The organism is Chryseobacterium sp. KBW03, from assembly GCF_003852415.1.
GTDB lineage: Bacteria > Bacteroidota > Bacteroidia > Flavobacteriales > Weeksellaceae > Chryseobacterium > Chryseobacterium viscerum.
On the sequence record NZ_QAJO01000011.1, the window covers coordinates 1 to 57,671 of the forward strand.

At 36.2% G+C, this 57,671-nt stretch carries 53 protein-coding genes (1 of these 53 running past the window's edge); 23 read left to right on the forward strand and 30 right to left on the reverse strand.

Annotation, left to right across the window (positions count from 1 at the left end):
• Window positions 1–81: 81 nt before the first annotated feature.
• From DBR39_RS18775 to DBR39_RS18860, 18 genes are all read right to left on the reverse strand, one after another.
• The gene (locus tag DBR39_RS18775; protein ID WP_124535650.1) at window positions 82–762 is read right to left on the reverse strand and encodes a hypothetical protein; all 681 of its coding nucleotides are present in this window, start codon (window positions 760–762) and stop codon (window positions 82–84) included.
• A gap of 7 nt (window positions 763–769) precedes the next feature.
• Window positions 770–1,633 (reverse strand): dTDP-4-dehydrorhamnose reductase, encoded by an 864-nt coding sequence (gene rfbD / locus DBR39_RS18780; RefSeq protein ID WP_103231398.1) that lies wholly within the window; start codon window positions 1,631–1,633, stop codon window positions 770–772.
• A gap of 48 nt (window positions 1,634–1,681) precedes the next feature.
• The gene (locus DBR39_RS18785; RefSeq protein WP_124535652.1) at window positions 1,682–2,167 is read right to left on the reverse strand and encodes an acyl-CoA thioesterase; all 486 of its coding nucleotides are present in this window, start codon (window positions 2,165–2,167) and stop codon (window positions 1,682–1,684) included.
• A 70-nt stretch (window positions 2,168–2,237) separates the two neighbouring features.
• Window positions 2,238–2,741, reverse strand: coding sequence for an OmpH family outer membrane protein (locus DBR39_RS18790; protein WP_124535654.1), 504 nt, complete (start codon window positions 2,739–2,741; stop codon window positions 2,238–2,240).
• A gap of 66 nt (window positions 2,742–2,807) precedes the next feature.
• Window positions 2,808–3,362 (reverse strand): OmpH family outer membrane protein, encoded by a 555-nt coding sequence (locus tag DBR39_RS18795; protein WP_124535656.1) that lies wholly within the window; start codon window positions 3,360–3,362, stop codon window positions 2,808–2,810.
• Between the two features lie 8 nt (window positions 3,363–3,370).
• The gene (locus DBR39_RS18800; protein ID WP_124535658.1) at window positions 3,371–5,905 is read right to left on the reverse strand and encodes an outer membrane protein assembly factor; all 2,535 of its coding nucleotides are present in this window, start codon (window positions 5,903–5,905) and stop codon (window positions 3,371–3,373) included.
• 26 nt (window positions 5,906–5,931) lie between these two features.
• Window positions 5,932–6,681: an isoprenyl transferase gene (locus tag DBR39_RS18805; protein ID WP_103231402.1), complete on the reverse strand. Its 750-nt coding sequence runs from the start codon at window positions 6,679–6,681 to the stop codon at window positions 5,932–5,934.
• 1 nt (window position 6,682) lies between these two features.
• Entirely contained in the window at window positions 6,683–7,573 is an 891-nt protein-coding gene (locus tag DBR39_RS18810) for a DUF6089 family protein (RefSeq protein ID WP_103231403.1), read from the reverse strand.
• Window positions 7,574–7,786: 213 nt separating this feature from the next.
• Entirely contained in the window at window positions 7,787–10,297 is a 2,511-nt protein-coding gene (locus DBR39_RS18815) for a polysaccharide biosynthesis tyrosine autokinase (protein WP_124535660.1), read from the reverse strand.
• Between the two features lie 2 nt (window positions 10,298–10,299).
• The gene (locus DBR39_RS18820; protein ID WP_410494266.1) at window positions 10,300–11,181 is read right to left on the reverse strand and encodes a polysaccharide biosynthesis/export family protein; all 882 of its coding nucleotides are present in this window, start codon (window positions 11,179–11,181) and stop codon (window positions 10,300–10,302) included.
• Between the two features lie 37 nt (window positions 11,182–11,218).
• Entirely contained in the window at window positions 11,219–12,337 is a 1,119-nt protein-coding gene (locus DBR39_RS18825) for a glycosyltransferase family 4 protein (protein WP_124535664.1), read from the reverse strand.
• 112 nt (window positions 12,338–12,449) lie between these two features.
• Window positions 12,450–13,451: a glycosyltransferase gene (locus DBR39_RS18830; RefSeq protein ID WP_124535666.1), complete on the reverse strand. Its 1,002-nt coding sequence runs from the start codon at window positions 13,449–13,451 to the stop codon at window positions 12,450–12,452.
• A 3-nt stretch (window positions 13,452–13,454) separates the two neighbouring features.
• Window positions 13,455–14,525: a formimidoylglutamase gene (locus DBR39_RS18835; protein WP_124535668.1), complete on the reverse strand. Its 1,071-nt coding sequence runs from the start codon at window positions 14,523–14,525 to the stop codon at window positions 13,455–13,457.
• Between the two features lie 364 nt (window positions 14,526–14,889).
• Complete coding sequence (locus tag DBR39_RS18840) at window positions 14,890–15,264, reverse strand: hypothetical protein (protein WP_124535670.1); 375 nt, start codon at window positions 15,262–15,264, stop codon at window positions 14,890–14,892.
• Between the two features lie 380 nt (window positions 15,265–15,644).
• On the reverse strand, window positions 15,645–18,221 hold the full coding sequence (topA, locus tag DBR39_RS18845) for a type I DNA topoisomerase (RefSeq protein ID WP_124535672.1): 2,577 nt from the start codon (window positions 18,219–18,221) through the stop codon (window positions 15,645–15,647).
• 279 nt (window positions 18,222–18,500) lie between these two features.
• Entirely contained in the window at window positions 18,501–21,920 is a 3,420-nt protein-coding gene (locus tag DBR39_RS18850) for a T9SS type A sorting domain-containing protein (protein WP_124535674.1), read from the reverse strand.
• Window positions 21,921–22,129: 209 nt separating this feature from the next.
• Window positions 22,130–23,269 carry an EpsG family protein gene (locus tag DBR39_RS18855; RefSeq protein WP_228447873.1) on the reverse strand — a complete coding sequence of 380 codons (1,140 nt, stop codon included), beginning with the start codon at window positions 23,267–23,269 and terminating at the stop codon, window positions 22,130–22,132.
• Between the two features lies 1 nt (window position 23,270).
• Window positions 23,271–24,278 carry a hypothetical protein gene (locus DBR39_RS18860; RefSeq protein ID WP_124535676.1) on the reverse strand — a complete coding sequence of 336 codons (1,008 nt, stop codon included), beginning with the start codon at window positions 24,276–24,278 and terminating at the stop codon, window positions 23,271–23,273.
• A 192-nt stretch (window positions 24,279–24,470) separates the two neighbouring features.
• Here DBR39_RS18860 and DBR39_RS18865 point away from each other — a divergent pair, with 192 nt between their 5' ends.
• From DBR39_RS18865 to DBR39_RS18885, 5 genes are read left to right on the forward strand one after another with little or no spacing between them, the layout of a single operon-like run.
• Window positions 24,471–28,124: an MMPL family transporter gene (locus tag DBR39_RS18865; RefSeq protein ID WP_124535679.1), complete on the forward strand. Its 3,654-nt coding sequence runs from the start codon at window positions 24,471–24,473 to the stop codon at window positions 28,122–28,124.
• 42 nt (window positions 28,125–28,166) lie between these two features.
• The gene (locus DBR39_RS18870) at window positions 28,167–29,081 is read left to right on the forward strand and encodes a dialkylrecorsinol condensing enzyme DarA (protein ID WP_124535680.1); all 915 of its coding nucleotides are present in this window, start codon (window positions 28,167–28,169) and stop codon (window positions 29,079–29,081) included.
• A 1-nt stretch (window position 29,082) separates the two neighbouring features.
• Entirely contained in the window at window positions 29,083–30,222 is a 1,140-nt protein-coding gene (locus DBR39_RS18875) for a beta-ketoacyl-ACP synthase III (RefSeq protein WP_103231417.1), read from the forward strand.
• Entirely contained in the window at window positions 30,222–30,653 is a 432-nt protein-coding gene (locus DBR39_RS18880; RefSeq protein ID WP_124535682.1) for a hypothetical protein, read from the forward strand. Before DBR39_RS18875 ends, DBR39_RS18880 begins: the two co-directional genes overlap by 1 nt.
• A 7-nt stretch (window positions 30,654–30,660) precedes the next feature.
• Complete coding sequence (locus DBR39_RS18885) at window positions 30,661–31,104, forward strand: ABC transporter permease (RefSeq protein ID WP_103231419.1); 444 nt, start codon at window positions 30,661–30,663, stop codon at window positions 31,102–31,104.
• Window positions 31,105–31,565: 461 nt separating this feature from the next.
• Here DBR39_RS18885 and DBR39_RS18890 read toward each other — a convergent pair whose 3' ends face one another.
• Window positions 31,566–31,745, reverse strand: a complete 180-nt coding sequence (locus DBR39_RS18890; protein WP_124535684.1) for a bacteriocin-like protein — start codon at window positions 31,743–31,745, stop codon at window positions 31,566–31,568.
• 313 nt (window positions 31,746–32,058) lie between these two features.
• Here DBR39_RS18890 and DBR39_RS18895 point away from each other — a divergent pair, with 313 nt between their 5' ends.
• The 17 genes from DBR39_RS18895 to DBR39_RS18975 all read left to right on the forward strand — a co-directional run bounded on the left by DBR39_RS18895 (window position 32,059) and on the right by DBR39_RS18975 (window position 45,199).
• The gene (locus DBR39_RS18895) at window positions 32,059–32,463 is read left to right on the forward strand and encodes a hypothetical protein (RefSeq protein ID WP_103231421.1); all 405 of its coding nucleotides are present in this window, start codon (window positions 32,059–32,061) and stop codon (window positions 32,461–32,463) included.
• Between the two features lie 63 nt (window positions 32,464–32,526).
• Entirely contained in the window at window positions 32,527–33,522 is a 996-nt protein-coding gene (locus tag DBR39_RS18900) for a BtrH N-terminal domain-containing protein (RefSeq protein WP_103231431.1), read from the forward strand.
• A 1-nt stretch (window position 33,523) separates the two neighbouring features.
• Window positions 33,524–34,282 carry an ABC transporter ATP-binding protein gene (locus DBR39_RS18905; RefSeq protein ID WP_124535686.1) on the forward strand — a complete coding sequence of 253 codons (759 nt, stop codon included), beginning with the start codon at window positions 33,524–33,526 and terminating at the stop codon, window positions 34,280–34,282.
• Window positions 34,269–35,537, forward strand: coding sequence for an ABC transporter permease (locus DBR39_RS18910; protein WP_124535688.1), 1,269 nt, complete (start codon window positions 34,269–34,271; stop codon window positions 35,535–35,537). The genes DBR39_RS18905 and DBR39_RS18910 overlap by 14 nt, the downstream gene beginning before the upstream one ends.
• Window positions 35,538–35,613: 76 nt before the next feature.
• Window positions 35,614–36,042 (forward strand): acyl-CoA thioesterase, encoded by a 429-nt coding sequence (locus tag DBR39_RS18915; protein ID WP_124535690.1) that lies wholly within the window; start codon window positions 35,614–35,616, stop codon window positions 36,040–36,042.
• A complete protein-coding gene (locus DBR39_RS18920) occupies window positions 36,039–37,196 on the forward strand; it encodes a beta-ketoacyl synthase N-terminal-like domain-containing protein (protein ID WP_124535692.1) in 1,158 nt (385 codons plus the stop codon). The genes DBR39_RS18915 and DBR39_RS18920 overlap by 4 nt, the downstream gene beginning before the upstream one ends.
• Before the next feature lie 10 nt (window positions 37,197–37,206).
• A complete protein-coding gene (locus tag DBR39_RS18925; RefSeq protein ID WP_124535694.1) occupies window positions 37,207–37,746 on the forward strand; it encodes a 3-oxoacyl-ACP synthase in 540 nt (179 codons plus the stop codon).
• Window positions 37,747–37,830: 84 nt separating this feature from the next.
• The gene (locus tag DBR39_RS18930) at window positions 37,831–38,088 is read left to right on the forward strand and encodes a phosphopantetheine-binding protein (RefSeq protein WP_103231426.1); all 258 of its coding nucleotides are present in this window, start codon (window positions 37,831–37,833) and stop codon (window positions 38,086–38,088) included.
• 63 nt (window positions 38,089–38,151) lie between these two features.
• Window positions 38,152–39,351, forward strand: a complete 1,200-nt coding sequence (locus DBR39_RS18935; protein WP_124535696.1) for a beta-ketoacyl-[acyl-carrier-protein] synthase family protein — start codon at window positions 38,152–38,154, stop codon at window positions 39,349–39,351.
• Window positions 39,348–40,409 carry a beta-ketoacyl synthase N-terminal-like domain-containing protein gene (locus DBR39_RS18940; RefSeq protein WP_124535698.1) on the forward strand — a complete coding sequence of 354 codons (1,062 nt, stop codon included), beginning with the start codon at window positions 39,348–39,350 and terminating at the stop codon, window positions 40,407–40,409. The genes DBR39_RS18935 and DBR39_RS18940 overlap by 4 nt, the downstream gene beginning before the upstream one ends.
• 171 nt (window positions 40,410–40,580) lie before the next feature.
• The gene (locus DBR39_RS18945; RefSeq protein ID WP_124535700.1) at window positions 40,581–41,336 is read left to right on the forward strand and encodes a polysaccharide deacetylase family protein; all 756 of its coding nucleotides are present in this window, start codon (window positions 40,581–40,583) and stop codon (window positions 41,334–41,336) included.
• Complete coding sequence (locus tag DBR39_RS18950) at window positions 41,329–41,955, forward strand: LolA family protein (RefSeq protein WP_124535702.1); 627 nt, start codon at window positions 41,329–41,331, stop codon at window positions 41,953–41,955. The genes DBR39_RS18945 and DBR39_RS18950 overlap by 8 nt, the downstream gene beginning before the upstream one ends.
• On the forward strand, window positions 41,921–42,556 hold the full coding sequence (locus DBR39_RS18955) for a hypothetical protein (RefSeq protein WP_124535704.1): 636 nt from the start codon (window positions 41,921–41,923) through the stop codon (window positions 42,554–42,556). Before DBR39_RS18950 ends, DBR39_RS18955 begins: the two co-directional genes overlap by 35 nt.
• A gap of 8 nt (window positions 42,557–42,564) precedes the next feature.
• The gene (locus tag DBR39_RS18960) at window positions 42,565–43,164 is read left to right on the forward strand and encodes an outer membrane beta-barrel protein (protein WP_124535706.1); all 600 of its coding nucleotides are present in this window, start codon (window positions 42,565–42,567) and stop codon (window positions 43,162–43,164) included.
• 4 nt (window positions 43,165–43,168) lie between these two features.
• Complete coding sequence (locus DBR39_RS18965; RefSeq protein ID WP_124535708.1) at window positions 43,169–43,549, forward strand: 3-hydroxyacyl-ACP dehydratase; 381 nt, start codon at window positions 43,169–43,171, stop codon at window positions 43,547–43,549.
• Window positions 43,546–44,022, forward strand: coding sequence for a hypothetical protein (locus tag DBR39_RS18970; protein WP_124535710.1), 477 nt, complete (start codon window positions 43,546–43,548; stop codon window positions 44,020–44,022). Before DBR39_RS18965 ends, DBR39_RS18970 begins: the two co-directional genes overlap by 4 nt.
• A 4-nt stretch (window positions 44,023–44,026) precedes the next feature.
• Window positions 44,027–45,199, forward strand: a complete 1,173-nt coding sequence (locus tag DBR39_RS18975) for a DUF2062 domain-containing protein (RefSeq protein WP_124535712.1) — start codon at window positions 44,027–44,029, stop codon at window positions 45,197–45,199.
• Window positions 45,200–45,267: 68 nt separating this feature from the next.
• On the opposite strand, the gene DBR39_RS18980 is transcribed toward DBR39_RS18975, so the two are convergent.
• The 9 genes from DBR39_RS18980 to hutH all read right to left on the reverse strand — a co-directional run bounded on the left by DBR39_RS18980 (window position 45,268) and on the right by hutH (window position 55,102).
• Window positions 45,268–46,521, reverse strand: coding sequence for a DUF3887 domain-containing protein (locus DBR39_RS18980; protein ID WP_228447874.1), 1,254 nt, complete (start codon window positions 46,519–46,521; stop codon window positions 45,268–45,270).
• Between the two features lie 6 nt (window positions 46,522–46,527).
• Window positions 46,528–46,893 carry a hypothetical protein gene (locus DBR39_RS18985; RefSeq protein ID WP_103232882.1) on the reverse strand — a complete coding sequence of 122 codons (366 nt, stop codon included), beginning with the start codon at window positions 46,891–46,893 and terminating at the stop codon, window positions 46,528–46,530.
• On the reverse strand, window positions 46,890–48,578 hold the full coding sequence (locus tag DBR39_RS18990; RefSeq protein WP_124535715.1) for a C45 family autoproteolytic acyltransferase/hydolase: 1,689 nt from the start codon (window positions 48,576–48,578) through the stop codon (window positions 46,890–46,892). The genes DBR39_RS18985 and DBR39_RS18990 overlap by 4 nt, the downstream gene beginning before the upstream one ends.
• Before the next feature lie 2 nt (window positions 48,579–48,580).
• Entirely contained in the window at window positions 48,581–50,107 is a 1,527-nt protein-coding gene (locus DBR39_RS18995) for a phytoene desaturase family protein (protein WP_124535716.1), read from the reverse strand.
• A 175-nt stretch (window positions 50,108–50,282) separates the two neighbouring features.
• On the reverse strand, window positions 50,283–51,167 hold the full coding sequence (locus DBR39_RS19000; protein WP_103232885.1) for a lipid A biosynthesis acyltransferase: 885 nt from the start codon (window positions 51,165–51,167) through the stop codon (window positions 50,283–50,285).
• Between the two features lie 120 nt (window positions 51,168–51,287).
• The gene (locus DBR39_RS19005) at window positions 51,288–51,542 is read right to left on the reverse strand and encodes an acyl carrier protein (RefSeq protein ID WP_124535717.1); all 255 of its coding nucleotides are present in this window, start codon (window positions 51,540–51,542) and stop codon (window positions 51,288–51,290) included.
• A 4-nt stretch (window positions 51,543–51,546) separates the two neighbouring features.
• Complete coding sequence (locus DBR39_RS19010; RefSeq protein WP_124535718.1) at window positions 51,547–52,767, reverse strand: beta-ketoacyl-[acyl-carrier-protein] synthase family protein; 1,221 nt, start codon at window positions 52,765–52,767, stop codon at window positions 51,547–51,549.
• A 1-nt stretch (window position 52,768) separates the two neighbouring features.
• Window positions 52,769–53,500: a 3-oxoacyl-ACP reductase FabG gene (gene fabG, locus DBR39_RS19015; protein WP_124535719.1), complete on the reverse strand. Its 732-nt coding sequence runs from the start codon at window positions 53,498–53,500 to the stop codon at window positions 52,769–52,771.
• 81 nt (window positions 53,501–53,581) lie between these two features.
• The gene (gene hutH / locus DBR39_RS19020; protein ID WP_185147227.1) at window positions 53,582–55,102 is read right to left on the reverse strand and encodes a histidine ammonia-lyase; all 1,521 of its coding nucleotides are present in this window, start codon (window positions 55,100–55,102) and stop codon (window positions 53,582–53,584) included.
• 98 nt (window positions 55,103–55,200) lie between these two features.
• Here hutH and DBR39_RS19025 point away from each other — a divergent pair, with 98 nt between their 5' ends.
• Window positions 55,201–56,457: an NAD(P)/FAD-dependent oxidoreductase gene (locus tag DBR39_RS19025; protein WP_124535723.1), complete on the forward strand. Its 1,257-nt coding sequence runs from the start codon at window positions 55,201–55,203 to the stop codon at window positions 56,455–56,457.
• 33 nt (window positions 56,458–56,490) lie between these two features.
• Here DBR39_RS19025 and DBR39_RS19030 read toward each other — a convergent pair whose 3' ends face one another.
• Window positions 56,491–57,096, reverse strand: a complete 606-nt coding sequence (locus DBR39_RS19030) for a hypothetical protein (protein ID WP_124535725.1) — start codon at window positions 57,094–57,096, stop codon at window positions 56,491–56,493.
• Between the two features lie 76 nt (window positions 57,097–57,172).
• On the reverse strand, window positions 57,173–57,671 hold the 3' portion of the coding sequence (locus tag DBR39_RS19035) for a phenylacetate--CoA ligase family protein (RefSeq protein ID WP_124535727.1). It continues 794 nt past the right edge of the window; only the last 499 of its 1,293 coding nucleotides appear in the window; the start codon falls outside the window, past its right edge; the stop codon is at window positions 57,173–57,175.

Sequence of the window (57,671 nt, forward strand, 5' to 3'; positions counted from 1 at the left end):
AGAGAGAAAAATTTTAAACAAAATTGGTTACATTATATCCTTATAAAGTAAAACCAGGAATAATAGTGTTCCTGACTGCTTTTAAGGGTTGATTTTTTTATAAATCGCGCTCAAAAATTCGGCGTAAGACTTTTCCAGTCCAATAATATCTCCGGATTTAAGGTTCAAACCTCCTATTCCTGAGTTATCCGGCTTCACTTTTAAGGATGAAACCTGGAAGTAAAGATTATCATCATCGGCTTTTGGCTGAACTTTTACAGTAGATCCTAAAAGTTTCTTTGTTGAAATGGTATAGATTTCTCCGGGAACAACTTTAATTTTTAAAAATGACCTTGGAGAGATCGTGTAGTCTTTGCGGTTGATACTTATTTTCTGATCTTTTTCAGAGGATGCAAATATATACATATCACCATGCTGAGCGGTCAGCTTTTCTTTAGGGGTATAGTATAAAGCAACTTTATAATTGGCAGCATTGAATTCCTGAGGGGTGCCGTCAACATTTTCGAAAGGTTTTAATTCGAATGTATTGGCACCGATCTCTTTTGCTTTTTTATATACTAAAGAAAATACGAGTGCATCATCTTTTGAAAATCCCTGAACTTCTACTTCTCCTAGATAAACTGCATCGGTACCTGCTTCTTCTTTTTTATGGAAGAATTTATCCGGGTTATCATTTGTTTTCTCAACCTTGGTCAGATAAACATTCTGTGCATTCCACAACTGGATACACAACACGGAAAAGATGATTGCTATATTCTTCATATATGTATTATTGTTGTGAAAGTACATCAACACATTCTTCAAGACTGTTTTCCCAATGTTTGGGCTCTATTTTGTAAGTCTCTTCAATTTTATCCAAAGACATTGTACTTCTCACAGGTCTTTTGGCAGGAGTTGGATACTGTTCGGTTGTTAACGGATTTAGTTTTACTGAGGATTTTGAAAATTCAGCAATTTTTTTGGCAAATTCGAACCATGTTGTTTCCGGATAGTTTGAGAAGTGGAAAATCCCATAGGTTTTGTTTGGAGCTTCAATGATTGCCAGGATTGCTTCTGCAAGATCGGTTGCATTAGTTGGCTGTCCAAACTGATCGGCAACGATTCCCAATTCTTTTTTCTGAGAGAACAAATTCAGCATTGTCTTCACAAAGTTCTTATTGAATTCTGAATACAGCCAGGAAGTTCTTAGTATAATGGTTTTAGGATTGATTTCTAAAGCCAGTTCTTCTCCTTTTCTTTTTGATTCTCCATATACGCCTATTGGATTGGTAAAATCATCTTCAGAATACGGAAGATTCGTGCTTCCATCAAAAACGTAGTCAGTAGAAACATGAATCAGAGTGGATTTGCATTCTACACATGCCTGAGCAAGATGAGCTACTCCATCTGCATTGATGGCAAAAGCTTTTTCTTTATCAGTTTCTGCCAGATCCACTGCGGTATATGCAGAAGCATTGATGCAGTAATCGGGTTTATTATCATAAAAGAAATCGTTTACCTGTTCTTCATTTGTAACATCTAAAGTGGATGAGTCTGTAAATAAGAATTCATATTGATGTTCAAAGTCAGGCGCTATTTTTCTAATGCAGTTTCCCAATTGTCCGTTACTTCCTATTACTGCTATTTTTTTCATTTATCTATTATTAATTTTTAAGTTGATATGTTTGATAAGAACTGTTGACTAAGAATTTTTCGCATTCTGAGTTCTTAAAAACTTTACTCGTGACTGGTAGTCTTTCTGTATTAAATCTACATAAAATTTATCAAAGAGTTCTTTGATCTCTTCGGGATGAACTTCAGATTTTCTGGTTTTAACATTAAAATAAATAACGGTCACCCAAAGTACGGCATGAATTGTCTTTTCATCCAGACTCTTCATCAGAATTTCAACTTTAGCAGTTCTATCCTGCACATCGATGGTTTTGCTGCTGATGACCACCTGCGTGTTGTATCTTACTTCTTTTAAGTATGCTATTTCATTTTGAATGGCAATCCAGGTACAGCCGGTTTTCTTGGTATATTCTTCATAGGTAAATCCATAAAATGTTTCTACATGATCTTCTCTGGCATTGAACATATAATCAAGATATTTTACATTATTCAAATGTCCGATCGGATCGCAGTCACTAAACCTAACTTTAACTGTAGTTGATACTTCTTTTTCCATTCCGCAAAAATAAAAAAACCACCTCTAAAAGAGGTGGTTAGTTTTATAAATCTTTGTTAATTTGCTGAAATTATTGAACTCCTAGTTCTTTCTTCACAGCTGGAGTAGCGTCTGGTCCTGCTTTATAAAGGAATGCTGTTGAATTTGCATCCATAATATAATCGTAACCGTTAGCTTTAGCTACTTTTTCTACTGCATCATTCAATTTCTTCTCAACTGGTCCGAAAGCTACATCTTGTTTAGCTTGTAGATCTTTTTGAGCTTTGTCTTGCATTTGCTGAATTTCTTCAGCTAATTTTTTCATCTCTTCTTCTCTAGCTTTGTTTTCATCAGCTGTCTTTTTTGGTGCTTCTGTCTGATATTGCTGATATTTAGTTTGAGCTGCGTCAGCTTTTTTCTTAATCTCAGCTTGTTTTGTATCTAAGAATGTTTTAAGATCAGCATCTGCTTTCTTTTTCTCCGGCATAGCGTTAAGAACTCCCATTACATCTAAAGTAGCAATTTTTTGAGCTTTTGCCATACCTACAGATACAACCATCATTACTGCTGCAAATAATACACTTAATTTTTTCATAACTGGTAAATAAATAATTTAATTTGTTTTTAGATTTTAAAATATAGCAAAAGTTAATTTGATAATTTATTTTTTGCCTTTGCTATTTGTTTTTTCCTTCTTATCTGTTCCTTTTAGCAGAATAGATAATACTTTCTCGGTGTAATCATATTTTGACTGAAGGAAAATAACACTAATGTTATTGCTTTTATCAAGAACTATGCCCAATCCATTTTTTTCAGACATCGTTTTGATTGCTCCCCAGATCTGATCCTGAAAAGGTAAAACCAGATTTGTTCTCAGTTTTGTAATTTCACCATTAGCCCCAAAACGTAAACTTGTTGTGGTTTTAATATTTTTGTCAAGGTCTACAACTTCTTTTTCTCTAAGTTTAAGCTGATCCCCTATTAATAAAACTTTTTCACTTTCAAAAGCAGCTTTTTTTCTTTCATATTCAGACTGAAGGTTTTGAAGTTCTGACTCCCAGGTATCGATCTGAGAATTCAGTCTTGCTTCCGCTTCTTTATACTGAGGTAATTTATTCAAAATTTCATTAGTATCCACTACTCCTATCTTTTGGGCATTATTAAACCCAAAAAGCAAAAGTAATGCGAATGTGAAAATTATTTTAAAGTGCTTCATATTTCTAATTATAGTGTTTGGTTCATCAAGAAGTGGTTTCTCCATCCAGACTTATCACCTGATAATGTTTTATCCAGACCAAGTGCAAAGTCGAATCCGATCAATCCAAATGCTCCCATATAAACTCTTACTCCAATCCCGACTGATCTTTTCAACTGGAATGGGCTGTAAGAACTCCATGTGTTCCATACGTTACCTCCTTCAGCAAATGTCAGTGCATAGATTTTTGCAGTCTGGCTCATTGAGATTGGGTATCTTAATTCTAACGTGAATCTGTTGTAAATTGTACCTCCTCCTTTTTGAGTAATATCTTCTGCTTCTCCTCCATTTGTAGTCGCATTTTCATATCCTCTCAAAGGAATCAATTCTCTACCGTCATATCTACCTCCGAAAAGACCTGTACCTCCCATATAGAATCTTTCAAATGGCGGAGCTCCCAGCTGACTGTTATATCCGTCCATGAATCCCATTTCAGCAGAAGATCTCAAGACCAATTTTCCAATGATCTCATTGTAAACGTCTGCTTTAAACTTGATTTTATAGAATTCCATCCACTTGTACTTGTCAATTGCAGACATGGTGGAGTAATCTTTCTTCTTAAACAATGAATATGGAGGTGTCAGTTTTGCTGAAAGTTCCATATTGGATCCCGTTGTTGGGAAGATTGGGTCAATCCCTGCTGAGTTTCTACTCAATCCTAAGTTGATACTGAAGTTATTGGCTGTACCATTATTTTCTGTAGTATCACCAAACTGAAATGGATAGTTATTGAAGTCATACTTCTGGAACTGTAAACCAGTGTAAAGAGAGAAGTAATCATCCGGCCAGTTCAATAGTCTGTTTAAACCTACTGAAGCAGAGAAGATGTTCAATTTCTGAGCTGCTCCGTATTGATCTGTATATCTTACTCTGGAGTTGTTCAAACTTACAGAAAGGGCTGTTGGTTTTGTACCAAATAACCAAGGTTCTGTAAATGATACTCCATAGTTCTGGAAGTACTGTCCTGCCTGAACCTGAATAGAGAAGGTTTGTCCATCTCCCTGAGGTACTGGTTTGAAGTCTTTAAACTTAAGGAAATTCCTTAATGAGAAGTTATTAAATGTCAATCCTAAGGTACCAATAAAGCTGTTACCACCGTAACCTGCCTGTAACTGCACCTGAGAAGATCCTTTTTCTACAAGCTTCCAATTAACATCAACGGTGTTATCCTGCTGATTTGGCTGAATATCCTGTCCGATCTGCTGAGGGTCAAAGAATGACATCCCTGCTAAATCGAAATATGTTCTTTTAATTTCCGTTTTCTTGAATAGCTCTCCCGGTTTTGTTCTTAGTGCTCTAAGAATTACGTGGTCATGGGTTGTTGTATTCCCCTGCCAAGTTACTTTATTCCAAGTAGCCTGTTCTCCTTCATTAATTCTAACTTCAAGGTTTACGGCATCTCCTGATACTGATTTTTCAACAGGTGTTACGTTAGAGAAAAGGTAACCATTGTTCATGTAAACAGATTTGATATCTGAATCATCTTCTTTACCACCGTCTTCTCCTACTTTTTTGTTGAATCCTACAGCATCGTAAATATCTCCTTTCTTATATCCTAATAATCTTTGTAAATATTCTGTAGCGTATACTGTATTACCTGTGAACGTAACGTCACCGATGTAATATTTTTTACCCTCGTTAAGTTTTACATTGATTTCGTAGTTATTCCTTTTGTTTCTCCATACTGAGTCTGAAACAATTTTGGCGTCTCTATACCCCAGGGAGTTGTAATAACTGATAAGTCCTTGCTTATCTTCCTGATATTTATCTTCAATGAATTTTGAGGATTTCAAGATACCACCGATACCAAAACGTTTCTGTTTTGTTTCTTTGAAAGCTTTGTTTCTAAGTTTTCTATCGGTTACACTTTCGTTTCCTTCAAATTCAATATGATCAATTTTAATCCTCTTCCCTTTCTCTACATTGATTGTCCAGTCTACTAAAGCAGGGTCTCCTGCATTTACTTTATCCTGAATAGTGATTTTGGCGTCCGCAAAACCTTTTTTAATAAAGTCTTTAGGGACATTGGTTTTAAGGCTTGAAACTAGGTTCTGAGTGATTTTAGTTCCTGGCTTAAGGTTGTTATCCTTTGCCATTTTTTCACTTTTAGATTTACCAATTCCTTTCCCTGCGAATTTAACTTCTCCAAGTTCTTTAAGGTCCTGCAGGTAGAATTTCAGAACGATCGTCTGTCCTTCAATGCTTTGAACATACACTTCCACTTCAGAAAAAGATTGAGTATCCCAAAGTTTTTTAACAGCATTGCTGATTTTTTGTCCTGGAATATCTACACTTTCTCCTTTTGTAAGGCCTGTAAATCTTAAGATCTGAGCGGGTGTATATTTCTTTACCCCATCTACAACGATGTCTTTAAGTGTATAAGTGCCTGCCTCATTTTCTGCGTGAACAGCATTATTTACTTTTGTGCTGTCCTTTGGAGTTACTTGTCCATAAAAATGTGCAGAAGCAGCAAACATAATGATGGGTAATAGTCTAAACTTCATTTTATCGAGTCTTTCTTTTCTAAATTTTATTGGCCTTTTACTTGCTCACCGGTTAAACCGTATCTTCTTTCTTTGTTTTGATAATCAACAATACATTGAAAGAAAATATCTTTGGAAAAATCCGGCCATAGTACATTTAAAAACTGTAATTCTGCATAAGCGATCTGCCAAAGCAGGAAATTGCTTATCCTTATTTCACCGCTGGTTCTGATCAATAAGTCTACAGGAGGAAAATCTTTTGTATAAAGATAATTTTCAAATAAACTTTCGTTAATATTTTCTATCTCTACTTTTCCTTCTTTTACATCAGAACTTATATTTTTTACAGCTTCCAAAATTTCATTTTGTGAGCCGTAGCTTATAGCCAATACAAGGTTTCCTTTTGTGTTTTCTTTTGTAAGTTCTACCACACGTTCCAACTGCTCTTTTACTAAAGTAGGCAGCTTTTCCAAATTCCCTATAACATGCATTCTCAATCCTTTGCTGAAGATCTCTTCTGCCTCTAGCAGTAAGGTCTCTACCAACAGATTCATAAGGGTATTCACTTCTTCACTTGGACGGCTCCAATTTTCTGAAGAGAATGTATACAATGTTAAGTAAGGGATATTAATCTCATTACAAGCATTAATGGCATTTCTAACTGCATTAATGGCATTTTTGTGACCGAAGGTTCTTTCTTCGCCACGAGATTTTGCCCATCTTCCATTACCATCCATAATGATGGCTACGTGTTTTGGTAAATTCTCAGAATTTATTTTATCTTTAATCAACGACATATTATTCACAATAACATGGAGGTCTTCCGAACGAATATGTCAGTCCTAAGCTGAAAGTATTCATCCAGTCATTAGATCTTCCATCTCCAATATTTCTCTTTTTAATAAACTCTGCTTCTCTTTCTTTAGAAACTGCATAGTAATTTCCAGACTGTAATAATGAACTTCCTGTAGCAGGGTCCAAAATATCAGCATTAAAAGAAGTTTTTACATCTTTGGAAAGGATCTTACTGTGATCCAACTGATCCGTCAATGTATATCTGAACGTAGCTTCTGCAAATATAGCCCATGAGTGGTTGAATTTATACTTCAAACCTACCCCAAAAGGAATATGTACTGTTACTTTTTTTCCTAATGAATAATCTGTTTTGGTCGTGAAATCCAATTCATTGATTGGAGCCTGTGCCACCCCATCAGCATCTCTTCTGAAGTCATTCATCAGGGTTGCTTTAGGAGCATCGAACATCAAAGCACCAACGCCACCGAAGATGTAAGGGCTTAGCATGCTGATCTGCTCATTATTTACAGGGAAAAAGTTATATTCAAACATTAAACTCGCCTCATACACGTTATTTTTTCCGTATGAGTTTCTATTTCTTCTATAATCCTCTTTTGCCGCTTTATCACTAAACTGAACCTGGTTGTATCCTAAATCCAATCGAATGGTCTGATGCGGGTTAAAATTAAACCTATATAATAAACCTCCATAAAATGGGATGCCCCAATCTGACACTCTGTTTAAATCCAACGGCTTTTGTAAAATATAATTCGTACTTCCTACATCTCCCACTAGGTTACTCATACCTAGACGAACTCCCAATTCGTTTCTTTGTGCTTTAACACTTACCACTCCAAGGAAGGCAAGGAAGCTAAACAATAATTTTTTATTCATAAAAGAATATGGATTTATGGTTATTTTAAAATTTAATTTTTGCAAATATAAAACTTTTTTATATTAATGATAATCTTAATGTTTAGTTAAAAATAAACAAAAAAACATAATTTGTTATAAAGTAAACGGCAAAGTGGCAAAAATATTCTTTTTTTCATAGAATGAAAATAGCTTACATATGAAAAAACCCCCATTAAATGGAGGTTTAATGCTTTATTTTTTATTAAATAATCCCTGTACTTTATTTCGAATCCTGATCAGCAAAGGTTCTTTATAATTTTTATCTTCATCAAAATAGCCATAACCGTAGCCATATCCGTAGCCGTAGCCATAACCATATCCGTAACCATACCCTTGTTTTGTATTATAGTCATTATAAACAAGTCCTAAATTACTAATTTCATCATTATGATATTTTTCCGTTATCATTTTCAGCATGTACTTTTCTGTGTATTCATGGCGAACAACATAAAGATTAGCGTCAGAATGTTTCATCAATTCATATGAGTCTGCAACCAATCCTACCGGCGGAGAATCTATAATAATGAAATCGTATTTTTCTTTCAGTTCTTCTATAAATTTGATATTTTTCTGACTCATCAAAAGCTCGGAAGGATTTGGCGGGATAGGTCCTGAAGTGGCAACATCAAGATTCGGGATCTTTGTTTTGTTGACAATCTGATCAATTCCTACTTCCCCAGTCAGGTAATTTGAAATACCATATTTGTTATCAATCTTGAAATCTCCAAAGATTTTCGGCTTTCTAAGGTCCATCCCCAATAAGATTGTTTTCTTATCACTTAAACCTATTACAGATGCCAGATTAATTGAAATATAAGTTTTCCCTTCACCACCAATAGATGATGTTATCAGGATGACTTTCCCTTTTTCCTCTTCATTATCCATCAAAAATCTCATATTGGCTCTTATTCCCCTGAAGGCTTCTGATACAGATGATTTTGGTTGTTCCAAAACAGTAAGCATATTTTCATTGCTGTTATTTCCGATCACCCCAAGAAGTGGAATTTTCGTTGCACCTAACAGTTCTTTGATATTTCTGATTTTACTATCAAGCACTTCACCAATCAGGATAAATAATAATGGAAGCAACAGCATTCCTGAAATAATTGCAGTCTTTGCCAGCTTCACATTAGGTCCTATCGGTCTTTGTCCTAAATTCTTAGCCGGGTCAATCACCGTAATATCAGATTGATTGGTTGCCATTCTCATCTGAGTGTCGCCCTGTCTTCCCAAAAGACTGTTATAAGTAGCTTCAATCATATTATATCCTCTCTCTGCATCCATATATCTTCTTTCTTTTTCAGGATAAGAAGTTAAATCAGAATTGGCACCAGCTACTTCACGGTCTATTTTATTAATCTCCTCATAGTATCTGTTATAATAGCTTCTCAAACTATTGGATGAACCCATTTTTGCTTCATCAATAAGTCTGTTGATCTCTCTTATTGGTTCTGATGAAGGCTTATAGATGGCAGCCATTTCAGATCTTTTAGTGTATAGAGCCCTAAGTTCAGAAACTGTTGCTGAAAAAACACCATCTTCAAAACCTGCAGCATTTGTCCCGATCATTTTATCAAAATTCTGAGACTGAAGCGTATTCCTGATATTATTCAAAGAATTGATTTTGCTTAAAACATCTGCTTTTTTAGCTTCAAGTTCTTTTATTTTTTCAAGAGATTTTTCATCTCTGTCTTTAATATTGTAAAGCTTTTCTGAAGTCTTTAAGTAGTTCAGTACGTTTGCACTAGAATCAAGTTTTTTACGAATTTTACCTAAATTATCTTTTAAAAATATATCTGTATTCTTATTAACAATATTTTTATCAGCCAGTCTTTTTTTCTGCAGCTCTGCAACAGATTTATTAAGGAAATTCACAGTACTGTTAAGGTTATACCCTTTTTTAGTAATGATCATAATAGACCTGATTTCTTTATCAAAGTCTACGCCTGTTGTAGAAACGATTTCGTCTACACTCTGGTTTACTGAGTTCAGACTTATGATGATATTATCCAGCTTAATTTTAGAAGTAACAGGGTTCTTAAGCAATCTGAATCTCAGGTTAGGAGAGGTATACCATTCGTTAAGCTTAATCGTTTTATTAGCAGGTCTGTTGTATGAGTTGATGCTCTGAAAACCTTCTACTTCATAGCTATATAAGCTTGTAGTTTCACCTTCTTCAGGTAAAACAACTTCATAATTCCCATCTCCTTTTGGCATCAGAGTAATAGGATAATTGATCTGCTGAAGGTGCTTTTTATCAATCTGAAGAAAGACTGGTGAATCATCTTTGTCCAGATAAGTAGATTTTATAAGCCCTTTGGTAGAATAGTTCACAAAAAGATCTAATTCTTTTACCAAAAATTCGTTATGTGATCTGGATAAAAGCATTTTTTTCAGATAAAGCCCGTCCTGGTTTCCCGTATCTCCCCAAATGAAGTTAATAGACTGGTTAGACTGAGTGGGCAAAAATTCAGAAGCTTTACTGGAAGTACTTAATGACAAGTCTGATGCATAAATATTCTGTGCATAATATTTACTGTATACCCATGACATGGCATATCCAATAATCAGCATGAATACAAACCAGTACCAGTTTTTAAGGATTCTTCTTAAAAAATGTTCTAAATCAAATAATGCAAAGCTTCCGGATTTATCTTTCTGAGAGTTATTTTTCTCTGTATTGGCTACTCTTTCTGGAATCATAATTAAAGATTTTTAAGGAGTAAATAAATAGACAATGCCGTAGTAATTACCGAAACTCCTGTAGTCAAAGTCTGAATAGGATCTTTTCCAAATCCGTTCAAGCTTTTTGCTCTTGTGTTCAGATAGATTTCATCACCATTTTGTATATAATAGTAAGGAGAATTCATAAGATCCTCACGGGTAAGATCTATTTTGGCAATTTTGATTCCTTCAGGAAGTTTTCTGTGGATAACCACTTCTTTTTTATCGATAGTTCTGTTTAACCCACCATTAATTGCCAGTGCTTCAGTAATGGTAAGGGTGTTTTTGTGGGTTACTTTTTCTCCTGAAAGTCCGGTAGTCTCCACATCACCAAGAATATAATAAGTAATACCATCTGTATTCAATCGTACTTCCGACTTACCTTCCTGGAAATTTTCATTTACTTTATCTTGTATTTCTTTTGTAATATCATCAAGCGTTCTTCCTTCTGCTTTTATATATCCTATTCCAAAAATATTGATATCACCATTGGAGTCCACTTTCAATCCATTAAAATAAAAATTCATATTTCCACCTCTACCTCCTCCGGATCCACCACCATTAGCTCCTACATTAACTCCTCCTCCTGATACTGCAGAACTTGTGACCCCTCCGTTGGATAATCCGCCAGAAGTATTGTAAGAGGAGTAAAATTGTGCTGCATCTCCTTTGGGAGTTGTCACAATATTAAGATTGAGGATATCATTTTTAGTAATCCTGTACACGGGAATGTTGTAAGGAACAAGACCTTCTTCGTTAATAACAAGACTTTCACTTGGCTGTAAATACCTCACATCCTTTGTTGTGATACATGAGGTAACTAAAAAGGGGAATATTAAAAATAAATATTTAAAGTTCTTCATCATATATAATATTGTTTACAAAAGTAATATTTAATTGTTAATTTTTATTATTTCTTAATCGATATAGCAAATCTGGCAAATAAGCTCCAAAAAAACCCAAGGAAATGATCACCAATAATAGCATATTCACATTAATATGTCTAAAACAATAGGCTACTCCTACGATCATCATATAGTAAAGAATAATATAGAAAGTAGATCTCCTATGGGTAAGATTCAGCTTTAGTAACTTATGGTGAATATGGTTTTTATCTGCATCGAATGGTGACTTTTTGTTATAGAGCCTCACCAGAATTACATTTAATGTGTCTACGATCGGAAGAATCAGGATCGCAACAGCTACAACAGGAGCAGACTGAAGATGATATCTGGGTACGTCTGCCAGTTTTTTATCAATAAAAATGTCTATGAAACAAATGGAGGTAAATGCCAGTAAAAAGCCAAGTAACATGGAGCCAGTATCTCCCATAAATATTTTACGAGTACGATAATTCGATAGATTATAGTATAAAAATGCCAATACGGTCCCAATAATAACAACGGATAGTACAACCAGAGGATAATTATATTCTCCTAACCTGTAATAACTTATTCCAAATAAAGCACTACAGATTACAGAATATCCGCCTGCCAATCCATCTATTCCGTCTATTAAATTAAAAGCATTGATCAGAATAATAAAAGTAATAATGCTGAACAGAACACTCACAAAATATTCTAATTCATACACTCCAAATATTCCAAATAAGCTTCTGATTCTGATATCTGATCCTATCACCACCAGCGATGACACCACAATCTGTGCAACAAGTTTTTTGTATGCCCTCATTACAACAATATCATCCATTACCCCTACATAAAGCAGGATAATCAATGAAGCAAATAAGAATTTATAGAGGTCAAACAGCTCGTAAGCAAAAATTGAGGCGCAAATTCCTATGGAATAAAATATGGCAATTCCTCCCAGATTGGGAATCTCTCTAAGGTGCGAGCTTCTCATTCCCGGCTCATCCATCAGATTCTTTCTTCTTGAAATCTTAACGATGGTAGGAATAGAAAAAAAAGTAATTAAAAATGAGAATACAAAGCCTAATCCTATTTTTATATAGAAAATAGGTATTCCCGATCCGCTTAAGAACAATTCAAAATTTTTCATTCTTTTTCTTATTCAGCACTTGTATCTTACAATAAAAACTGATAATGCAGAACTTATAAAGAACTTCATCATTGTTTTCTATTGACCGAAACAATAGTACTTACATTTGTGTTTATATCAATTTTCTTATCAATCTTTTCTGCCCGGCAAAAAATAATAGATAAAAAATCTTTTTCTTCAAGGGCAAAGATAAAAGATAATTCTTACCAAAACGACTATACTTCAATATATCTTGAACTTTTATTTGTCTTTTATTCATAAAAAGAATTAACTGATCAGACATGCTATAGAACAATTCTTCTTTTTTCACGAATGCCAGATAGGCCAAAAATGAATAAACTCCTTCAAAAATCTGAAAATTTTTCAATTCCTCTTTTTTGTGGGAATATTGAGATGTGCTGAATATTTTTTCCACATCAACAACGGCTTTCAGCATATCAAGTCCTTTTTCTGTATGGGTCTTTGTAATAGAATCCGAACGCTCCAGATATTGATAATGAAAATTTTGAGTCTGAGCTATCGTTTCACATTCAAGCAGCAATTGTGGAATAAGCTGAATATCTTCAAAATGAATCCCTTTTTTAAATCTTCTTTGATTAAAAAGCTCTCTCTTGAACAACTTATTGCATGCAAAATAGCTGATATCAGAAAACACCGAAAAATTACTTTCAAGAGCTATTTTTTCAGGCATATTGGGAATCTGAGTCAGTTTTTGGGTAACCCTTCCGTTTTCATCTACTTTCTGAATATTACAGATGACCATTTTTGCCTGGTGCTTTTCTGCTAAAAGGAGCATTTCCTCAAACATGGTCTCGGTGACATAATCATCGCTGTCTACAAAACCTATATAATCACCGGAAGCCCTATCAATCCCAAAGTTACGGGCATCACTTAAGCCTCCGTTTTCTTTGGTAAAAGCTTTTATTTTTTCCGGATACCTTTGTGCATATCCTTCAATAATTTTTTCAGAATGATCTCTGCTTCCATCGTTCACTACAAGAATTTCAATATTGGGAAGACTTTGATTCACCAGGGAGTCAAGGCATTTTGTCAGATAATTCTCGACATTATAAACGGGAACAATAATGGATACTCTTGGGGGAACATTTGTCATACATTAAATTTTCGTCAGTCTTGCACTCAGCCATCCTTTCTTAGCTTCATCAAAATCTTTTCTGGAACACGGAATGCAGTTTTCTATATTTTCATCATCACCAAAATACCACAAATTACTGAAAGTATCACGCTTGAATGCATATTGTCTGTCATCTATCAACACATAGAACTGTTCATAATGTCTTTCCTTCGGATGAGAGTACTGAATGTTTATTCCTTCGATCAGATACCACAACATCTGTGCTAACAGCTGGTGGTTCAGTTGATTTTCAGAATAAATATTATAATTAAAAATCCCGACAGACTTCAGATTTTCACTCAATCCGATTTCCTTCATGTAAGCACAAATTTCTCTTCTGTTCAGTCCGTTTACCTGCGGATTCATAGAAAAAGGCTCACTAAAGCTTTCCACAGCATCACAATTTACTGTAACCAGATCTGCTTTTCTGAAGAAAGGTTCTGTTTTTTCTGTAGAATTCATCATCTCCGCAAGACGGATAATATCAAATTCTACTTCTTTGATCAGCCTCACAGAATCCATTTCATTCAAATGTTTCTGGTACCCTAGATGATGGTAATTTTTAATAGAGAAATTCTTGGCTCCGAAAATTTTGCTTAAAAAAGTATGTTCATTGATCGTTTCCCCTTGCTGAAGGGAAATAATATTACTTATCTGGGTATAATTGAGGCTTTTCTTGTGAAAGTTCAACGCAGAAAATACTGAAAAGGCAAAATCATTGGAGCCGCCGATAATCACCGGAATTGCTCTTTTATAATGACATGCCGACAGAACTTCCTGTAAAATATAGTGGGTATCCTGAACCGATTTCCCTGAGACCAAATCTCCAAGATCTACAACAGGAATTTCGAAGTCCATCTGCGAAAGTTTATAAAATTCTTTCCTTACCCCGGTAAAGTCCTGTACTTCCGCATCTCCGCCCGCACCTCGGTAGTCTGATACAAACAAAAGGACAATACTGTCTTCTTTGATATCTTTTGTAATCCGATTTCCTATCTGCCAGCTTTCTGTTTTGAAATTTCTTGGTGAAATGATAAAGTCTTCGAAATCCATATTTTAATTTGAAATGTAATAATTGATTAATTGCTTGATATAACAAACATACAAAAAACATGGGAACTGAGTAGACTGTGGTATATTTTGTTAAAAAAAAAGCATCAACAAATTGTAAACAGTTTTATCCGACAACCTTGTCAAAGTTTAAAACTTTGACAAGGTTCTACAGGTTTCATTTCAAATTTTACGTTTTAAAATGTCAAAAAAAGTTTAATAACTACTTTAGCAGATGAAAATCAATTGAGTATCCTGTGCTTTATAGTTGATTTTTATTGAGATTATTCATAAAACGTTATAAAAACAAATCCGCCTCATGTAGTATATGAGGCGGACTTTTTATTCTAATTCGTGTACTGGCTAATTAGCACTTTCCGAATGACTGACTGATAATTGTGATTCCAGCTATAATAATAGTTACTCTAATTCCTGTTGGAATTCCCCAAGTAGTACAAATAGACAAGCAAGCCTGTCCAGCCGTTCCATTAGGAATACTTAATGGTATGCTGAAACAATATTTTCCAAAGCCTAAAGGTAGGTTGATGCACACTTTGTTGTTCTCAACAGTGATTGAAATACACTCTGCTGTTACAAGTAGATAACCTGCGCTAGTATTAGCAAGGCTTAAATCTGAATCCGCTCCTGATGAACGACGATTTGCCTGACTGTCTTCGTGTGATCTTTTTGCCGCTTCTAATGCGTGTGAAATAGCTTCTTCGCTAAATTTAAATTCTGCCATGATTTTATAGTTTTTGTTTTCTTACTCGTTTGGCTTTTCAGAATCCGCCTCGTTTTTAAAGTGGTTTCTGAACTCCACTGTCTGTAATATTACGATGTAAAACTACAGAATTAAAACACTGTATATCACAGTCTTAGTACGGAATTTTCCATTTGCGTATTTATACCTAGACCTACGTGATAAGCGCACGTGAAGGTTAATTCCCAACAAAGAGAAATTTATTTAATGAGTAAAATGATGCAATTTTTACATTTTTTGAAATAATTATAAATGAAAAGCACAGGTTAAAAAACCCATGCCATCATTTAATATCTGACTTTATAAAAGCAAAAAAAAGCACAGACCAAAATCTGTGCTTTCCTATTCTACTTAAAGACTATTTATTTCTTAGCTGCCGGTTTCTTAGCCGCAGGTTTTTTCGCTGTTGTAGTTGCTTTCTTAGTTGTGGCTGCTTTTTTAGCCGCAGGCTTTTTCTTTTCAGCAAAAGCTTTAGGATCCTGATCGGTAATCCATTTTTTAACCTCATCTAAAGAAAGTTCTTTCAATTCATCAGCATCGTATTTTGTATCGTCTGCTTTCTTTGGAATTTTGAACATTGCTTTTCCGAACTTGATGAAAGGTCCCCATCTTCCGTTTTCAATAGAAATTTTTTCTTTTTCCCACTGTTGGATATATCGGTTGGCTTCTTTTTCAAGCTTTGCATCAATCAGTTCATTGATATCACTTTGAGAAAGATTTTCAAAGTCATATTTCTTTGGAACATTCACAAAAATAGCTTTGTATTTGATAAATGGTCCGAATCTTCCCGTTCCCTTCGTTACCGGCTCCCCTTTATAAGTAGCAATTGGAGCATCAGCAATTTTCTTTTCATTGATGATTTCCTCCGCACGCTTCTGATCTACAGAAAGTGGATCTTCACCTTTCGGAATGCTGATATAAGTTTCTCCCCATTTCACATAAGGGCCAAATCTACCAACACCCACAGAAACTGACTGACCATCAACTTCCCCTAAATCGAAAGGTAATTTGAAAAGTTCCAGAGCTTCATCAAAAGTAATGGTTGCAATATTTTGTCCAGTCATTAATGACGCGAAAACAGGTTTTTCTTCATCATCTGTTTCTCCAATCTGGATCATCGCTCCAAATCTTCCGATTCTTGCATGAACATTTTTACCCGTCTTAGGATCTACTCCTAATAATCGGTCTCCTGTTGCGCGGTCTGCATTTTCTTCTACATCTTCAATTCTTGGGTGGAATTTTGAGTAGAAATTCGTCATCATTTCTTTCCATTTCTGATCACCGCTTGCAATTTCGTCAAAACTTTCTTCTACTCTTGCCGTAAAACCGTAATCCAGGATTTCTTTGAAGTTATCCGTTAAGAAGTCATTGACTACTTCACCGATATCTGTAGGAAGGAATTTATTTTTATCACCCCCGAATTTCTCATCAAGAACTACTTTTTTGATCTTATCATTTATCAAAGACATTTTGATCACTTCACGGGTTTGAGGTTCTATTTCCCTCTTATCCACATATTCTCTGTTCTGAATGGTTTGAATAGTCGGAGCATAAGTAGAAGGTCTACCAATTCCCAGTTCTTCAAGTTTTCTCACCAACCCTGCTTCGGTATATCTTGCACTTGGTCTTGTGAATTTTTCAGTAGCTGTAATGGCTTTATAATTTAATACCTCCCCTACGCTTACTTTGGGCAATAACTTATCGTTGTTCTCTTCATCATCCTCTTCTGTCTTTACAATACCATAAGCTTTCAGGAAACCGTCGAAAATGATTACTTCTCCCTGTGCTTCAAAATGGTGGAGCAATGATGCATTCCCGATCTCGATCACTGTCTTTTCAATTTTGGCATTTGCCATCTGAGAAGCTAGTGTTCTTCTGTATATTAATTGGTATAACTTGTTCAGCTGTACATCTCCTATACTTTTCATTCCGAAATCTGTAGGACGGATTGCTTCGTGAGCTTCCTGTGCTGAAGAAGATTTTGTCGTATAATTTCTTGGAGAAGAATATTCTGCTCCGTATTCTGAAGTAATTTGTCTTTTTGCTCCTTCAATAGCTTCCTGGGAAAGGTTTACTGAGTCTGTTCTCATATAGGTAATAAACCCTTCTTCGTACAGTCTCTGCGCCAGACGCATTGTATTGGTAACATTATATCCAAGCCTTGATGAAGCTTCCTGCTGCAACGTAGATGTTGTAAAAGGAGCCGAAGCCGAACGTGTACCTGGTTTGGTTTCAACATTCAGAACTTTAAATTCTGTAGTTTTTGCCTTCTCAAGGAATTTTTCAGCATCTTCTTCTTTTTCGAAGTCTTTTTTCAGTTTGGCAGCAATTTCCTGCTCTGTTTTATTTAAAAAGATTCCATCAAGTTTAAAGCTCGCTTTTGGAGTAAACTCACGGATCTCTTTTTCTCTTTCAACAATTAATCTTACTGCTACAGACTGTACTCTTCCTGCAGACAGCCCCGGTTTTACTTTTTTCCATAAAACAGGTGACATTTCAAAACCTACAATTCTATCCAGCACTCTTCTTGCCTGCTGGGCATTTACCAGGTTCTGATCAATATCTCTTGGATTGTCGATTGCTTTTAGAATGGCATTTTTGGTAATCTCATGGAAAACAATTCTTTTTCTGTTTTCAGGCTTCAATTTCAATTCATCTGCAAGGTGCCATGCAATAGCTTCTCCTTCACGGTCCTCATCGGAAGCAAGCCATACCATCTCGGCTTTCTTTACTGCGGCCTTCAATTCGGTTACCAATTTCTTTTTGTCTGCTGAAACTTCGTAATCAGGACTGAATGTAGTCAGGTCTATCCCCATCCCCTTTTTAGGAAGGTCACGGATATGTCCGAAACTGGATTTTACTTCAAAATCCTTTCCTAAGTATTTCTGAATAGTTTTTGCTTTGGCCGGGGACTCTACGATTACTAAATTTTTCGACATTCTAACTAAAAATTTTTGCAAAAGTAAAGCTTTTTTATTATATACTTTTTGTTAACCGGGTTTAATTTAACAATCCAGTCAGTTTACATCTTCTTTAAACACCTATTTTCTAAAGAAATAAATCCTTTTGTAGTGTAGGTTTTAGACTGTTATATACATATCAACAAGTAATGATATAGAATTTTTCATCAGCCGTAATAGATGCAAGAAATATGTTCATCAATAAAAAAACTGAACAACGCCTCTTTTCCACTTTTTTACGTGCTTATTTTAAAGAGTTTATCGTTTTATAATTTTTACAACCATTTCAGAATCGTTTATTCTGATTAAATACATTCCAGTATTTAAAGACGAAAGATCTGTCTGATTGTTGATAAACTGTCCGGATTTTACAAGTTGTCCCAGTGCATTAAAAATTTCATAGTTATATACTTTATTCTCCGTAGCTTTGATATAAAGGATATTGGAAACGGGACTTGGGTATAAGTAAATCTTGTTATCCACAGCTTTAAGCACTGTATTCGCCGTGCTCAATGTAGGAGCATTAGGAACGATTGTAAGTCTTGAGGCCGGCCCTTCTTCATCACCATTGGCATCATATTTTATTTTTATACATCGGCATCCCACCCCGAAATATGGATCATTATTATCATGAAAGACCATTATTCTATTCGTTGTAGGAGCTGCATCAAAAAGTACATTCACTGCTCTTCCCAGATAATTTGAAGTTAAAGCGGCCGTCCAGACAGCAGGGTACTGAAAATTGAGACTATTGAATGTTCCCTGGGCTGTTTGATTGGCAATTACACTTCTGAATCCTCTCGATCCTGAATCTGGATAGTTTCCGACAGAATACACAGGATTATTAAACATATATCCTATCGTGGAATTGGCAGCATTTCTCACTCTTGTACCTAAATAATCGGTGGCAATGCTATAGGACGTGGCCACATTTTTATCTTTTTTATACCACGGAGTCTGTCCAAAATCAGCTGCGGAAACCAATGCAACATTCGTAAGATCAGGAACCCGCCATCCTTCGGGACAAGGATCAAAAGGAGATTTTGCTCCTCCTCTTCCCCATCTGTCAGGAGCTAAATTAGGTTCTGCAGCCAGCCAGTCTGTTCCATTGGTATAATTGGGTGTTGCACTGTTAAAAGGCGCCAAAGTACTTGGAACCATATATACCAGAGGATTTTTAATAGAATAAGAGATTATTTTAGAGATCTTATCTATAGGCTTATCTGTGATCTGTACATTTGATGCTGTAGCATACGTATTATAAGGGATGATATAATTACCCGACAGATTATTATAATCAGTCTGAGCAAGGGTAACATATGAAACGGATCCATTCGCACCGGAAGAGCCTAAAAATATATTGTAGAAACTTCTATTATCCGCATTTTGAAATGCAGGAATAGGATCTTTTCTTCCCCATTGATAGTGCAGTCCTGTGGAGGCGCGTATTTTTAACAATTCATCAGCAGTAGGCGCAAGGGGATTAGCAATATTGGGAAAAGCATCTGTGGCCCCAAGGTTACGATCCATGAAGGTCGTCTGCAATATAACATCTGCTTTATTTACGTAGTTCACATAGTTGGTGACTGCTGCCGGAACTTCCGTAGTATACGTATAAGATTCTACAGGAGAATCCGTAACCCAGATATGCCAGCTCCAATACACCGGAGCTGTTATACTGCCATTATGCAATGTAACCACGGCATTCCCGCTTTGATCAGGGGTAATCTCAACGGATATTTTAGAATTAGCAATATCTTGCAGTGAAGAGGGTGATGGGTTCACCAATGAAATTTTATTGATAAGATTGGCATTAGTTGTCCAGAGAACATTTCCTTTTAAATTATTAAAATTGGAAGGGTTCAATACATCAGCATTATTCAACAATTGACTTTGTACCGAAAATGCTTTGCTTACTGGAATTTCAATGGTTGCAGGTGTTCCACTTTTGACAATCTGATAAGTATTAGGGTTATTAATTCCTTCTTTATATTCTACTGAAGCAGGTAGATATTCCGTAGGGAAATCATAGTCATTGACAAGATATAACGGATCTTTTATACATCTGCAGCCATTGGCATCAGAGGTATACATTACTGACATTGGAAAGTAATAATAACGTCCTTTAATATTGGGATAATTAGGATCCGGAATATCAGGTTGTGTCTTATCCGGAATCATAGAAAGTCCTCTGACTGTTACAGCCGGAGAAGCATCGAACTGCCGTGCCATAGTAGCCGTCCACAATGCGATGTGGTGCTGATCGGTATATTGTCCCAAATGAGCATTTCTGATAAGCTGTCCATTTCCAGGAAATACTCCCATGTTGTATCCGCCGACCGCTGAAAGATCAAAGCCCAAATTAGAATACACCCTAAAGCCAGTCATAAATGTGGGAACTCCGGCATCAGTAGGTTTTATAATATGGTACTTATTGGTTTCAAAAACATTTTTAGACATATTGGTTTTCACTCCGAAAGGCGAAAAGTCTATTCTGATATCGTCTACATAGGATGCAGAAGCCAGATTGGCGACCAGCATAGAAGGTATACGCCATCCGTTGGGACAAGGGTCGTAAGAAGATTTGTCTCTGTAGGGTTTTGCTTTGTCATCGATATTATAAACAGTTTCAATTTTACCTTGTGCATTATCAGACCAAAAATTAAGTTCTGAGAGTCTGTTGTTCGGTAAAGTTGTGGATCTTCCAAACCAATTGACAGGCAGATTGACGTTATTGTTGTAGTAGGCCTGACCAGAATTATCATCTTTATTGACATAGATAAGGCTCAAAGGATTTTTTACAGAAAGCCTGAGGTTGTTGGTTACCTCTGCGCTGGAAAGCAAAACAAATTTCCGGAGATCGTCAATACTTGTAGCATTATCCATATTTTTTGCCCCTCTATGCCTGATTCTTCCCATAGATCCTGAAGCTTCATAGAAGTCATTTCCTCTTGTAACCAAAGGTGGAATAGGATCTTTTCGTCCCCACTGATAAAGAAGCCCTATACTTCTGTTCCAGTCTGAAGCTGTAATAGAATTTGTAATCGCCCCAAGATTCCTGTCCATCCACTTCCAATCAGCGTCTGGAATAAGCTCAGAGGTACCGTCCGATTTCATTCTTTTAACATTGTTGAAACTTCTATAGGCGGCTCCATTTGTAGGATCATCCGTTACCCAGATATGCCAGCTCCAGAAGATCTCTCCATTTACTTTAAGAGCAACAACTGCATTGCCTTTTTTTGTTTTGTTAATAGGAACTTTTATTTTGGCATCCTGACCTGTCCCTACCATCTCGAGGGCATAGTTTACGCCTGATTTTATAAGTCCATGAACATCTTCCCACAGTACATCTGCGGTGATCGTTCCGGCCGGAATACCATTTCCGTTAAGATAGCCTCCTCCTTCCCACATCGCATATGCTTTTCTTACAGGCACCAGTAATCCTTCACTATTTTGGCTGGGATCAAAGATGTAACTGTTGGGAGCTTTTTTCCAATCCGGAAGCAATAGTCTGGACCAATCATGTACGGGCCTGGCCAGTGAGTCCATATTGTTAAAAACCGCCACATGACTTATATGCCTAACCGAGGGAAGACTTCCTCTGATATTACCTTTTGAATAGATCATCAATGATATCAGGCAGAAAACTGCCGCTAATTTACCAACTAAATTTTTCATACCTTATTGATTTGAGTGTCATTAGCGGAATACAATCTTTAAGCCTAAATCAATAAAAAGATATTTATTTTATAAATACCTGTAACATATTTGAATTATGTTATCAATAACACAAATAACAAAAACTTGTAAACAGTACAAATTCCAGCAATGCTGCCACATAAAAAAAGACAGCTAAAAGCTGCCTTTATATTTTAATTTATCCAATATTATGGAAGGATATGGTTTTTATAACGTTCTATCGAAAATCGTCCTGCCTTGATATTGTTAAAGATAGAGAAGACTACAAAATTGAAGACAACAAGTGAAATAATAAAAGCATAAATCATATTCTTAGTCCTCGCTGTAACAACATACATGGCATTTGGAATAATGATATACGAAAACCCAATAAATGCTCCTGCAAGCCTCGATGAGAAAATAGGATTATTTCTAAAGATAAAATACAAACAGACTCCAATCACCGCATAGTTCCTATGGTATTCATAATAAGGATAATATTCTTTCATTTTATTATCAAAAGCAAAAAGGAAAAAGGTCAGAATAGCCATCATCACTTCAGGAATTCGGATACCTCCATTCAGTCGCTGTACGGTTTCATCCATATATCCATTGAATCCCTCTATAAGCATATTGTCAGAGGCCATCCCATCTAAAAACCCACCAAAGCTCCTATAGATTTCAAATGGAGATAAAAAGACTGAGCCTATAATCATAATAAGCATCACCGTTTTGTTCAAAGGAACGCGGGCCAGCCAGTACATCGGGAGGAATAAATAGGCAACACTGTGTATACCAGAGCCTATGAATATGAAAAATAAGTAATGCCAGAATTTCCGTTCTTTGATATAGCGTATGGCGAAATAAACGATAAAGGTCCCAAGGTTTTGTCTGATCTGCCCACTTTCCCCAATAAAGAAGTTGGGGATAAACATAAAAAGGGTAAAGGTAAAAGGGTAAAAAGTATTGTCTTCCGTATACTCCACCTTAAAGATCATCGCAAAAATAGCAATGACCAGAGTCAGCATATAAAAGGGCGCATTAAAGAAATTGAGAAGAACTTTATTAATCAGCGTATAGAGCCACTCCACGTCCAGGTTTTCTGTTCCTTCCATATGAAGCATCTTCATAAAGATACTGTAATAGCTTTTGGTATCAGAGTAAATATAAATTCCTTTGTAACTTCCGTAATCCGGACCTACATCATTCCTGAGTCCTACAATAATTATGAAATAAACTGCAAGGAACCAGAACCATTTTTTATCAACCTTTTTCCCATATACCTCCTGAATACTGAAGAACAGCATATAGAGGATCGCAATTATATAATAAGGGTGTAATAAACTCATGCTAAATCTCTGATGTTTTTTTAAACTGATGATATGCTGTAATGATTCCGGTGAGAATCAGAGGCAAAAAGAGCCTCACTTCCCAAAAAAGCCCTACTAAAGTAATCATAATAAGGTAAGGAATTGAAAAGAAAAAATATTTTCCAAAAACAGTTCTATTTTCTTCGTCAATACAAAGTCTGTATATAAAGTAAATCACAATTAGCGCAAATACCAACCCCGCAAGATTGAAGGGACTCGAAAAATTTCTATTGATATAAAACCCTTCTACAAAGGTCGTTTCATCCTGTACAAGCAAAGCTCTCAACCCCAGATAAGGGACAATAAACGCTATTACCAATGGTATTATTTTCCAGATTACCTGATAATTTCCTTTTTTCAATTCATCAATATTGAAAAATACAGCAGCAAAGAAAGCAATATTCAAGCAGGCTGTTTCCCGTACCAACGTAGAGATTCCAATCAGGCCAATGAGAATAAAAAAGAATATATTTTTTTGAGTATCTAAATACTTAAGGGTCAAAAATACACCCGTCAGATAACAAAAAAGGGCAATCGTATCACAGTTTGTCGGGGCATACTGTGTTATGACAATAAAAAAAACAGCCAGAAGGTGAATAATTCTCCTTGCATTAAGATTCAAAAGAAGCCCTGTTGACCTGAGTTTAAATATGGTATTCAAAATAACGGAACACAAAATAAAGAAAACACTGTTCATCAGGAAAAGCCCGTGATAAAATGGAGTTCCGTTTTTGGATAGAAAATCTTTAAAAAAAGAAAGAGGTCCATTGATCAGACTGTACATCAGATCTGTCATCTGTACACTCAGATAATTGGGAATGACTCTGTAAGCATATACCGAGGAAAATAAAAAGTCGGGAGTTGTTTCTGATGTTTTTAATCTTGTATAGGAAGATTCAAATCCATAATAAGACATCGCAAACAGCAGAAGCGGAAGTACTATTACAAATAGGAATCCGTTTATTTTTTCATCATTTCTTTTCAACATATCTAAAACAGATTCTTATTTTTTAATAATAATTGTGGTTTAAAATACATTTTTTTAAAGGGGAACTTCTGCAAAAGTAGAATATTTTTTCATTCTTCCTAGAATATTTTATTGATTTTCAGTCAAAACTTATCGTTAACTATTTTGAACTAATGCTTAAAAAATTAAATTTGCAGACTTGATATACATGCAATGCATCGCTTTTTTATATTTTTATATTATCTGATTTCCAAAAATAAAATCCTATCTGTACTGACAGCCTTAGGAATTGTCGTTTTATGCCTATTTTTTGCCTCAAAGATTAATTTTGAGGAAGACATCAATCAGATCATTCCTAAAAATGAAAAATCCGATCTTACCGCAAAAGTTATTAAACAGCTTAACTTCTCGGATAAAATTATTGTCATTATAGAGAATAAATCCAAAGAAGACAACTTTCAGCTTTCTGAAACGGCGGATACTTTTCTACAAAAAATAGAACCTTTACAAAAGTATATAGGTTCTGTGCAGGGTAAAGTGAACGATAATGAAATCTCAGAAACGTTTGATTTTGTCAGTCAGAATCTGCCGTTATTCCTCAATGAAAATGATTATAAGGAAATTGACAGAAAGCTTCAGAAAGACAGTATTGCCAAACAGGTAGAGAACAATTATATCTCTCTGGTTTCTCCCACAAGTCTTGTTACAAAAGAATTTATCAAAAAAGATCCTTTGGGACTTACTTTTTTAGGAATTAAAAAACTGAATGCCTTAAATATCAGTAAGGACTTTAAGCTTGAAGACAGCTATATTGTAACCAAAGACGGGAAAAATCTCTTACTTTTTATTGATCCTAAAAATAAAAGCAATGATACAAAAGCCAATGAAGCATTTGTAGATCAGCTCAACTCTATAAAAGACGGTATCAATAAACAATTCAAAGGAAAAACAGAAATCAGTTACTTCGGATCTCCGGTGATTGCTGTAGCGAATGCCAAGCAGATCAAAAAAGACATTCAAAATACGGTAGTCATTTCCATGACGGTTCTTTTAATTCTCCTGATCTATTATTTCAGGAACATTTTTACGCCTGTTATTGTCTTTTTACCCACCGTATTTTCTGTACTGCTTGCGTTATTGATTCTTTATTTTATCAAAGATAAGATCTCAGCAATTTCCTTAAGTGTAGGAGCTATTCTGATTGGGATTACAATAGATTATGCCCTTCATATCCTTACTCATTATAAGCACAACAACAATATTGAAGAGCTTTACAAAGAAATTACCCAGCCTATTATCTTGAGTAGTGCAACCACTGCCGTCTCATTCTTATGTCTGGTTTTTGTGCGTTCTGAAGCATTGAAAGATTTAGGTCTTTTTGCGGCGATCACCGTCATTCTTTCCTCCATCACAGCTTTGATTATCGTTCCTCAGCTTTATAAACCAAAAGAAAAAGGAGAACATCTCAATACCAACTTCATTGATAAAATCGGAGCTTATCCTTACGAGAAAAACAAACCTTTGATTATCGGATGTTCCATCATCATTCTTGCCTGTCTTTTCGGATTCAGACATGTAGGTTTTAATGAAGACATCGGTGAGCTGAATTACATCCCGAAAGAACTGAAAATAAGTGAAGCTAAACTTCAGAAACTTTCAGATATTACGTCAAAATCTATCTATACTATTTCTTACGGAAATTCTGAAGAAGAGGCGTTAACCAGAAATTCTGAGCTAAGCAGTTTCCTTGAGAAAGAGAAAAAAGAAGGGAAAATATTAAGTTACAATTCTATCGGAAGTATTGTGCTTTCTGAAAAAGACCAGCAAAAAAAGATTGAGAAATGGAACAGCTTCTGGAGTGACTCTAAGAAGAATCAGACGATTTCCGAACTGACCAGTAATGGAAATAAATTGGGGTTTAATGGTTCTGCTTTTGATAATTTCAACGAAGCTTTACATAAAAACTATTCTGCATTAAGCCTGAAAGATTATCAAAAAGTAAAAGCTCTTCAGATCTCAGAATTTATGAGCAATGAAAATGGTTTTTATACCGTTTCCAATGTAGTAAAAGTAGACGAAAACAAAAGAGACACTTTCATCAAAGATATTGAGAAAAAGCATGACGCCATCGCTATTGACCGGCAGCAGATGAATGAGAATTTTCTTGGTTTACTGAAAAGAGATTTCAACACGCTCATCAATTACTCCCTTTTAGCAATTGTTCTGACCATTATTGTATTCTTCAGAAATTTTGAATTAACACTTCTTACCATGTTCCCGATCGTGTTAACGGGGGTTGTAACCGCTGGAATTCTTTATTTCTTAGGATTGGAATTAAATATTTTCAGTACCGTAGTCTGCACACTGGTATTTGGAGTTGGGGATGATTTCAGTATTTTCCTGACCCAGGCGATGCAAAAAGAGCATACAACAGGCAAAAATGAATTGCCAACGTATAGAACTTCAATTATTCTTGCCGTTTTCACCACCATTCTTTCGATTGGTTCTCTGATCTTTGCCAAACATCCAGCGCTGCATTCTTTAGCTTTGGTCGCATTGATCGGAATGTTCTCCGTGATTATTATTACCTCTACTCTATACCCTTTCTGGTTCAGACTATTGATTACCAACCGGGCAAAGAAAGGCCTTTCCCCCATTACTTTCAGGCTATTTCTACGGGCTGTATTCTCGTTTTTATATTATGGATTAGGAGGACTAATTTTTTCGGCTTTCGGAAGTTTGTTTATTAAAAATGCCAAGGGAAGAACGTTAGATATTATCAAATTAATTCTCGCTAAGTTTTTAACATCCGTTCTTTATTTAACCCCTTTTGTAAAGAAAAGAGTGATTAAAAATCCGTCAGAAGATTTTAGCAAACCAGCTGTTATCATTGCCAATCACACATCTTTCTTAGATACGCTGGCCATTGCCATGGCTACCCACAAAATCATCTATCTGGTCAATGACTGGGTATACGAATCTCCTGTTTTTGGAAAGCTGGTAAAAGCTCTGGGCTTTTATCCCGTTTCACAGGGAATTGAAAATGGAATGGATAAACTGAAAGAAAAGATTGCACAGGGATATTCTTTGGTTGTTTTTCCTGAAGCAGAACGTTCTTATACCAATGATGTCAAAAGATTTCATAAAGGAGCATTTTACCTTGCCGAGCAATTTGGTCTGGATATTCTTCCGCTTTATATCCACGGAAATTCTGAAGTATTACCGAAGGGAGATTTCATTATATACAACGGAAGCATTACTGTAAAAATAGGCAACAGGATCAGTAAAGATGATATGAGCTTCGGGAAAAACTATTCTGAGAGAACCAAAAAGATCAATGCTTATTTCAGGGAAGAATTTGCCAAGCTGAGAGAAGAGATTGAGGATGAAAATTATTTTAAAAATAAATTATTCCTGAGCTATCTATATAAAGACAGTGAAGTAGTAAAAGAAGTAAAACACGATTTCAAAGCCAACAAATCCGTATATTTCGAACTTAATAAGCATATTTCCAATGAAGCCAATATCCTGCATATAGCCAACGATTTTGGACAAAAAGATGCTTTATTAACTTTATACCAGGCCAGCAGAAGAATTTTTTCTCTGATAAAAAATGATGAAAAAAGAGCAACGGCAGCCCACAGCTATCTGGTAAAAAGAAGAAAAATTCAATATATAAAAGACCTTTCTGAGGTCAACAAAAAGATTGATGTTCTTCTGATCTCAGATGATAACTTTACCATGAATGATATACAGGATCTTCCTGAAACGATCATTTTTTTAAATACAAAAAACACTTCGTTTGAAAGTGATAATTATACACAGGAATTCAGTTCTGAATCATTAAAAGTATTTAAGACTCAATAATAAATATGAAAAACATATTTTTGTAAACGCTAAAGAAAACTAATGAAGAAAAATATACTTGTCATATATTATTCGCAAACCGGACAACTCGAAGATATTGTGAGAAACATAGCCAAGCCTTTTGAAGCTCAAAAGGATGCTTATGATATTACGTATTACAACATTCAGCTCAAGGAAGATTTTCCTTTTCCCTGGCCAGGTGATGTTTTTTTCAACACTTTTCCTGAATCTTATCTGCAGATTCCGAAAGAAATTCTGCCTCCATCCGAAGAAATTCTGAACAAAAAGTATGACCTCATCCTCTTTGGATATCAGGTTTGGTATCTCACACCATCCATTCCTATTATTTCATTCCTAAAGAGTGGCTATGCAGAGCGCATCCTTAAAGATACTCCTGTAGTTACCATTTCCGGAACCAGAAATATGTGGATGCTTTCCCAGGAGAAATTAAAGGTATACTTAAGAGACTTACAGGCAAAACTTGTTGGGAACATAGCCCTGGTAGACAGGCATGACAATTATACCAGTGTATTGACTATCCTTCGATGGCTGACAACAGGTCAGAAGGAAAAATCCGGAATGCTTCCCGCAGCAGGGGTTTCTGATGAAGAAATAACAGGTTCAGTAAAGTATGGCGAGATTATTGAAAGACATTTTAAGAATAACGACCTGAATAATTTACAGCCGGAGCTCGTTAAAAATGGAGCCATTGAAATACGGGCGTTTTTGGTACGTGTAGAGAAGGTAGGAAATAAAATTTTCACTGTATGGTCTAATTTGATTATAAAGAAAAAAGAGAAACGTCCATTGCTGATAAAATTCTTTAAGGTATATTTGATGGCAGCGATATGGATTATCTCACCTGTCGTTTTGGTATTACACCTGCTTACAACCCCTATATTTTGGTTTAAAAGACAAAAACAAAAAAGATATTTACAAGGAATTAATTTAAAATAGAATGTACGACGTATTTATAACAAAAGCATCAAAATACTTACCCAATGAGCCGGTAGCGAATGATGAAATGGAGACCTATCTTGGGCTTATCAATGATGCGCCATCTAAAGCAAAATCACTTATCCTAAGAAATAATAAAATCACGACTAGATACTACGCTTTAGACAAAGAAGGAAATCCTACACACTCTAATGCGCAGCTTACAGCAAAAGCAGTTGAAGGACTTTTTGATGAAAATTTCAAAAAGGAGGATATGAAATTATTATCCGTAGGAACTACTTCACCAGACCAGATACAGCCTTCTCACGCTTCTATGGTTCACGGTGAACTGAATATCGGAAAATCTATTGAAATTAATACTTCAACAGGTCTTTGCAACTCAGGAATGAATGCCCTGAACTATGGATTTCTTTCTGTAAGAGCCGGTGTACAGGAAAATGCAGTATGTGCAGGTTCCGAAAGAATGTCTGCATGGATGACTGCTGATAAATTCAACCACGAGGCTGAAAATTTAAAATTACTGGAAGAAAGACCTATTATTGCGTTCAAAAGAGAATTCCTTAGATGGATGCTTTCTGACGGAGCAGGAGCTTTCCTGTTGGAGAACAAGCCAAGAGAAAACAGTATTTCTTTAAAGGTAGAATTCATTGATTTCTACTCTTATGCTCACGAAATCGAGGCATGTATGTATGCAGGATGTGACAAACTGGAAGACGGAAGCCTGAAATCATGGGCAGACTACCCTTCTGACGAGTGGCTGAAGCAATCTATTTTTGCCATCAAACAGGATACTAAGATCCTTGATAAATATATCCTTGTAAAAGGTGCAGAGAGTTTAAGATCTTCTTTTGACAAACATAATCTGGATCCGGAAAAAATTGATCATGTATTGGCTCATATTTCTTCAGGATATTTTAAAGACGGACTGAAAGAAGAATTTGCTAAAAAAGGAATGGATTTCCCTGCAGAAAAATGGTTCTACAACCTTTCTGAGGTTGGAAACATCGGAGCAGGATCTATATTTATTGCCCTTGAAGAATTGATGAACTCCGGGACATTGAAAAAAGGAGAAAAAGTACTTCTTTGTGTTCCTGAAAGTGGGAGATTCGCTTATTCTTGTGCCCTATTAACAGTTTGCTAATGGAAAATAAACTGCCTACATCTGATAAAGACTTTGTAGAGAGCCTTATTCCACAACGGTTCCCTTTTGTGATGGTGCATGAGTTATCAGAATATTCTGAAAGTCATCTCTTATCCGGTTTTGAGATCAAAGAAGACAATCTTTTCATCCAGGACGGATTATTTCAGGCTTCCGGATTGATTGAGCACCAGGCACAGAGTGTGGCCCTGCACACCGGATATAAATATTATCTGTTGGGAAAAGAAGCCCCTACAGGATATATCGGAGCCATCAAATCTTTTGAAGCTGAAATATTGCCCAAAATAGGAGACCGGCTGAAATCTGAGGTAACCATCCTCAATGAAGTAATGGGAGTTACACTGGTAGATATCGTTACCAAACTGAACGGTGAAGTGATTGCAAAATCTCAAATGAAAACCGCTGTAAAATAAACTGAAAATGGAAATAAAGGAAGAGAATATCATCAATATACACAACTTTTTACCACATCGTGAACCGATGCTTATGGCAGACTATATCCTGGAGCTGACCCAAGAAAAAGTAGTGACTTCCTTTGAAATAAAAGAAGACAATATATTTGTTCACAACAATGAATTTGTAGAAGCCGGCTTAATTGAAAACCTGGCACAAACCTGCTCATCCATCCTGGGACAAAGCTTCTTTGAAAATCCTGAAGCAGATACCAAAGTGATAGGCTTTATTACCAATATCAAGAAAATTGAGGTATTTGCCCTTCCAAAAGTGAATGATAAGATTATTTCCAAAGCCTCACTTATTTCACAGTTTGAAAACATCTGTCACATCTTCTGTGAAACATTTCATAATGATGAATTATTGATCAGAGCAGAAATCAACCTGTTTATTCAGGAGGTAAAGTCGTAAAGATCAATTCAACATATAATAAAAGCTGTACACAACGTACAGCTTTTTTGTTTTTAAACCATCCAGCATTTAATATTTTCAATAGATCCGTGAATATTGGTGTAATTCATTTGTGACCTTTGTGTTTAAAACCAGGTTTTGTCTAAAGCCCACTCCTATTGAATTGATTACAACAACCTTACAACAAAAGCATTTATTTCTTTATTTTTAAATAAATCAAACTCACTACAAAACAATTGATAACCAATCTAATACAAATAAAAAATATCATCATACAATGAATTATTTCACGTGAAACATTGGAGAAATTCGTGAAACTCTGATCATCAGGGAGAAACAAATTTAAAGCACAAAAAAAGCGGAACATTTGTGTTCCGCCTATAACTTTTTACTTGAAGGTTTTATTTTTTATAAAACCGTAAAAGCAGGATTAGATTTAATGTAATGTGTCGAATACTTCCTTAGATAATCACTTCATACTCATTCCCTCCGCAAATCTGCTCCGCAGGAGTAGCAATATCAGTATTCACGTTCACATTGCGTATTTGGCCACTGGTTCCGTTAGCACATGCAATGTAAACAGTTATTCCTCCTTTCACTTGTTTTAACTGATTCTTTGAAAGTAACTTTAAATTTTTCATGAAATTTAATTTGTTTTTGATTATTAGTTTTTGTTGTTTAACAGTAACAAATATAGATAAAACAATCAAATAATAAATAATTCCCCGATAATTAACAAAATTTTATAAGTATTCGTAATTTAACATAATTACATTTGGTCATCAGAATCTATAGAATATTTTTGATACAACCTCATTTTCAAAGCAATAACTCCCTCAGATTTAATATGATTTACATATAATGTATTTTCACTATTTTAGCCACCTGATTAAAAGAATCAAAAACAGGTGAACCTTATTTCATCTGGAATCTAAAAAAATTAACATTATTTAGATGAAAAAACAAGACCTGCCTCAAGACGAAAGTAACCTGAAATCCGCCAACATGACAGAAGTACTGTATGTAACGGATGAGAATGACAACTACACGACAGCAAACAGCACAGGCTGGGATGCCAAGAAAGCGGCTCTGGATGAATCGATGGAACTCATTTATGAAAGAATTGAGGAAGCAAAACAAAATGTTGCCAATAATATAGTAAGTCCCATCGTTTATTTTATGGAACTGAATAAAATGGACCCGCCTGTTCTTGCTTCTTACGTAGGAATATGGCAATGGAGAGTGAAAAGACATTTTAAACCCGGAATATTCAAAACACTAAGCGAAACAGCACTGAAAAAATATGCCGATGCATTCGGAATTTCAGTGGATGAATTAAAAAACTTCAACGGGAAATAATTGAAATAAGGCCTATATAAAATGCCGGATTCCATTTGACCAATGAAAAGATACAATCTGCAAATGAAATTAAACTTTGAACACCATCAGACTGCGCATTGCGAAAACGGTGTTGCTTCTAATCTACTGCTTAATAAAGGCCTGAAACTAAGCGAGCCGATGATCTTTGGGATCGGTTCAGGATTGTTTTTTGTCTATCTTCCTTTTTTAAAGGTAAATTTTGCTCCGGGCTTCAGCTATCGTCCGATGCCGGGTGCTATTTTCAGTAAAGCAGCCAAAAGATTAGGAATTAAAATCAAAAGAGAAAAATTCTCAAATCCTAAAGATGCCCAAAAAGCTCTTGAAAGAAATCTGGATCAAAATATACCTACAGGACTTCAGGTAGGCGTTTTCAATCTTACCTACTTCCCGGAGGAGTACAAATTCCACTTCAATGCCCACAATCTTGTGGTATACGGAAAGGAAGACGGGAAATTCCTGATCAGTGATCCGGTAATGGATTATACAACATCCCTTTCTGAGGCAGAACTGGAAAAAGTAAGATATGCCAAAGGAGCACTGCCACCAAAAGGGCACATGTATTATCCTGTTTATGTTCCTGAAAACATCAATCTTGAAGAAGCCATAAAAAAAGGAATCAAAGACACCTGCAAAAATATGCTGGCACCGGTACCGCTTATCGGAGTAAAAGCCATGAGATGGGTGGCGAAAAGCATTCCGAAATGGGCCGAAAAGAAGGGAACAAAAGTCACCAACCATTATTTGGGACAATTGATCAGAATGCAGGAAGAAATCGGGACCGGAGGCGGAGGTTTCAGATTTATCTACGGAGCATTTCTTCAGGAAGCTTCTGTCATTCTTAAAAATGATGAGCTGAAAGAATTATCAAAAGAAATCACTTCTATTGGTGACCTTTGGAGAGATTTTGCAGTGGATATTGCCAGAGTGTACAAAAACAGAAACTCAAAAAGCAATATTTATAATGAACTTTCAAAAACGATGTTACATATTGCAGATCTGGAAGAAGCTTTCTATAAAAAACTGAGAAAAGCAATCTGATATGGCAGAAAATATGATTGAGATCAAAAACTTATATAAGAAGTACAAAAATTCTGATGATTTTTCTGTAAATGATATCTCTTTGAATATCAATAAAAATGACATCTACGGAATTCTTGGACCTAACGGCGCTGGAAAAACAACTTTAATTTCCATGCTTTCAGGACTGATAAAACCTACTTCAGGACAATTTACCATCAATGGTTTGTCTCCACAGAAAGATGGTTTCAAAATCAGACAGATCATAGGGATTGTTCCGCAGGAATATGCATTATATCCTACACTTACGGCCAAAGAAAATCTGATGTTTTTCGGGAGCCTGTATGGTTTGAAACATAACCAGCTTAAAAAAGCAATTGATGAATCTCTTGAAATTATGGGACTTTCAAAATTTGCGAATAAGCAGGTAGGACAGTTTTCCGGAGGAATGAAACGCAGATGCAACCTCATCGCCGGAACCCTTCACAATCCTAAAATTTTATTTTTGGACGAACCTACTGTAGGAGTAGATGTTCAGTCTAAAAAAGCCATTATTGATTATCTCCTGGATTTAAATAAACAGGGAACTTGCATTATTTATACTTCCCATCACCTGTCGGAAGCTGAAGAATTCTGTACAAAAATTGCCATCATTGACCATGGAAAAATTCATGCGGTGGGAACTCCTGAAGAACTTGTTGCACAGATCGCCAATGCGGAAAACCTTGAAGATGTTTTCATTTCATTAACCGGAAAAGAACTAAGAGATGTTGTTGTATAAACTGTGGAGAAGCTTTATCAAAGAAATTCTTCTGTTGAAAAGAGATATCGGAGGAATCGTCATCATCTTCGTGATGCCATTACTTCTGATTGTAACCATTACCCTTATTCAGGATTCTACTTTTAAAAGTCTGGAAGGATCAAAAATCCCGATTATTTTTATTGATCAAGATAAATCTGATGTTTCAAAGAATATAAAAGCCGAACTGGAAAACAGTAAAACCTTCCAGCTGCTGACCAATTTCAATGAAAAATCTGCTCAGGAAGCTGTCTTCTCGGGAGATTATCAGATGGCAATTGTCATTCCTGAAAATTTAACAAAAGACTTAAATTCCAATATTGATTCTAAAGTTCAGACCATTGTAAGTTCTTTTGGTCTGGAAGGAGACTCAGCAAAAGTAAAAGCCATTGCTCCGAAGACAAAAGAGATTCATTTATACTTTGACCCTGCTACCAATGCAGGATTCAAAAACTCAGTGATGAATTCTGTCAATAAAATGGTTTTTGAAATTGAGAATAAAAAAATCTACAAAGCATTCCAGGATCAGCTGGGAACAACGGAGAATCTTGATGAAAATAAAAACCTGATCAGCTTTAAAGAAATCACACCCAAGAAAGGAGCAATGGATGTCATGCCTAATTCCGTTCAGCACAACGTTCCTGCATGGACACTTTTTGCGATCTTCTTTATTGTAGTTCCATTATCCATCAATTTGGTTAAAGAAAAAAGCCAGGGAACAAGTGTAAGAGCGAGAATAAGCCCTACCCCCTATTTTGTACATATTTTAGGAAAAACATTTACCTATCTGATCATCTGTATCATTCAGTTTTTACTGATGGTTGCAGTAGGAATTTATCTTTTCCCCTATATGGATCTTCCGGCGTTTGATGTGTCCGGAAAAATGTTCCAGCTTATCATTGTAACACTGTTTGCAGGGTTAGCCGCCATAGGATTTGGAGTTTTACTGGGAACTATTGCCGATACTCAGGAACAGTCTGCCCCATTCGGAGCAACTTCTGTAGTGGTGCTGGCAGCTATCGGAGGAATCTGGGTTCCTGTATTTCTAATGCCGGAATTCATGCAGACCGTAGCCAAATTCTCTCCCATGAACTGGGGATTGAATGCTTATTACGATATTATTTTAAGAAACAGCGGCATTGGTGGGATTGCTAAAGAATTGGTATTCTTATTGTTATTTTACATTGCCACCGTATCTATTTCCATTTTTTACGAAAGAAAACACCAAAATATTTAATTTATTTTTATGTCAAATATTACCAGGAGTTTCCTGACGTCCAAAAAAAACAATAAAAATTCCGGAAGAAAACAAAATGCAGTCTAAAGAAAATATATTAACCTGTACCGAAGAAGTCAGAGTAAGATTCAATGAGACAGATCCACTGGGAATTGTCTGGCACGGACATTATATCGTTTATTTTGAAGACGGAAGAGAAGCTTTTGGGCGCCAACACGGTCTCACTTATCTTGATATTCAGAATGAAGGATATGTAACACCGATTGTAAAAAGCACCTGTGAACATTTTCTTCCTTTAAAATATGGAGAAACCTTCAGGATTGTAACCACTTTTATCAATTCTGTTTCTGCCAAGCTTATCTACAGATATGAGATTTTCAATCAGGAAGACAAGTTGGTATGCAGTGGTGAAACCATCCAGGTATTTCTGGACAGCAACGGAGGTTTATGCCTGTACAATCCGGAATTTTTTCAAAACTGGAAAGATAAAATGGCATTATCATGAAGAAGGAAATTTATATCACAGACTACAATTGTGTAACTCCCCTGGGTTTCGATGCAGATTCTAACTGGAAAGCTCTTTTAGAAGGAAAATCAGGAGTTTCTTTACATAAAATTATAGACAATCAGGAGGCTTTTTATGCTTCCATGATTGATTCTGAAAAGCTGGATGAAGAATTCAACAGATTCTTTACTCAGAATACTATTAATTTCACAAGACTGGAGAAGATGCTTCTCTTAAGCTTACAGCCTCTTATTGAAAAACACACCCTATCAGAAAACACCGCTTTTATTCTTTCAACGACAAAAGGAAACATCAGCCTGTTAAAAAACCAGTCTGAGCTACCGGAAGGAGTTTATTTATCAAAATTAGCACAGAAAATAGCAGACTTTTTTGGATTCAAAACAAAACCAATTGTGGTTTCTAATGCCTGTGTTTCCGGGGTAATGGCGATTGCAGTTGCCAAGAATATGATTCAGGCAGGAAAATATAAAGATGCCTTTGTAATTGCTGGTGATGAACTTTCTGAATTTGTTATTTCAGGATTCAATTCATTCCAGGCTATAGGATCAGGACCGTGCAAGCCTTATGATAAAAACAGAGACGGAATCAATATCGGTGAGGCCGCTGCTGCTATCTATATGACCAGCTGTCATTCTGACGAAGGAAGAATCTCCGAAAATGAAAAATTCAGATTTAAAGTTCTGGGAGACTCTGCCATTAATGACGCCAACCATATTTCCGGACCTTCAAGAACCGGAGACGGTTTATTTGCCAGTATTAAAAATGCGATGACCGAAGCGCAAGTTTCTGCGGAACAAATTGATTTTATTTCTGCCCACGGAACCGCAACTTTATACAATGATGAAATGGAAGCTATTGCCTTCAACAGAATGGAGCTTCAGAATGTTCCTTTGAACAGCATGAAAGGATATTACGGACATTGTCTGGGTGCATCCGGACTTCTTGAAAGCATTATTTCTATGGAAAGTGCTATTTACAGTACGCTGCTTCCCTCCAGAAATTTTGAAGAAAATGGAGTATCCCAACCGTTGAATATTATCAAAGAAAACCAATCTGCAGCAGTACAATATATTCTGAAAACAGCTTCAGGTTTTGGTGGCTGCAATGCAGCAGTTGTTTTAGAAAAATGTTAAAATGAACGTGATGAAGAAAATAAACAGCTGTACCATAGAACGTTCAAAAATAACCGTTGACGGAAATATCGTTTTTGAAAGTCAGAGCGAAACCTTTCAGGAATTTGCTAAAGAAGCGTATAAAAGCTTAGATCTCAGCTATCCAAAGTTTCATAAAATGGATAACCTGAGTAAGCTGGCTTTTCTTTCCGCTGAAACCATTTTGAAAGATGAAGACCACAGCAGAACAGCCATCGTTTTTGCCAATAGAGCATCCAGTCTGGATACCGATTTCAAATATCAGGAAAGCATCAATGATCAGGATAACTTCTATCCAAGTCCTGCAGTTTTTGTCTACACTCTACCCAACATCTGTGTAGGAGAAATCAGCATTAAACACAAAATGCAGACAGAAAATGCTTTTTTCGTTTTGGATGAATTTGATGAAAATTTTTTAAATGATTATTCTGAACAAATTCTGCAGTCCGGAAAGGCTGACAAAGTATTATGCGGCTGGGTAGAATTGTATCAGGAAAATTATAAAGCTTTTGTATATTTGCTAACCTTATAAAAATGTAATAATATAACAGCGTAGCAATGCTTCAGGCTTAGTGGATAAGCTGATGCCCTGATACTCTGGAAAATTAACTTAATTATGGAAAACTTAAAAACAGAATTGAAACACAAAATTATTGAAGTCCTTAATCTTGAAGACGTATCTATAGAGGAAATCAAAGATACTGACCCCTTATTCGGAGGAGGATTGGGACTAGACTCTATTGATGCTTTGGAGCTGATCGTTCTTCTTGATAAAGACTACGGAATAAAATTAGCTGATCCTAAAAAAGGAAAGGAAATTTTTCAATCTATCGATACGATGGCTAAATTCATCGAAGAAAACAGAACAAAATAATTCATTCAATCTAGCAATATACCAATATTGTCAGATTGGTATATTGTTACATTATTTAATACAATGAGTCAAAAAATTGCCATAACGGGAATGGGCATCATTTCCTCCATCGGAAACAATGTGGAGGAAAATTTTATTTCATTACAATCCGGAAAACATGGAATTTCAGACATCGAAATGTTTGAAACCCGTCACGCCGGAATCATTAAAACGGGTGAAATAAAATTATCCAACGAAGAACTTGTACAGAAACTTCAGCTTGATGAAGACAACAACGTAACAAGAACTTCTCTATTGGGAATGATTGCTGCGAAAGAAGCTTTAGAAAGTGCCGGAATTTCAGATATCAATGGTTACAGAACCGGACTGATCTCTTCTACCAGTGTAGGCGGGATGGATATCACTGAAAAATACTTCTACTCTTACGAAGACTTCCCTGAAAAGCAAAAGTATATTGACGCTCACGATGCCGGAAGTTCCTCATTGGCAATTGCTGATTATTTGGGATTAAAAGGCATGGTTTCCACCATCAGCACAGCCTGCTCATCGGCAGCCAATGCTATTATGATGGGGGCCAAACTGATCAGAAACGGAGTTTTGGACCGTGTTATTGTTGGGGGAACAGATTCTCTTTCAAAGTTTACTTTGAATGGATTCAATACTCTGATGATTCTTACGGATTCTTACAATACTCCTTTTGACAACGACAGAAAAGGACTGAACCTTGGGGAAGCTGCGGCTTTCTTAGTTCTTGAGTCCGAAGAAGTAGTCAAAAAAGAAAATAAAAAGGTTCTGGCTTATCTTTCCGGATACGGAAATGCTAATGATGCCCACCATCAGACCGCTTCTTCTGAAAACGGACAAGGAGCATTTTTAGCCATGCAACAGGCATTGAAAATCTCTGGATTAACTAAAGAAAACATAGATTATATCAACGTTCACGGAACGGCTACCCCCAATAATGATTTATCTGAGGGAATTGCCATGATCAGAATCTTTGGAGAAAATCAGGTCCCTGAATTCAGCTCTACAAAAGCATTTACAGGGCATACATTAGCCGCTGCGGCCGGAATTGAAGCTGTATTTTCAATTTTAGCCATGCAGAACAGCATCATTTTCCCGAACCTGAATTTCAAAACAAAAATGGAAGAGTTTGATCTTACTCCTGTTACCGAATTGAAAGAGAAAAACATCAATCATGTGCTTTCGAACTCATTTGGGTTTGGAGGAAACTGTTCCACCTTAATTTTCTCAAAATCATGAGTGCAGTATACATCAACAGTGCATCCTGTATCTCCGTTCAGGACACGTTAAACGAAAATATCCTTCAGAATCTTATACCGAAAAATTCTTCAAACATCATCAAAGCAATAGAACCTAATTACAAAGAGTTCATTCCGCCTGCCATGATCAGAAGAATGTCCAAAACTGTAAAAATGAGTTCTGTAGCATCAAAAAATGCTTTAAAAGAAGCAGGTATTGAACAACCGGATGCCATTATTGTGGGGACCGGAATGGGTTGCTCTCAGGATTCTGAAAAATTCCTGAAAAATGTGATTGATAATCATGAAGAGTTCCTTACTCCAACCTTCTTTATCCAGTCTACCCACAACACGGTAGCGGGACAGATTGCTCTTGGATTGCAATGCCACTCTTATAACTTCACGTATGTGAATACCTCTTCTTCCCTGGAGTTTTCATTATTGGATGCTCAGCTTCAGATCAACGATGGAGATGCAGAAAATGTTCTTGTAGGCTCTACAGATGAACAGACTGACAGAACAATGGAGCTTTATTGCTTAAATAATATCATAAAAAAAGAAGAAGATCTTCCTGCCGATTATTTGAATTCATCTACTGATGGAGTGATCTGGGGTGAAGGAGCCAGCTTTTTTGTTGTAGGAAAAGATAAGACTGAAAATTCTTATGCAAAGCTTAAAAACATTCAGATCAGTAACAAAGTTGAATTGAATGAAGTTCAGGATTTTATCCAAAATTTCTTAGCTCAAAACAATCTTTCCAATCATGATATTGATGCTGTTATTCTAGGATTCAGCGGAGATGCAGATTCTGATGTTTATTATACGAAAGCTGCGGATCTGTTTCCAGCTTCGTCACAGTTGTATTATAAACATTTGAGTGGAGAATTCAATACAGCCAGTGGTTTTTCTACCTTTATAGCCTGTCATATTCTTAAGGAACAGCAAATTCCGGAAGTGATGATGATCAATGAAGAGAAAAAGGAAAGTGTAAAGTATGTACTTCTTTACAATCATCTGGCGGGGAGTGATCACAGTCTGGTATTATTGGAAAAGGCTTAATTGGCAAAAATTCAATAGCTTTTACCATACAATTAAAGCAGTATTGTTGTCATTCTGACGAAGGAAGAATCTCTACTTTTACATGATAGATTCTTCATTTCACTTCGCTATATTCAGAATGACAAAATGGGTATATATCCAGAAAGTTTAACAATATAAAAGTAATCAGCAATGAAACATTATCCCTTTATCCTGTTCTATCTTTTCTGCAACGTTTTTATTTATGCGTTTCATGGAAGTTTTTGGGTATATCTGTTTTGTTTTTTTGCTTTTTCTGCGGTCGTAGTCTGGGGTTCATTTGATATTGAACTGGGATATTTCGTCAACAGCATTACCCATAAACGCACCAGAATCAAAGAAGTAGCTCTTACTTTTGATGACGGGCCTACTGAGTTTACTCCGAAATTTTTAGACTTACTTAAACAACATCAGGTAAAAGCAACCTTTTTCTGTATCGGGAAACAGATTGAAAAATATCCTGAAACCTTTCAGAGAATCATTGCAGAAGGTCATACTATCGGAAATCATACCTTATCACATTCCAATTCTACTGGTTTTTTATCCACTTCAAAAATGATTGAAGAGATTGAAAAGTGTGATGAAGTCATGGAAAGTACAGGAAATATAAAAACCAATCTTTACAGACCTCCTTTTGGAGTAACAAATCCCAATATTGCCAAAGCAATCAAAAGGACCCATAAAGAAAGCATCGGATGGAATGTCCGGTCTTTAGACACCATCATAGATGATGAAAAGAAAATCTACAGCAGAGTTACCAAAGGTTTGAAAAAAGGGAGTATTATTCTCCTTCATGATACGTCAGAAAAGACCTATCGTGTTCTGGTAGATTTATTAGTATTTTTGAAGGATAAAAAATATTCAACCTTTACTGTTGATACAGTTATAAATTCAAAGAAAAATGATTAAAAATATAGCTCTCGGAGCATTCTTACTGATCTCAGGATTCTTTTTTGCCCAAAATACACCCATGTCTGGAGCTGAGTCCAAAGCATTTGTATCGAAGGTTTCTTCCGATACGAAAGAGATCAAAACGTTACAGAGTGATTTTACCCAGACCAAAAAGATGGACTTTCTGGATAAAAGCATCGTTACCTATGGAAAAATGTCATTGCAGACTCCCAATATGCTGAGCTGGAAGTATACCAAGCCTTATCAGTACAGTATTGTTTTTAAAAGCAATAAAATCTTCATCAATGATCAGGGGAAAAAGTCTTCTGTAGATGCCAAGAGCAAAACATTTGAAAAAATCAATAAGCTGATTGTAGGAAGCTCAAATGGAACGATGTTCAATGATCCTGAATTTACGGTAACGTATTTTAAGAACGGAAATTACAATGTCGCGAAGTTTATTCCTAAAACCTCTCAGCTATTGAAATATATCAAACAGATCGAACTGTATTTCCCAAAGAATCAGTCGACGGTTTCCCAGGTTAATATGACAGAGGCATCCGGAGATACTACCAATATTGTTTTTAAAAATACCAAGATCAATGCTTCAATTCCTGCGTCAGAGTTTACTTTATAGCCTTATCCTGATTCTGGCTGTTTCCTGTAAAAGCTATCAGCTTACTGGTGTCAAGCCGGTTTCTGCCTCTGAAAAAATGGTAGAAAATTTATATTTCTCTACCGGCGAAGATTATGTATACAAATGCCAGATGGATATTTATAAAAACCATGTGAGCGGTATTCTGATCATCAAAAAACTGAATGAAACAACACATCGTGTCGCTTTAACCTCAGATTTTGGGAATAAACTGATTGATTTTGAGGTTTCTGAAAATGACTTCAAACTGAATTATGTTCTTCCTGATCTGGATAAGAAAATTGTCATCAATTTTCTGAAGAATGATTTCCGGCAGCTTCTGAAAAAGCAGTATCCGGTGAGCGAAAGTTTTGAGAATGACAATGCTAAAATTTATCTTTCGAAAGTTGAGAATAAAAGCTATTATTTATTCTTCAATAAGGAAAACAATTTACTGAAACAGATCATTTACACGAAAAATAATAAGGAAAAAATCGATTTTACTTTTGATGCAAAAAAGCATATCTTCGCGGATAGCTTACATCTGCAGCACAAGGATTTTAAGATCAATATAAAACTATTTCAAATAACCGAAACGGAATAATTTCCAACATGAAAAAAATATATTTCATACTTTTTGCACTGATCTCCGGATTATCTTTTTCTCAGGTAACTTTCAATCCCGGAATAAGATTAGGTGCCAATATCTCACATTTATCTGACGGACCTGCACATGATTCCTGGTACTACAATGACAATCAGGGATATCATTACGGAAGCAATGCCTATGATATCAAATCAAAAGTTGATTTTTACATAGGTTTCCAGGCCAATATCCGATTTGCTAAATTTTATGCTCTTCAGCCGGAAATTTATTATACACGTCAGGGAGCAAAATTGGATAGCCAAAACCCCGCTGTATCTTCCAAAACAGCTACACTTTCTTACGTAGGAGGTGCTGTTGTGAACAAATTCTACTTTGATAAATTTAATATTCATTTTGGCCCTACTTTAGAACTTCTAACGGATCATAAAGACATTGACTCTCCTACAGATGCAGATCTGGGGCTATTGTTTGGAGCAGGATATGACATCACAAAAAATATTGGTGTTGAAGCTCGAGTTAAAAAAGGTTTTGTACACGTTAATAACGACCATACCAATGTAACATTCCAGGCTGGAGTTTATTACACATTTAATCTTAAAAAATAAGATCATGCAAACCATTCTTACAGATTTTTATACGTTAACATCATACGAGAAGACAGAGGACGGAAAGTTTACGGCTCACATCAACCTCAATAAAGATCATGATATTTTCAAGGGCCATTTCCCTGGAAATCCGGTAACTCCTGGTGTATGCATGATGCAGATCATCAAAGAACTTACTGAGGAATTTACAAGTTCGAAATTATTTTTAAAAACAGCATCGAATGTAAAATTCATGGCGATCATCAATCCTTTTGAGACTCCGGATTTACATCTTCAGCTGGATATTAACGAAAACGAGGAGGATGTTAAAGTAAAAAATATAACTTCTTTTGGCGAGACTATTGCATTGAAATTGTCTGTAAGCTATAAAAAAATACCGTCATGAAACTTATCTTATCATTCGTAACAGCATTTATTTTTTTCTTTCAGTCTGATCTTGAAACACTGAGAAACAGCTACGCTAAAGCCAACGAATCCAATACCAATACAGCGACCTTCATTGAAACGGCTGAAAAACAATCCGGTTCTGATGCTGTAACTCTTGGGTATAAGGCCGCCGCGAAGATTATGGAGGCAAAAATTGCCAAAAGCAACAGAAAATCACTGGTAAAAACAGGAGCTACAAGTCTTGAAGGTATTATCAAAAGCAACCCAAGCAATGCTGAACTTCGTCTGATCAGATTAAGTGTTCAGGAAAATATCCCTAAAATTGTAGGATACCGCGGAAGTCTGAAAGATGACAAAGCATTCCTATTAAGTAATTACAGCAAACAGAATACAGCATTAAAAGGTTATATCAAAAGGTTTGCTATGCAGTCTAAAACCATTACAGAGGCGGAAAGAGCCACTTTAAAATAAAAGAATGTCCCTTGCTGAAGTACAAAATGCAATTTCTGAAAAGAAGATATGCGTTTTAATACCTACCTACAATAATGAAAAAACCCTGAAGAGGGTTATTGACGGTGTTCTCAACTACACCGAAAGTATTATTGTGGTCAATGATGGTTCCACTGATTCTACGCCTCAGATTCTTGCTCAATACCCGCAGATCACTGTCATATCCTTACCGGAGAACAAAGGGAAAGGAAACGGGCTTAAAACAGGCTTTAGAAAAGCAAAGGAATCTGGGTATGATTATGCCATTACGATAGATTCAGACGGACAGCATTATCCGGATGACATTCCCGTATTTGTAGAAGCTCTCCTTCAGGAAAAAGAGGAAGTTCTTCTGATCGGAAACAGAAACATGTCTCAGGACGGCATTCCTAAGAAAAGCAGTTTCGGAAACAGGTTTTCCAATTTTTGGTTCTGGTTTGAAACCGGTATCAAGCTGGAGGATACACAGTCCGGTTACAGGCTTTATCCTTTACATAAAATTCCAAAAAAATATTTTACTCCTAAGTTTGAGTTTGAGATCGAAATCATTGTAAGAACTGCATGGAGGCATGTACCGGTAAAAAACATCCCAATCAAGGTTTTGTATGATCCGGCAGAACGTGTTTCGCATTTCAGACCTTTCAAAGATTTTACAAGAATCAGCATTCTGAATACGATTCTGGTAACGATTACTTTGCTTTATATTATTCCGAGAAACTTCGTGAATAATTTCAAAAAAAAAAGCTTTAAAAAATTCATCCAAGAAGATGTCTTAGAAAGTGACGGAAGCAACCGTACAAAAGCATTTTCCATAGCACTGGGAGTCTTTATCGGGTTTTCTCCTTTCTGGGGATTCCAGACGCTTTTAGTCATCAGTTTATCGGTCCTTTTTAAACTCAATAAAGTACTTGCGTTCGTAGCTTCCAATGTGAGCCTCCCTCCTTTTATTCCTTTTATCATTGCCGCCTCTCTGTTTCTCGGAGCTCCGTTTGTAGGTGGTGACAGCGATATTTTAAGCCAGGATTTAAATTTTGAACTGATCAAAAACAACCTGCTGCAATATATCATTGGCAGTTTTATTTTAAGCACTACACTTTCTGCTTTGTCTGGAGTAGCTGTCTTTTTATTCTTGAATAAAGTAAGTCCGGAAAACAATTAAAAAGCCCGGAATAAAATTCCAGGCTTATTACAATGAGTTATTATTTTTCCTGTTTTACACCGAACAAATTATTTCAGAATAAATTGGGTAAGGTCTTTCAAAAACTGTTCATCAACCTTTCCTTTTGTTTCATAATCTTTTGGCGATGGTTTTCCGGAACCAGCCATGAATAAGTGACTTAATGTTGGGTAGAATTTAAATTCAGCTGTTTTATCATTTTTCAATGTTCCTTTCCAAAGATTGAAATCTTTTTCCGTTACCTGATAATCTCTTCCTCCCTGTGCAAAAAACATCGGAGCTTTTATTTTTTTAACCTCATTAAGCTGGTTATAATCCTTTAAATACTTCCAATACGGTGCAGATTGCCCCAACGGAAGTTCTGATGCCGGTGAATTTAAGTTAAATTGAGATGACTTTAAAAATGCAACCTGTTTTTTCACCTCCTGAACAGCTTCAGCAGGAACTTTAGCTGCATCTAAAGAATGCAGATATTCATACTGCTCAATGAGCAGATCCTGTAGTGGTCTTGCATTCCCAGCCATAAAAACATATTTTGAAACCTGAGCTCTTTCTGCAATTTCAGGCATCATATAAGCTCCCTGGCTGTGTCCCAGGATAATGATCTGATATCCTTTATAGTTTGCATTGTTTTTAAAATACAAAGCTGCGTTTACTGCATCATTGATGGTCTCCTCTTCTACAGTAGATTTCTCGGTGAATGTTTCAGGGTAAGAATAGGTTCTTTTATCATATCGGTAAGAAGCAATTCCGTTGTTGAGAAGATATTCTGCAATATCTTTAAACGGTTTGTTTTCGCCAATCGTTTCGTCTCTGTCATGAGCTCCGGAGCCATGAACAAAAATAACCAGTTTCTTTTTGTCATTCGAAGGAGGAACCAGCAGCGTTCCATCCAATTCAATGGCATCACTTTTTATTTTTAATGTGTTTTTTTCGTCCGGCTTTTCAAATGTTTTGTGCGGAACTAAAAAGAAGCCCAGCATTTTATTGTTATCCCCAAAGGTAAGCTGAACATCCAGCTTGGTCTTTTCAAATTCCGTATAGTAATAGTAAATATTTCCTTCGTTGTTTACTTCAAGAATATTTTTCAAACTTCCAATCTGCCCCTGAAGTTGTTCTGTGATGGCTTTAAGCTGATCTACCGGGATCTGCCCCGCTATAGAAGCATCAAAATAAGAATGTGCTTTCTCTATATTTTTATCGACTAATAAAGTGTTGATAAACGTTTTTCCTATTTCTTTTCTGTCCTGAGAAAATGATAATAGAAACCATGTGGTAAGGAAAAGGGTTAAAAGTTTTTTCATAATCAATTATTTATAAACAATATCAGAAAATGCTAATGGCGTCATCATGATGGTCACAAATATCGCGATAATTACCAGGGCCAGCTGTGTTATATGATATATTTTTTCTCTTTCGTTTTCTTTTATTTCAAAAGTAAATTTTATCTTATCCGGTCTTCTTATAATCAACCAGATAAATATAAGAACGGCCAGATTCATGAGTACCGGGAACACAACGAATATTTTACTTCCATAATTATCTTTCATATTTCCATAGCCGTGAATGGGTATGACGTCAGGGATGGAACTGTATACCGTACACAGATACACCGAATAGCAGATAATAATGACAAAAGGAATGCAGAACAGCAGTTTTATATATTTAGGGATCATTTCAGTTTGTTTAAAGTTTTCTTCAGATATTTTTCTACATTTTTTCTGTCCGGAACGGTTGTAATTTCTTTCGTTAAAGCTTTTTCAAACTCAGTTTTTGCCTTTGAATATTCTTTTTTGTTGAAATAATATTTCCCTGATTGATAATACACCAGCCAAAAATCCGGGTTCATGGATTGGTAATAAGGGATAAGATCATCTGTCAACAATATGTCTTTATTGTCTGCAGCCTCATTGATTTCTTTACCCAACATTTTAGACTGCTCATATTTTTCGAACTCTTCGGAATCTGCAAAGGGATCACGGGCAATATTCAATGCTGATTTTGAAAGGTCATCAGGCTGCAGTCCTTTGTCTGAGAAGATTTCGTTCAGATCATAACATACAAATTCTCCCAGCTGATAAGGATTTGAAGAAACCCAAACCAATTTTTTCTGTGGTGAAAATATAATGGCATGGTGCGCCAGAAGCTGATTGAGTGCTTTTTCATTGCCATAACCGATCTTTTCACCTTTCAAACCGGATCTGTCTCTTAATACAGAAGCTATTTTTTCCGAAGTCATCTTTTTCTCTTCCTGCAAAAGTTCCTGAAGTCTTTCATACCGGTATTCTGAATGACTTTCTTCGATATGTTTCTGATTTCTTTTATCATTTTTATAGGCATCTGACTGGAAATGATTCGTACAAAGAACCCTGCTGGTATTCTGCACTTGATACACACCGAAATTTTCAGGTGATACTTCAATGATTACAGCATTTTTATCTGCAGCACTTCCCACCAGGATAGATTCTGAAACGAAAACTTTTCTTTTTTTGGCAATCGCAATCGCTTCATCAATATTTTTAGCATACTGCAGAATTTCTCTGGTAACAAGGGAAATAGGCGTTTTTGCGGTCAAAGGAATTTTTGATTTTCCTGCGTTGATCGTTACGGTAATTCCTTCTTTATTCATTCCGGAAACCACCCCGATCATTCCCGGCCAGCTTACTGACATGTAGGGAATTCCCTCTTCCGGCTGAACAAATTCTACCAGCTTGTTTTTTGCAAAATCATCACCCACATAAAAATCAAAATTTCTTCCGATCAGCAGGTCTCCATCTTCTGTATTTTCGTTCCATACTGCAAGGGAAGTACAGCCTACCATCGCCAGATCCTGCATGGCATGTCCAATATCATGAGCCCCGTGCAGATAAAGGCTTCTTAAATATTTCGGCGCAATAAAATCGTACTGATCAGATGAATATTGTGACAACCCATATAATTCTGCCTGGTAGTCTTCTCTTACATTGAGGTACATTTTTCTGTTGTACCATTTTAGAAAACCTCTTAGCAGTCTCTGTTTGAATTTTGAGGGTACAAATCCTTCAACTTTTGAAAAGAAGATTCCTTCCTGTTTCTGCATTAAGCTTTGTGTCAGTGCTCCATTATTATATCCCAGCTGCAGGGGATTTCCTTTGATATAAAGCTCCCAGAGCTGCTGTTTATTTTTTGTGAGGTAGTTTTGATTATAACGGAAAGTACTGTCATTGATCCGGGTTACTTCCGGAATTTCCAGCGAATACTGTTTTATCTCAGGAATATGACGGAGAGACTTTGAGATCCCGCAGGAAGCCAGAAAAATGCAAAAAGTGAAATAAAGAAGAGCTCTTTTATAAGATGGATAAATAGTATTAGTCTTTTTCACTTTTAGTTTTTATTAATCATTTGTGTCAACCGCATGTCGATCGTTTCCTTTCCCAAAATCTCAGCACAGGTATTAAAAGCTCCGATGGTAACTCCCAAAATCCCATGCATATTGACCGATTGCCCTGTCAGAAAAAGATTATCTATTTTCGTGCGGGGAGAAACCATTGTTTTAAGAGGGTTCTCCGAGCTTTTCATGTATCCGTACATATTTCCTTCATAATTTCCGATATAATCCCTGTAAGACAAGGGAGAAGAAGTATAAATGGTTTTGATGGCATGCCTTACATTAGGAATCTTTTTTTCCAGGGCATCCAGCATTTTCTCGATTTTTTCAAGCTTAAATTTTTCATAAGCTTCCCCTCTTTCATCTTCATATGCTACCGTGTTGAATGTATTCTCCCATTCTTTAACCTCATCAAAATCCATATAGGAAATGGCTGTAAGGCTTTCTGCAAATTCGGGATGATGCTTTGAAGGGGTGGATGAAAGCATAAAAGTTTCCGGCCATGCTTCTTTCCGGTAACGGAATGCATTCCAAACCTGCTCTTCTGATGAATAGTGATATTTGTTGTAATTAAAGTTTGGCAGGCTTTGAGGTTTTAAAACCAGATAAATACTAAAGCATGATGAAACCGGCTTCCAGCTTAAAACTCTGTTCAGAAAAGATTTCTTAAGTCTTTCCTCTCCTACCAGCTTAATGGTGGAACGAATCTCTATATTTGAAATAAACTGTTTTGCAGCATACTCCTTTCCTTCTTTCGTTTTTACAGATGACAACACATTATTTTCATTAAAAATAAATTCAGAAACTTCTGAATGTTTGTGGACCTCTGCTCCATATTCCCGAAGCTTCCGGATAAGAAGTTTAGAGATCTGGCTTCCTCCGTTCACGCATTTGTAAGCACTTTGAATATAAGAATTTACCGTTAAAGCATGTACATAAAAAGGCACATTTTCAGAATCTCCGGCATATAAAAAGTTGGACCCCAGTAAAACAGCCTGAAGCTTTTTATTTTGGGTAACAGATTCTATAAATCTTTTGGTATTGAGATGCAGGATTTCCTCGTTGTAATTGTCTTTTCCCACCACATGATATCTTGGAAACTGGCTGCAGACATATTGAATCTCTTCACAGTAGTTTTCAAGGTTTCCTTTTTCTTCCGGAAAATATTTAGAAAGCTGTTCAACAAAATTCTGATAGCCCTGTGCATGCGGATATTCTATTTCATCCTCTCCAAAACTGATCCTGTCATATCCATCTTCATCCATCAGCTGAAGCTCAAGGTCATCCATAATTTCAAGATAGGAAAAGAATTGGTTCAGGTTCTGTCCTTTTGTGAGACCACCCAGATAATGCACTCCCGTATCAAAAATCAGTTTTTCCCGTGAAAAAGTCTGCAGATTTCCTCCGTATTGGTTATTCTTCTCCAGAACGCATACTTTCAGGCCTTCTTTCGCCAAAATAAGAGCTGAAACAAGACCTCCCAATCCGCTTCCGATTACAAGTATGTCGTATTCTTTCTTCAAAAGAGAATGTGCTTTTAATAATTAAGAAACAGGGAATTTAAGATAATTAAAGCTTACTTTGGTACAGTAAGCAAAGAAATTCTATTTCGATACTGCTATTTGACACTCTTAAATCTCGGTAAATCTTAATGGTTGTTAGTTTTTTTGTTAGTTTTAAGGGATAAAAATAGAAAAATTAATCAACATCGTCCCAAAAATCGAAATAATTAAACCATTGAAGCGGATATTTTTTGACCATCGTTTCAAGATTCTGGACATAAGATTGTAAAAGTCCCTGTGAATCACGGTTTTTGATATTCTGGGCCACTCTTGCATACAGATGATAATGAAGATTATTCTCCTTCATCACATATACATAGACAACGGGAACTCCTAGTCTTGAGGCGATCAAAAACGGACCCGCCGGAAATTTTGCACTTTTTCCTAAGAGTTCTGCTTCCAGATATTTGGATCCTTCAAAATAGCGGTCTCCGGTAAAGCAGATCAATTCATTGTCTGACAAAGCTTTGTTGATCTCGAAGATATGGGACATGTCTTCTTTTACATAAATGAATTTGATATTACTCTCCTTTACAGCAACGCTTTCCAGATATTCCTTAATCACTGTCACTTCCTGATCTGTAGTCACCAGATTGATCTGGCAGTCGAAGTCGATATCGGCAAAAAAATGCTCTGCAATTTCAAAATTACCGATATGAGCGCTAATCAGGACTCCTCCTTTTTTAGCGGCTAAAAGATTTCTGAGGTTTTCAATCCCGTCAAATTCATAGGTGTATTTCCCTCTGAGCCCGGCAGAAATAGCCGTTTTATCGATCAGAACTTTTCCGAAGGTAAAATAGCTTTTAAATATAGATACTTTGGATTTCCAGTATCCGTAGTTCAGTCTTTTCTGAAAGTAATAAAGAATATATTGGTTGCTTTTCTTCTGAAACAGCGAGTAATAGGCAGCCACAAAGTAAAGCACGCCATATGAACTTCTGATTCCGATATTTCTAATACACCAGACGAATATTCTGTATCCGAGTACTGTCCCTTTAGATTTACCTTTCCACTTGTTCATAGATAGAATTTAATATAACAGAGAACCAATGTAATAATACCTTTTTTAAAGTGTCCGTTACCGGAACACGATGATATTATTACATTGGCACATTTTATAGAATAAAGATTGACTCAATAACTAAGCGTTTTTTGCAGCAATCTTATGTTCAATCGTTGTATAGAAATCGTCAAATGTTATCATTTTCTTGAAATCTGCTTCTCCTAATTTCACTCCGAAATTGGATTCAATCACGACTACCATGTCGATATAATCCAGGCTGTCTAAGCCCAGTGTATTTTTAAGGTTGGCATCGTTACTGATTTCGTCTCCGTCTACCTCGAATTCATTTACCAGAAAATCATTAACAATGGCAACAATTTTTTCCCTTTCCATGTTTTTAATCAAATTTTTTAACTATTAGTGCAGAATTGGTTCCCCCAAACCCAAAAGAATTCGACAAAAATACATCAATTTTTTGATTTTTTGTTTTTGCGACCAAATTTATCTTTTGTGCTTCATTATCAGGGTTTTCCAGGTTGATATTTGGAGCAACGAAATCATTCTGCATCATCAGAATTGAGTAGATAACTTCACTTGCGCCTGCCATCCAGCACTCGTGTCCGGTCATAGATTTGGTAGAACTTACAGGAACTTCACTGCCGAAAATCTCATAAATTGCTTTTGCCTCATTGGCATCCCCGATTGGAGTAGAAGTTGCGTGCGCATTGATATAATCGATATCCGAGGCATTTAATCCTGACTGTTTTAAAGCTCTTCCCATCGCGAGAGCCGGTCCGTCCACATTTGGGGTTGAAATATGTCCTCCGTTTGAAGAAAAACCATACCCGATAATTTCAGCAATAATAGGAGCACCTCTTCTTTGGGCAGATTCTAGGCTTTCCACGATCAAAGTAGCGGCTCCTCCGCTAGGAATCAATCCGTCTCTTTCTGCGTCGAAAGGTCTGGATGCTTTTGTAGGTTCATCTTCTCTGGCTGAGAAAACGCCCAATCCGTCAAAGCTCGCCATAGAATATTTATTGGTTTCCTGAGCTCCTCCACAGATAATCATATCCTGAAAACCATTCTTGATCATCACATAAGCCAGTCCCAATGAGTGTGAGCCGCTTGCGCATGCTGCACTGATGGTAAGGTTGATCCCCTTCAGCTTAAAGATCGTAGAAAGGTTCATCGTTACCGTAGAGTTCATTGATTTGAAGATCGCTCCCGACCCCATCAATGTTGTATCTTTCTTTTCTCTTGCAATATCGATAGATTCTACGACTGCCTGAGAAACACTGTCATTTCCATATAAGATTCCCACTTCATGAGAATCTAAGAACTCTTCATCCAGATTTGCCTGCTTCAGTGCATCTATGGTAGCCAGATAAGCATATTCGCTTTCTTCTCCCATACTGATACGCTGGCGTCTGTTTAAGAGATTTTTCAGATCTGGTTTCGGAACAACGCCTGTAAGACCTGATCTGAAGCCAAATTCTTTTCTGTCCTGATCCAAGACAATACCGGATTTTCCTTGATATAGGGATTCCCTGACCTCTTCTAAAGACGTCCCGATGCAGGAATAAATTCCCATTCCGGTAATTACAACCCTATTTTCCATATTATGAATAAATTCCTCCGTTAATATTAATCACTTCTCCTGTAATGTAGGAAGATTTTTTAGATGCTAAAAATGCTACAAGATCAGCCACTTCTTCTGCTTCCCCGAATCTGTTGGCAGGAATCATTGCTTTCAATTCTTCTTCATTGAATTCCTGGGTCATATCGGTTCTGATAAAACCAGGAGCTACTGCATTCACAGTAACGTTTCTTTTAGCAACTTCCTGAGCAAGAGCTTTTGTAGCCCCTACCAAAGCTCCTTTTGCAGCAGAATAATTCGTCTGGCCAGCTGTTCCTTTTACTCCGGATACAGAAACCATATTAATGATTCGTCCGTATTTGTTACGAAGCAGCTTTTGGATAAAGAAATTGGTTACATTGAAAAATCCATCCAGACTTGTATTGATCACACTATTCCAGTCTTCTTTCTGCATCCACATAAAAAGACCATCTCTTGTGATTCCGGCATTATTGACAATAACTTCTACCAATGCATGAGGGTTTCTCTCCTGCCAATCCGTTAAAACAGATTGTGTTTCTTCGGTATTTCCTACATCAAATTTAAGAATTTCTCCTGTAGCGCCCAATTCTTCCACTTTAGCTAATGTTTCTTTTGCTGCCGTTTCATTTGAAGCGTAGTTGATGAGGATGTGATAGTTTTTCTCTTCAGCCAGTTTTATACAGATTGCCCTCCCGATTCCTCTGGAGCCACCTGTTACAATTGCACATTTCATGCGTTAGTGTTTATATCGTTTTTAGTTTTTTTAAGTTGAGTATCATGTCTTTCTTTAAAGACAATTCATAACCGTGAATAGTTACATTCCTTTCAGATATTTCTTTACTTCCTCCAGATACGGATACATGACCATATCATCTGAGAAAGCAGGAATTATTTTTCTGATGTCATCATACAATTCTTTTGTAGAGGATGAAACTTTATCCTGGAACCCAAGATATTCAACAGCCTGAATAATTGTAATAGCTTCAATGGCCAATACTTCAAAAGCATTTTCAATGACTTTTCTGCAGATCACTGCAGCATTGGTTCCCATGCTAACGATATCCTGGTTATCATTATTGTTTGGAATACTGTGAACATACATAGAATTCGACAGCATCTGGCTTTCTGCCGTAGTAGAAGTTGCCGTAAACTGCACGCCCTGCATCCCGAAATTGAAACCTAATTTACCTAAATTTACAAAAGGAGGCAAAATTTCATTGATTTTAGCATTCAGAAGATAATTCAACTGTCTTTCTGCAAGCATTGTCAATTTGGTTACCACAATTTTAAGTTTGTCCATTTCCAGAGAGATATAGTCTCCGTGGAAATTTCCTCCGTGATAAACGTGTTGATCTTCAACATTGATAATCGGATTATCATTCGCTGAATTGATCTCATTTTCAAGAACTTTCTCTGTATATTCCAAAGTATCCAATACCGGACCTAAAATCTGAGGTACACATCTTAAAGAATAATATTCCTGAACTTTTTCTTTGAATACTTTTTCCTGTTCTTCAAAATGGGTATAAAGGTGATCTTCTCTTTTTCTGATCAGTTTACTGTCTGCCAGATGGGCACGCATTCTTTCTGCCACTTTCTGCTGACCGTAATGTTTTTTCGTTCCATTCAGAGCTTCTGATAAATGATCATCATAAGCCTGTACAATTTCATTGATGGCACAAGAAAGTCTAAGAGATATATCTGTAAGCTGATTGGCTTTATAGGCATTCACAATACCGATTCCTGACATCACGGAAGTTCCGTTCATCAAAGCAAGACCTTCACGGATCTCTACTTGTATCGGTTCTAAGCTTTCAATTTCAAAAACTTCTTTTGTAGATTTTCTTTCTCCTTTATAAAATACTTCTCCTTCTCCAATCAATACCAAAGCCAAGTGAGCCAGCTGAACAAGGTCACCGCTTGCTCCTACTCCTCCATGTTCGAAAATTAATGGGGTAATATCTCTGTTGATAAGTTCCTGAAGAAGATAAACAACAGACTGATGTACTCCTGAATTTCCTAATGATAAGGTATTCAGTCTTGCCAGCATACATGCTTTTACTTCGTCTGCGGGTAAAGGATTTCCGATTCCTGAAGAATGGCTTCTTATGAGGTTATATTGCAGCTGGTGGGTATCTTCGTCACTGATTTTAAACTGAGCCATGGGCCCAAAACCGGTGTTTACACCATATATTACTTTATTTTTTGAAAATTCCTTTAAAAACTGAAAACTCTTATCCACTCTTGATAAAAGTGATTCATCCAGTTCTATTTTTTCATTTTCAATGATAATTTTTTGAAAGTCTTTCAGTTCTAAAAAGTTATTTATTTTCATCAATTAAAAGTAATAGTTGATAATTTTGTAAAATATTAATTATTTGTCACTAATTTTGCGGCAAAGATAAAAGTTATTATTAAAATAAAAAATCAAAGATGAGCAAAGAATTTGTTGACGTTCTTGTAATCGGAGCTGGACCTTCCGGATGCGTCTCTTCTTCTTACCTGAAGAACAATAACGTCAGCGTAAAAGTGGTCGAAAAGACACAATTCCCAAGATTGGTAGTCGGAGAAAGCTTAATTCCAAGGGTAATGGACCACTTTGAGGAGGCCGGACTTTTCCCTGCATTAGATAAAATGGGCTTTGAAAAAAAGCTGGGAGCACGCTTCCTTCGCGGCGACGAAGTCTGTATCTTTGATTTCAGCAACAAATTCGGGGAAGGCTGGGACTGGACCTGGCAGGTTCCGAGAGCTGATTTTGATAATACTCTTGCTCAGGAAGTCATTAATAAAGGAATTGATCTTGAATTTGAGACCGAAGTTATTGACATACAATTTGACGGAACAAATTCTGTGACGACGGTAAGAAATAAGGATGGAGAAACAAAAGAGATCCATGCTAAGTTTGTTATTGATTCCAGCGGTTACGGAAGGGTACTGCCCCGTCTTCTGGATCTTGAAAAACCTTCAAAACTATCTCCTCACTCTGCCATTTTCTCTCATGTAAACGATATAAACAGAGAACCGGGAGAAGAAGGTACTTTGATTTCTTTTGATATCATCGAAACAGAAGTATGGCTTTGGGTAATTCCTTTTTCCAACGGAAATACGAGTGTGGGAATTGTAGGTCCTACTGAATATATTGATAAATTATCTGAAAACGGAGATACCGCTGAAGCTTTGAGAAAAGCAATTTCTCTTTCTGATTATTATGTAAAGCGTTTTGGGGATGTAGATTTTCTTTTTGAACCCAAACATCTGAAAGATTATTCATGTTCGGTTAAAAGTTTATTCGGGGACGGATTTGCTTTAACGGGGAATGCTTCAGAATTCCTTGATCCAGTATTTTCTTCAGGAATGGCTTTTGCCACAGAATCCGGAATGCTGGCCGCAAAACTGGCGTTAAGACAGCTAAACGGTGAAAAAATTGACTGGCAGACAGAATACAGTGATTATATTTTATACGGAGTGGATGTTTTTACCACGTATGTAAAAGAATGGTACACCGGAAATCTTCAGGAATTATTTTTCCATCAGCCGGAAAACCCAGACGTAAAGAAAAAGATCTGTGCTGTTTTAGCAGGCTATGTCTGGAACAAAGACAATCCTTTTGTGAAAAAGCATGATACGGTGATTAAAAATCTTGCCAACCTGATCAAGTTAGAAAAACAGGAACAGCAAAATCAAGCATAAAAAAACGGTCTGAAAATTCAGACCGTTTTTATTTTATTTTACAACTGCGTTAATTTCTTTTGCTAATTTTTTTCCGGTAACTTCATAAGCTGCTGCCATTCTTCCATATTCCCAGTTAAGATCATCATTCCCCTGATTGCCTTCTATCTTATCAGCTATTAACTTCATCACAACCTTTGAAGGATTGTCTGTTTCTACAAAAGTAAGATTTGCCGTTAATTTTCCGGGCTGTGTCCCCATGAATCCGCCATACCAGCCTGCATATAACCATTTTGTATCAATAATTAGGGTATATTTTGTCTTTACATCACTCCTGAAATATACTTTTTTTGATTTTTTATTGATTCCTTTAAGAAAGAACTCAAGGTATTCTGATGCTTTATATTTTTCCCATTGAGCACTCCAGTTATCCCAGATATCCTGGCCTTTTTTAGCTGTGATGTCTGCTTTTCTGTTTTCGAGATACTGAGCTTCAGTAAGATTCTTTTCGTGAAAGGTAACATTGTCAAATACAAACTTAACATTCACTTCTTTCTGATCTTTTAGAAAGTCAAAATTCCCCTGTTCAAAGTTGATTTTATCTTGTGCAAATGTTGTTGTTGCAATTACTGCGAAAAGCAGCAATAATAATTTTTTCATAGTGTATTAGTTTTACTATTTAAGTGGCCAAAGATATTTAAAAAGGACGTTTTCACATGCTCTTTTATATTTAATTTTATCTTAAATCAATAAAAGTAATTGGTTTTCTGCTGTTTGGATTAAAAACAGTTTTAGACAGAATATCAAAGTCAACGATTTCGATTTTTGGGCTTACTCTCAATTTTGCACGGAAATGGTCTCTGACTTCATTGACAAAGCTTTCGTGCTCTTCTTCTGTACTCAGTTTAATGATAATTTCGTCAAGACCAATTTCGTTAGCCTGAATGACAATCTGATAACATAAAATAGTGTTGAAGTCATTCAAAATATCATTCATTGCCGGCGGATACAAGGTTGTTCCTTTGTATTTGATCATCTGCTGTTTCCTTCCTACTACAGGACCTAACCTCATCGTATTTCTTCCGCACGCGCACGGCTCATAGTGGGCTTTTACAATATCTCCGGTTTTAAATCTTAACAGAGGAATAGCCTCTACTCCTAAAGTGGTGATCGTTAGTTCACCATTTTCTCCTTCTTTCACAGGATTGCCACTATCATCAAGAATTTCTGTAATG

What these genes read in the sequence shown, in the direction of transcription:
- DBR39_RS18775 (WP_124535650.1), bottom strand. Translation starts at nt 762, where the DNA reads ATGAAGAATATAGCAATCATCTTTTCCGTGTTGTGTATCCAGTTGTGG.
- rfbD (WP_103231398.1), bottom strand. Translation starts at nt 1,633, where the DNA reads ATGAAAAAAATAGCAGTAATAGGAAGTAACGGACAATTGGGAAACTGC.
- DBR39_RS18785 (WP_124535652.1), bottom strand. Translation starts at nt 2,167, where the DNA reads ATGGAAAAAGAAGTATCAACTACAGTTAAAGTTAGGTTTAGTGACTGC.
- DBR39_RS18790 (WP_124535654.1), bottom strand. Translation starts at nt 2,741, where the DNA reads ATGAAAAAATTAAGTGTATTATTTGCAGCAGTAATGATGGTTGTATCT.
- DBR39_RS18795 (WP_124535656.1), bottom strand. Translation starts at nt 3,362, where the DNA reads ATGAAGCACTTTAAAATAATTTTCACATTCGCATTACTTTTGCTTTTT.
- DBR39_RS18800 (WP_124535658.1), bottom strand. Translation starts at nt 5,905, where the DNA reads ATGAAGTTTAGACTATTACCCATCATTATGTTTGCTGCTTCTGCACAT.
- DBR39_RS18805 (WP_103231402.1), bottom strand. Translation starts at nt 6,681, where the DNA reads ATGTCGTTGATTAAAGATAAAATAAATTCTGAGAATTTACCAAAACAC.
- DBR39_RS18810 (WP_103231403.1), bottom strand. Translation starts at nt 7,573, where the DNA reads ATGAATAAAAAATTATTGTTTAGCTTCCTTGCCTTCCTTGGAGTGGTA.
- DBR39_RS18815 (WP_124535660.1), bottom strand. Translation starts at nt 10,297, where the DNA reads ATGATTCCAGAAAGAGTAGCCAATACAGAGAAAAATAACTCTCAGAAA.
- DBR39_RS18820 (WP_410494266.1), bottom strand. Translation starts at nt 11,181, where the DNA reads ATGAAGAACTTTAAATATTTATTTTTAATATTCCCCTTTTTAGTTACC.
- DBR39_RS18825 (WP_124535664.1), bottom strand. Translation starts at nt 12,337, where the DNA reads ATGAAAAATTTTGAATTGTTCTTAAGCGGATCGGGAATACCTATTTTC.
- DBR39_RS18830 (WP_124535666.1), bottom strand. Translation starts at nt 13,451, where the DNA reads ATGACAAATGTTCCCCCAAGAGTATCCATTATTGTTCCCGTTTATAAT.
- DBR39_RS18835 (WP_124535668.1), bottom strand. Translation starts at nt 14,525, where the DNA reads ATGGATTTCGAAGACTTTATCATTTCACCAAGAAATTTCAAAACAGAA.
- DBR39_RS18840 (WP_124535670.1), bottom strand. Translation starts at nt 15,264, where the DNA reads ATGGCAGAATTTAAATTTAGCGAAGAAGCTATTTCACACGCATTAGAA.
- topA (WP_124535672.1), bottom strand. Translation starts at nt 18,221, where the DNA reads ATGTCGAAAAATTTAGTAATCGTAGAGTCCCCGGCCAAAGCAAAAACT.
- DBR39_RS18850 (WP_124535674.1), bottom strand. Translation starts at nt 21,920, where the DNA reads ATGAAAAATTTAGTTGGTAAATTAGCGGCAGTTTTCTGCCTGATATCA.
- DBR39_RS18855 (WP_228447873.1), bottom strand. Translation starts at nt 23,269, where the DNA reads ATGAGTTTATTACACCCTTATTATATAATTGCGATCCTCTATATGCTG.
- DBR39_RS18860 (WP_124535676.1), bottom strand. Translation starts at nt 24,278, where the DNA reads ATGTTGAAAAGAAATGATGAAAAAATAAACGGATTCCTATTTGTAATA.
- DBR39_RS18865 (WP_124535679.1), top strand. Translation starts at nt 24,471, where the DNA reads ATGCATCGCTTTTTTATATTTTTATATTATCTGATTTCCAAAAATAAA.
- DBR39_RS18870 (WP_124535680.1), top strand. Translation starts at nt 28,167, where the DNA reads ATGAAGAAAAATATACTTGTCATATATTATTCGCAAACCGGACAACTC.
- DBR39_RS18875 (WP_103231417.1), top strand. Translation starts at nt 29,083, where the DNA reads ATGTACGACGTATTTATAACAAAAGCATCAAAATACTTACCCAATGAG.
- DBR39_RS18880 (WP_124535682.1), top strand. Translation starts at nt 30,222, where the DNA reads ATGGAAAATAAACTGCCTACATCTGATAAAGACTTTGTAGAGAGCCTT.
- DBR39_RS18885 (WP_103231419.1), top strand. Translation starts at nt 30,661, where the DNA reads ATGGAAATAAAGGAAGAGAATATCATCAATATACACAACTTTTTACCA.
- DBR39_RS18890 (WP_124535684.1), bottom strand. Translation starts at nt 31,745, where the DNA reads ATGAAAAATTTAAAGTTACTTTCAAAGAATCAGTTAAAACAAGTGAAA.
- DBR39_RS18895 (WP_103231421.1), top strand. Translation starts at nt 32,059, where the DNA reads ATGAAAAAACAAGACCTGCCTCAAGACGAAAGTAACCTGAAATCCGCC.
- DBR39_RS18900 (WP_103231431.1), top strand. Translation starts at nt 32,527, where the DNA reads ATGAAATTAAACTTTGAACACCATCAGACTGCGCATTGCGAAAACGGT.
- DBR39_RS18905 (WP_124535686.1), top strand. Translation starts at nt 33,524, where the DNA reads ATGGCAGAAAATATGATTGAGATCAAAAACTTATATAAGAAGTACAAA.
- DBR39_RS18910 (WP_124535688.1), top strand. Translation starts at nt 34,269, where the DNA reads ATGTTGTTGTATAAACTGTGGAGAAGCTTTATCAAAGAAATTCTTCTG.
- DBR39_RS18915 (WP_124535690.1), top strand. Translation starts at nt 35,614, where the DNA reads ATGCAGTCTAAAGAAAATATATTAACCTGTACCGAAGAAGTCAGAGTA.
- DBR39_RS18920 (WP_124535692.1), top strand. Translation starts at nt 36,039, where the DNA reads ATGAAGAAGGAAATTTATATCACAGACTACAATTGTGTAACTCCCCTG.
- DBR39_RS18925 (WP_124535694.1), top strand. Translation starts at nt 37,207, where the DNA reads ATGAAGAAAATAAACAGCTGTACCATAGAACGTTCAAAAATAACCGTT.
- DBR39_RS18930 (WP_103231426.1), top strand. Translation starts at nt 37,831, where the DNA reads ATGGAAAACTTAAAAACAGAATTGAAACACAAAATTATTGAAGTCCTT.
- DBR39_RS18935 (WP_124535696.1), top strand. Translation starts at nt 38,152, where the DNA reads ATGAGTCAAAAAATTGCCATAACGGGAATGGGCATCATTTCCTCCATC.
- DBR39_RS18940 (WP_124535698.1), top strand. Translation starts at nt 39,348, where the DNA reads ATGAGTGCAGTATACATCAACAGTGCATCCTGTATCTCCGTTCAGGAC.
- DBR39_RS18945 (WP_124535700.1), top strand. Translation starts at nt 40,581, where the DNA reads ATGAAACATTATCCCTTTATCCTGTTCTATCTTTTCTGCAACGTTTTT.
- DBR39_RS18950 (WP_124535702.1), top strand. Translation starts at nt 41,329, where the DNA reads ATGATTAAAAATATAGCTCTCGGAGCATTCTTACTGATCTCAGGATTC.
- DBR39_RS18955 (WP_124535704.1), top strand. Translation starts at nt 41,921, where the DNA reads ATGCTTCAATTCCTGCGTCAGAGTTTACTTTATAGCCTTATCCTGATT.
- DBR39_RS18960 (WP_124535706.1), top strand. Translation starts at nt 42,565, where the DNA reads ATGAAAAAAATATATTTCATACTTTTTGCACTGATCTCCGGATTATCT.
- DBR39_RS18965 (WP_124535708.1), top strand. Translation starts at nt 43,169, where the DNA reads ATGCAAACCATTCTTACAGATTTTTATACGTTAACATCATACGAGAAG.
- DBR39_RS18970 (WP_124535710.1), top strand. Translation starts at nt 43,546, where the DNA reads ATGAAACTTATCTTATCATTCGTAACAGCATTTATTTTTTTCTTTCAG.
- DBR39_RS18975 (WP_124535712.1), top strand. Translation starts at nt 44,027, where the DNA reads ATGTCCCTTGCTGAAGTACAAAATGCAATTTCTGAAAAGAAGATATGC.
- DBR39_RS18980 (WP_228447874.1), bottom strand. Translation starts at nt 46,521, where the DNA reads ATGAAAAAACTTTTAACCCTTTTCCTTACCACATGGTTTCTATTATCA.
- DBR39_RS18985 (WP_103232882.1), bottom strand. Translation starts at nt 46,893, where the DNA reads ATGATCCCTAAATATATAAAACTGCTGTTCTGCATTCCTTTTGTCATT.
- DBR39_RS19000 (WP_103232885.1), bottom strand. Translation starts at nt 51,167, where the DNA reads ATGAACAAGTGGAAAGGTAAATCTAAAGGGACAGTACTCGGATACAGA.
- DBR39_RS19005 (WP_124535717.1), bottom strand. Translation starts at nt 51,542, where the DNA reads ATGGAAAGGGAAAAAATTGTTGCCATTGTTAATGATTTTCTGGTAAAT.
- DBR39_RS19010 (WP_124535718.1), bottom strand. Translation starts at nt 52,767, where the DNA reads ATGGAAAATAGGGTTGTAATTACCGGAATGGGAATTTATTCCTGCATC.
- fabG (WP_124535719.1), bottom strand. Translation starts at nt 53,500, where the DNA reads ATGAAATGTGCAATTGTAACAGGTGGCTCCAGAGGAATCGGGAGGGCA.
- hutH (WP_185147227.1), bottom strand. Translation starts at nt 55,102, where the DNA reads ATGAAAATAAATAACTTTTTAGAACTGAAAGACTTTCAAAAAATTATC.
- DBR39_RS19025 (WP_124535723.1), top strand. Translation starts at nt 55,201, where the DNA reads ATGAGCAAAGAATTTGTTGACGTTCTTGTAATCGGAGCTGGACCTTCC.
- DBR39_RS19030 (WP_124535725.1), bottom strand. Translation starts at nt 57,096, where the DNA reads ATGAAAAAATTATTATTGCTGCTTTTCGCAGTAATTGCAACAACAACA.